At 70.7% G+C, this 48,989-nt stretch carries 53 protein-coding genes and 1 pseudogene; 34 read left to right on the top strand and 20 right to left on the bottom strand.

The window, feature by feature from the left end; translation table 11 throughout:
* Both rmuC and VH969_RS06195 read left to right on the top strand, forming a co-directional pair.
* A partial coding sequence (rmuC, locus tag VH969_RS06200) for a DNA recombination protein RmuC (protein WP_331971733.1) occupies positions 1 to 727 on the top strand: 727 nt, incomplete at its 5' end.
* 370 nt (positions 728 to 1,097) lie between these two features.
* On the top strand, positions 1,098 to 2,135 hold the full coding sequence (locus tag VH969_RS06195; RefSeq protein ID WP_331971730.1) for a DUF6542 domain-containing protein: 1,038 nt from the start codon (positions 1,098 to 1,100) through the stop codon (positions 2,133 to 2,135).
* Positions 2,136 to 2,141: 6 nt separating this feature from the next.
* Here VH969_RS06195 and VH969_RS06190 read toward each other — a convergent pair whose 3' ends face one another.
* On the bottom strand, positions 2,142 to 3,095 hold the full coding sequence (locus VH969_RS06190; protein ID WP_331971727.1) for a 4-hydroxy-3-methylbut-2-enyl diphosphate reductase: 954 nt from the start codon (positions 3,093 to 3,095) through the stop codon (positions 2,142 to 2,144).
* Positions 3,096 to 3,161: 66 nt separating this feature from the next.
* Here VH969_RS06190 and VH969_RS06185 point away from each other — a divergent pair, with 66 nt between their 5' ends.
* From VH969_RS06185 to VH969_RS06170, 4 genes are read left to right on the top strand one after another with little or no spacing between them, the layout of a single operon-like run.
* Positions 3,162 to 3,764 (top strand): lipid droplet-associated protein, encoded by a 603-nt coding sequence (locus VH969_RS06185; RefSeq protein ID WP_331971724.1) that lies wholly within the window; start codon positions 3,162 to 3,164, stop codon positions 3,762 to 3,764.
* Entirely contained in the window at positions 3,761 to 5,020 is a 1,260-nt protein-coding gene (gene xseA, locus VH969_RS06180; protein WP_331971722.1) for an exodeoxyribonuclease VII large subunit, read from the top strand. The genes VH969_RS06185 and xseA overlap by 4 nt, the downstream gene beginning before the upstream one ends.
* Positions 5,021 to 5,036: 16 nt before the next feature.
* Entirely contained in the window at positions 5,037 to 5,438 is a 402-nt protein-coding gene (locus VH969_RS06175; protein ID WP_331971719.1) for a sugar ABC transporter substrate-binding protein, read from the top strand.
* The gene (locus VH969_RS06170; protein ID WP_331971716.1) at positions 5,435 to 5,644 is read left to right on the top strand and encodes an exodeoxyribonuclease VII small subunit; all 210 of its coding nucleotides are present in this window, start codon (positions 5,435 to 5,437) and stop codon (positions 5,642 to 5,644) included. Before VH969_RS06175 ends, VH969_RS06170 begins: the two co-directional genes overlap by 4 nt.
* Positions 5,645 to 6,193: 549 nt before the next feature.
* Here the strand turns inward: VH969_RS06170 and VH969_RS06165 are convergent.
* Together VH969_RS06165 and VH969_RS06160 are read right to left on the bottom strand one after the other, a co-directional pair.
* Complete coding sequence (locus tag VH969_RS06165) at positions 6,194 to 6,979, bottom strand: enoyl-CoA hydratase-related protein (RefSeq protein WP_331971713.1); 786 nt, start codon at positions 6,977 to 6,979, stop codon at positions 6,194 to 6,196.
* Positions 6,980 to 6,999: 20 nt separating this feature from the next.
* Positions 7,000 to 7,800, bottom strand: coding sequence for a PaaX family transcriptional regulator (locus VH969_RS06160; RefSeq protein ID WP_331971710.1), 801 nt, complete (start codon positions 7,798 to 7,800; stop codon positions 7,000 to 7,002).
* Between the two features lie 183 nt (positions 7,801 to 7,983).
* Between VH969_RS06160 and VH969_RS06155 the strand changes: the two genes are divergently transcribed.
* Positions 7,984 to 8,151 (top strand): DUF3117 domain-containing protein, encoded by a 168-nt coding sequence (locus VH969_RS06155; protein ID WP_075127418.1) that lies wholly within the window; start codon positions 7,984 to 7,986, stop codon positions 8,149 to 8,151.
* Positions 8,152 to 8,220: 69 nt separating this feature from the next.
* Positions 8,221 to 9,717, top strand: coding sequence for a leucyl aminopeptidase family protein (locus tag VH969_RS06150; protein ID WP_331971702.1), 1,497 nt, complete (start codon positions 8,221 to 8,223; stop codon positions 9,715 to 9,717).
* On the opposite strand, the gene VH969_RS06145 is transcribed toward VH969_RS06150, so the two are convergent.
* Both VH969_RS06145 and glgA read right to left on the bottom strand, forming a co-directional pair.
* Positions 9,639 to 10,097, bottom strand: coding sequence for a GtrA family protein (locus tag VH969_RS06145; protein WP_331971743.1), 459 nt, complete (start codon positions 10,095 to 10,097; stop codon positions 9,639 to 9,641). The two genes, VH969_RS06150 and VH969_RS06145, sit on opposite strands and share 79 nt — an antisense overlap.
* 136 nt (positions 10,098 to 10,233) lie before the next feature.
* Positions 10,234 to 11,394 (bottom strand): glycogen synthase, encoded by a 1,161-nt coding sequence (gene glgA / locus VH969_RS06140; RefSeq protein WP_331971699.1) that lies wholly within the window; start codon positions 11,392 to 11,394, stop codon positions 10,234 to 10,236.
* A gap of 46 nt (positions 11,395 to 11,440) precedes the next feature.
* On the opposite strand from glgA, the gene glgC reads away from it, so the two are divergent.
* Together glgC and VH969_RS06130 are read left to right on the top strand one after the other, a co-directional pair.
* On the top strand, positions 11,441 to 12,658 hold the full coding sequence (glgC, locus tag VH969_RS06135; protein ID WP_331971696.1) for a glucose-1-phosphate adenylyltransferase: 1,218 nt from the start codon (positions 11,441 to 11,443) through the stop codon (positions 12,656 to 12,658).
* Between the two features lie 46 nt (positions 12,659 to 12,704).
* Positions 12,705 to 13,046, top strand: a complete 342-nt coding sequence (locus VH969_RS06130; protein WP_331971693.1) for a hypothetical protein — start codon at positions 12,705 to 12,707, stop codon at positions 13,044 to 13,046.
* Positions 13,047 to 13,063: 17 nt separating this feature from the next.
* On the opposite strand, the gene VH969_RS06125 is transcribed toward VH969_RS06130, so the two are convergent.
* Positions 13,064 to 13,714, bottom strand: coding sequence for an O-methyltransferase (locus VH969_RS06125; RefSeq protein ID WP_331971690.1), 651 nt, complete (start codon positions 13,712 to 13,714; stop codon positions 13,064 to 13,066).
* Between the two features lie 258 nt (positions 13,715 to 13,972).
* Between VH969_RS06125 and sigE the strand changes: the two genes are divergently transcribed.
* The 5 genes from sigE (at position 13,973) to VH969_RS06100 (ending at position 17,922) form a co-directional block, all read left to right on the top strand.
* Positions 13,973 to 14,566 carry an RNA polymerase sigma factor SigE gene (sigE, locus tag VH969_RS06120; protein WP_331971740.1) on the top strand — a complete coding sequence of 198 codons (594 nt, stop codon included), beginning with the start codon at positions 13,973 to 13,975 and terminating at the stop codon, positions 14,564 to 14,566.
* Positions 14,563 to 15,168 (top strand): zf-HC2 domain-containing protein, encoded by a 606-nt coding sequence (locus VH969_RS06115; RefSeq protein WP_331971687.1) that lies wholly within the window; start codon positions 14,563 to 14,565, stop codon positions 15,166 to 15,168. Before sigE ends, VH969_RS06115 begins: the two co-directional genes overlap by 4 nt.
* Before the next feature lie 42 nt (positions 15,169 to 15,210).
* On the top strand, positions 15,211 to 16,740 hold the full coding sequence (locus tag VH969_RS06110) for a S1C family serine protease (RefSeq protein ID WP_331971684.1): 1,530 nt from the start codon (positions 15,211 to 15,213) through the stop codon (positions 16,738 to 16,740).
* Between the two features lie 49 nt (positions 16,741 to 16,789).
* Positions 16,790 to 17,209, top strand: coding sequence for a Sec-independent protein translocase protein TatB (gene tatB, locus VH969_RS06105; protein WP_331971681.1), 420 nt, complete (start codon positions 16,790 to 16,792; stop codon positions 17,207 to 17,209).
* 128 nt (positions 17,210 to 17,337) lie between these two features.
* Complete coding sequence (locus tag VH969_RS06100) at positions 17,338 to 17,922, top strand: TetR/AcrR family transcriptional regulator (RefSeq protein WP_331971678.1); 585 nt, start codon at positions 17,338 to 17,340, stop codon at positions 17,920 to 17,922.
* A gap of 2 nt (positions 17,923 to 17,924) precedes the next feature.
* On the opposite strand, the gene VH969_RS06095 is transcribed toward VH969_RS06100, so the two are convergent.
* A complete protein-coding gene (locus VH969_RS06095; RefSeq protein ID WP_331971675.1) occupies positions 17,925 to 19,070 on the bottom strand; it encodes an Mrp/NBP35 family ATP-binding protein in 1,146 nt (381 codons plus the stop codon).
* Positions 19,071 to 19,252: 182 nt separating this feature from the next.
* Here VH969_RS06095 and VH969_RS06090 point away from each other — a divergent pair, with 182 nt between their 5' ends.
* Positions 19,253 to 19,615 (top strand): MarR family winged helix-turn-helix transcriptional regulator, encoded by a 363-nt coding sequence (locus VH969_RS06090; RefSeq protein WP_331971672.1) that lies wholly within the window; start codon positions 19,253 to 19,255, stop codon positions 19,613 to 19,615.
* Between the two features lie 3 nt (positions 19,616 to 19,618).
* Here the strand turns inward: VH969_RS06090 and VH969_RS06085 are convergent, their stop codons facing one another.
* Genes VH969_RS06085 through VH969_RS06065 form a run of 5 tightly spaced genes read right to left on the bottom strand, consistent with a single transcriptional unit; the run spans position 19,619 to position 24,802 of the window.
* The gene (locus VH969_RS06085; RefSeq protein ID WP_331971669.1) at positions 19,619 to 20,137 is read right to left on the bottom strand and encodes a DUF1003 domain-containing protein; all 519 of its coding nucleotides are present in this window, start codon (positions 20,135 to 20,137) and stop codon (positions 19,619 to 19,621) included.
* Positions 20,130 to 21,407 (bottom strand): magnesium transporter MgtE N-terminal domain-containing protein, encoded by a 1,278-nt coding sequence (locus VH969_RS06080; RefSeq protein ID WP_414638431.1) that lies wholly within the window; start codon positions 21,405 to 21,407, stop codon positions 20,130 to 20,132. The genes VH969_RS06085 and VH969_RS06080 overlap by 8 nt, the downstream gene beginning before the upstream one ends.
* Positions 21,408 to 21,446: 39 nt before the next feature.
* Complete coding sequence (locus tag VH969_RS06075; protein WP_331971662.1) at positions 21,447 to 23,906, bottom strand: serine/threonine-protein kinase; 2,460 nt, start codon at positions 23,904 to 23,906, stop codon at positions 21,447 to 21,449.
* Positions 23,907 to 23,939: 33 nt separating this feature from the next.
* Positions 23,940 to 24,077, bottom strand: coding sequence for a hypothetical protein (locus VH969_RS06070; protein WP_331971659.1), 138 nt, complete (start codon positions 24,075 to 24,077; stop codon positions 23,940 to 23,942).
* A gap of 20 nt (positions 24,078 to 24,097) precedes the next feature.
* On the bottom strand, positions 24,098 to 24,802 hold the full coding sequence (locus tag VH969_RS06065; RefSeq protein ID WP_331971656.1) for an aminoglycoside phosphotransferase family protein: 705 nt from the start codon (positions 24,800 to 24,802) through the stop codon (positions 24,098 to 24,100).
* 96 nt (positions 24,803 to 24,898) lie between these two features.
* Here VH969_RS06065 and VH969_RS06060 point away from each other — a divergent pair, with 96 nt between their 5' ends.
* From VH969_RS06060 to VH969_RS06015, 10 genes are all read left to right on the top strand, one after another.
* A complete protein-coding gene (locus VH969_RS06060) occupies positions 24,899 to 25,969 on the top strand; it encodes an HpcH/HpaI aldolase/citrate lyase family protein (protein WP_331971653.1) in 1,071 nt (356 codons plus the stop codon).
* A complete protein-coding gene (locus VH969_RS06055) occupies positions 25,966 to 26,808 on the top strand; it encodes an HpcH/HpaI aldolase/citrate lyase family protein (RefSeq protein WP_331971649.1) in 843 nt (280 codons plus the stop codon). The genes VH969_RS06060 and VH969_RS06055 overlap by 4 nt, the downstream gene beginning before the upstream one ends.
* 52 nt (positions 26,809 to 26,860) lie before the next feature.
* Positions 26,861 to 27,757 carry a slipin family protein gene (locus VH969_RS06050; RefSeq protein WP_331971645.1) on the top strand — a complete coding sequence of 299 codons (897 nt, stop codon included), beginning with the start codon at positions 26,861 to 26,863 and terminating at the stop codon, positions 27,755 to 27,757.
* 117 nt (positions 27,758 to 27,874) lie between these two features.
* Positions 27,875 to 28,054: a hypothetical protein gene (locus VH969_RS06045; RefSeq protein WP_331971642.1), complete on the top strand. Its 180-nt coding sequence runs from the start codon at positions 27,875 to 27,877 to the stop codon at positions 28,052 to 28,054.
* A gap of 89 nt (positions 28,055 to 28,143) precedes the next feature.
* Positions 28,144 to 29,340 carry an acyl-CoA dehydrogenase family protein gene (locus VH969_RS06040; RefSeq protein WP_331971639.1) on the top strand — a complete coding sequence of 399 codons (1,197 nt, stop codon included), beginning with the start codon at positions 28,144 to 28,146 and terminating at the stop codon, positions 29,338 to 29,340.
* Positions 29,341 to 29,700: 360 nt separating this feature from the next.
* Positions 29,701 to 30,222: a YflT domain-containing protein gene (locus tag VH969_RS06035; RefSeq protein WP_331971636.1), complete on the top strand. Its 522-nt coding sequence runs from the start codon at positions 29,701 to 29,703 to the stop codon at positions 30,220 to 30,222.
* Positions 30,223 to 30,421: 199 nt separating this feature from the next.
* The gene (locus tag VH969_RS06030) at positions 30,422 to 31,744 is read left to right on the top strand and encodes an ABC transporter substrate-binding protein (RefSeq protein WP_331971633.1); all 1,323 of its coding nucleotides are present in this window, start codon (positions 30,422 to 30,424) and stop codon (positions 31,742 to 31,744) included.
* Between the two features lie 8 nt (positions 31,745 to 31,752).
* A complete protein-coding gene (locus tag VH969_RS06025) occupies positions 31,753 to 32,688 on the top strand; it encodes a carbohydrate ABC transporter permease (RefSeq protein ID WP_331971736.1) in 936 nt (311 codons plus the stop codon).
* A complete protein-coding gene (locus VH969_RS06020) occupies positions 32,688 to 33,590 on the top strand; it encodes a carbohydrate ABC transporter permease (protein WP_331971630.1) in 903 nt (300 codons plus the stop codon). Before VH969_RS06025 ends, VH969_RS06020 begins: the two co-directional genes overlap by 1 nt.
* Before the next feature lie 5 nt (positions 33,591 to 33,595).
* Positions 33,596 to 34,777 (top strand): ABC transporter ATP-binding protein, encoded by a 1,182-nt coding sequence (locus VH969_RS06015; RefSeq protein ID WP_331971627.1) that lies wholly within the window; start codon positions 33,596 to 33,598, stop codon positions 34,775 to 34,777.
* Here VH969_RS06015 and VH969_RS06010 read toward each other — a convergent pair.
* A complete protein-coding gene (locus tag VH969_RS06010; protein ID WP_331971624.1) occupies positions 34,769 to 34,996 on the bottom strand; it encodes a hypothetical protein in 228 nt (75 codons plus the stop codon). The two genes, VH969_RS06015 and VH969_RS06010, sit on opposite strands and share 9 nt — an antisense overlap.
* Before the next feature lie 379 nt (positions 34,997 to 35,375).
* Here VH969_RS06010 and VH969_RS34635 point away from each other — a divergent pair, with 379 nt between their 5' ends.
* Positions 35,376 to 36,077 (top strand): hypothetical protein, encoded by a 702-nt coding sequence (locus VH969_RS34635; RefSeq protein ID WP_331971621.1) that lies wholly within the window; start codon positions 35,376 to 35,378, stop codon positions 36,075 to 36,077.
* Positions 36,078 to 36,289: 212 nt separating this feature from the next.
* On the opposite strand, the gene VH969_RS06000 is transcribed toward VH969_RS34635, so the two are convergent.
* The 3 genes from VH969_RS06000 to VH969_RS05990 all read right to left on the bottom strand — a co-directional run bounded on the left by VH969_RS06000 (position 36,290) and on the right by VH969_RS05990 (position 38,112).
* The gene (locus VH969_RS06000) at positions 36,290 to 37,195 is read right to left on the bottom strand and encodes a DMT family transporter (RefSeq protein ID WP_331971619.1); all 906 of its coding nucleotides are present in this window, start codon (positions 37,193 to 37,195) and stop codon (positions 36,290 to 36,292) included.
* A complete protein-coding gene (locus VH969_RS05995; RefSeq protein WP_331971617.1) occupies positions 37,192 to 37,551 on the bottom strand; it encodes a hypothetical protein in 360 nt (119 codons plus the stop codon). The genes VH969_RS06000 and VH969_RS05995 overlap by 4 nt, the downstream gene beginning before the upstream one ends.
* A 186-nt stretch (positions 37,552 to 37,737) precedes the next feature.
* The gene (locus VH969_RS05990) at positions 37,738 to 38,112 is read right to left on the bottom strand and encodes a peptidase inhibitor family I36 protein (protein ID WP_331971615.1); all 375 of its coding nucleotides are present in this window, start codon (positions 38,110 to 38,112) and stop codon (positions 37,738 to 37,740) included.
* A gap of 523 nt (positions 38,113 to 38,635) precedes the next feature.
* Here VH969_RS05990 and VH969_RS05985 point away from each other — a divergent pair.
* The gene (locus VH969_RS05985) at positions 38,636 to 39,388 is read left to right on the top strand and encodes a carbon-nitrogen hydrolase family protein (protein WP_331971613.1); all 753 of its coding nucleotides are present in this window, start codon (positions 38,636 to 38,638) and stop codon (positions 39,386 to 39,388) included.
* Here VH969_RS05985 and VH969_RS05980 read toward each other — a convergent pair.
* Positions 39,378 to 40,235: a ParB N-terminal domain-containing protein gene (locus VH969_RS05980; RefSeq protein WP_331971611.1), complete on the bottom strand. Its 858-nt coding sequence runs from the start codon at positions 40,233 to 40,235 to the stop codon at positions 39,378 to 39,380. The two genes, VH969_RS05985 and VH969_RS05980, sit on opposite strands and share 11 nt — an antisense overlap.
* A complete protein-coding gene (locus tag VH969_RS05975; protein ID WP_331971609.1) occupies positions 40,225 to 40,902 on the bottom strand; it encodes a metallophosphoesterase family protein in 678 nt (225 codons plus the stop codon). The genes VH969_RS05980 and VH969_RS05975 overlap by 11 nt, the downstream gene beginning before the upstream one ends.
* 108 nt (positions 40,903 to 41,010) lie before the next feature.
* Between VH969_RS05975 and VH969_RS05970 the strand changes: the two genes are divergently transcribed.
* The 6 genes from VH969_RS05970 to VH969_RS05945 all read left to right on the top strand — a co-directional run bounded on the left by VH969_RS05970 (position 41,011) and on the right by VH969_RS05945 (position 47,742).
* Entirely contained in the window at positions 41,011 to 42,171 is a 1,161-nt protein-coding gene (locus VH969_RS05970) for a hypothetical protein (protein WP_331971606.1), read from the top strand.
* A 32-nt stretch (positions 42,172 to 42,203) separates the two neighbouring features.
* Positions 42,204 to 44,108, top strand: coding sequence for a hypothetical protein (locus VH969_RS05965; RefSeq protein WP_331971602.1), 1,905 nt, complete (start codon positions 42,204 to 42,206; stop codon positions 44,106 to 44,108).
* A complete protein-coding gene (locus VH969_RS05960) occupies positions 44,109 to 44,912 on the top strand; it encodes an ESX secretion-associated protein EspG (RefSeq protein WP_331971599.1) in 804 nt (267 codons plus the stop codon).
* 106 nt (positions 44,913 to 45,018) lie between these two features.
* On the top strand, positions 45,019 to 46,554 hold the full coding sequence (locus VH969_RS05955) for a WXG100 family type VII secretion target (RefSeq protein ID WP_331971596.1): 1,536 nt from the start codon (positions 45,019 to 45,021) through the stop codon (positions 46,552 to 46,554).
* Between the two features lie 19 nt (positions 46,555 to 46,573).
* On the top strand, positions 46,574 to 46,924 hold the full coding sequence (locus tag VH969_RS05950; RefSeq protein WP_331971593.1) for a hypothetical protein: 351 nt from the start codon (positions 46,574 to 46,576) through the stop codon (positions 46,922 to 46,924).
* Between the two features lie 2 nt (positions 46,925 to 46,926).
* A complete protein-coding gene (locus VH969_RS05945) occupies positions 46,927 to 47,742 on the top strand; it encodes an ESX secretion-associated protein EspG (RefSeq protein WP_331971590.1) in 816 nt (271 codons plus the stop codon).
* Here VH969_RS05945 and VH969_RS05940 read toward each other — a convergent pair.
* A pseudogene (locus tag VH969_RS05940) lies at positions 47,739 to 48,431 on the bottom strand (class I SAM-dependent methyltransferase); the annotation flags it as partial. The gene VH969_RS05945 and the pseudogene VH969_RS05940 overlap by 4 nt on opposite strands.
* 126 nt (positions 48,432 to 48,557) lie before the next feature.
* The coding region (locus VH969_RS05935; protein ID WP_331971587.1) for a S8 family serine peptidase at positions 48,558 to 48,989 on the bottom strand (432 nt) is incomplete at its 5' end.

The raw sequence follows: 48,989 nt of genomic DNA, 5'->3' as shown, positions 1-48,989 counted from the left end.
GGCGCGCTCGCTCGGGCTGCGGGAGGGTCTGCACTTCACCGTGCAGACCGACGTCGGCGGCGGTGGTTCGGTGCGCCCGGACATGCTGCTGCTCGTCGGCGACGGCCGGCGCGTGCCGGTCGACGCGAAGATGTCGATCGCCTGCTGGATCGAGGCGGTCGAGACCGAGGACGCCGAGGAGCGGCTGGACGCGCTGCGCGTGCACGTCCGCAACATCCGCTCGCGCGCCGCGGAGCTCGCCGGCAAGGGCTACCAGCGCTGGGCCGACGCGATCTACGGGACGGTCATGTTCGTCCCGTCGGACGCCGCGGTCGTGGCCGCCATGGACGCCGACCCGGACCTGCTTCGGTGGCTGCTCGACCGTCGCGTGTTCGTGTGCGGCCCGACCGGCTTCGCGGTGATCGCGTCGGCGGCGATGCTCGCGGCGAGCGAGCGCGTGCTGGTCGAGGACATCGAGGCGGTGCGCGGGCACGCGGCCGCCGCGCACCGGGCGGCCGAGGGCGCGATCGACGCGGTCAACGTATCGAGCACGCACCTGCAGCGGTTCCTGCAGGCGCGCCGTCGCGAGCTGGACGCGCTCACCCAGTTCGCGACCGCCGTCGGCCCGCTGACCGACGCGGCCGCCGTGCCGACGCCGCTCGCCGCGGTACGCCGATCCGAGGAGGTCGTGATCAACGGCGCCGTGCGGGACCCGGTCGAGCCCATGGAGCCGGAGGTGCCGTTCTGAGCCGATTGGTCGGACGACCGGGCCGCCGCACGACGCGCCGCCCCTCCGGTCGGCGTGGGCCGGCCGGCGGGAAGGGGCTGGGCGAACCGGTGGTGGATGCCGGGCCGAAGGGCTGCGCTAAAGCGAAAGATTTTGCCGAATAAAGCGCATACACCGCGTGATGATCACATCCAATGCGGGTGGGCGATATGTCCGAAGAGGAGGTGTCAGCGAACCGCCGACCTCTGACAACTCAATAGATCCCGTGTCGAGTCCTTGGCAGCGGACAGTAGGCGGGTTGTGTTCCGGTTCACATCTCGGGGTGTAGTCGGCGGCGGCGTTTCCAGAACGGTGAACGTCGGTGTCCTCCGACCTACTAACGTGTGCTCTCGTGACCGCGACCCGCGATCGCCGGAGCGATCCTGAAGAAGACGCCGAGCCGGCGTGGGACGAACGCTCCATCTTCGGCAAGTCTCGTGGACTGCCATGGTGGGGTGCCGTTCTGCTCGCCTTCGGCTTGGCGGCTATTGCCGCGGCCTTCGACATGCAGCGCCAGGATTCGCTGGGGCGCGTGTACCAGGGGGCGTACATCGTCGGCTGCCTGGCGGCGATCTGCCTGGTGCGCCGGAGCAGCCTGTTCGGTCCGATGGTCCAGCCGCCACTGGTCTTCGCGGTCACCGCGGTCGCCGCGGTCGTCCTGCTGGCGCCGGACACCGGTGGCGGCGGGTTGAAGTCGCTGATCTTCTCCGTGGCGTTGCCGCTGACCAGCAACTTCCCGACGATGGCCGGCACCACCGGAGCCACCGTGGCTATCGGGCTGTTCCGCATGTGGCGCGAGCGCGACCCCGACCTGGGGCCGCGGCCGGGCCGCGAGGAGCGTCGTGCGGCAGGCGGACGTGCCCGTCGCGAGGACCCGGGTGGCCTCGACTTCGACGCGCCGGAGGACCGGCCCAGGCGCCGGCCCGATGCGCGTGGGGAGTCACGTGGCGAGTCGCGTCGCGGTGCCGATGCGGCCCGGCGTGAGCGCCGTGGTGATCCCGGTGAACGTCGTGGCGATCCCGGCGAGCGTCGTGGCACCCGCGGGGCTGCCGGCCGCCGCGAGCGTGAGGACGAGCCGCGCCGAAGCGGTCGCCGGGGAGAACCCGACGTGGGCCGAGGCAGGTCCGACCGGGGCGGCCGCGGCCGCCCCGACCCCGACTCGGATCGTCCAGACGGCCGCGGATACGGCCGTCGCCCGGACCGGTCGAGCGACTCGCGCGGTGCCGACCGCGCGTCTCGCGCGGCCCGGGGTCGCTCCCGGGACGCGGACCCGCCGGCGCGGCGCCGCGACACGTCGTCGGAGCGCCCGCGCAAGGACGACCGGTCCCGTCGCGATCCCGGTGACCGCGGCACGCGCAAGCCGCGCCGCGACCAGGACCCGTTCCGGTAAACCGCGTCAGCGAACGCTTTCCTTGAGAGCCTTCCGCAGCTCGCGGGGTAGGGCGAACGCCACCTTCTCGTTCGCGGTGGTCACTTCGTGCACGTCGGCCCAGCCGCGCTCGGCGAGCCACGCCAGGAGCTCCATCACGAGCACGTCCGGCACCGAGGCGCCGCTGGTCACGCCGACCGTCGACACGCCGTCGAGCCAGGCGGGGTCGACCTCGCGCGCGTAGTCGACGAGGTATGCCGCCGAGGCGCCCGCCTGCAGCGCCACCTCGACGAGCCGCTTGGAGTTCGACGAGTTGCGCGAGCCGACGACGAGCACCAGGTCACACTCGGACGCCATGGCCTTCACCGCGACCTGCCGGTTCTGCGTCGCGTAGCAGATGTCGTCCGACGGCGGGTCCTGGAGCTCGGGGAACCGCGAGCGCAGCTGGTCGACGCGCTCCATCGTCTCGTCGACCGACAGCGTGGTCTGCGACAGCCAGACCACCTTGGCCGGATCGCGCACGGTGACGCGGTCGACGTCCTCGGGACTGTCCACCAGCTGGATGTGCGTAGGCGCCTCGCCGGAGGTGCCTTCGACCTCCTCGTGTCCTTCGTGGCCGATCAGCAGGATGTCGTAGTCGTCGCGTGCGAACCGCTTGGCCTCCTGATGCACCTTCGTGACCAGCGGGCAGGTCGCGTCGATCGTGCGCAGCTGACGCGCCGCCGCCTGGTCGTGCACCGCGGGCGCCACGCCGTGCGCGGAGAAGACCACGAGCGCACCCTCAGGCACCTCGTCGGCCTCGTCGACGAAGATCGCGCCGCGTTCGGTCAGCGTCTCGACGACGTGCCGGTTGTGGACGATCTCCTTGCGCACGTACACCGGCGGGCCGTAGGTCTCCAGCGCCTTCTCGACGGTCACCACGGCACGGTCCACGCCCGCGCAGTAGCCACGGGGTTTGGCCAGCAGAACTCGCTTGGTCATGGCATCCAGCGTACGTACCGGACTCGTCAGTAGGCAGATCGCCCGGTCTGCGGCAGGCTAGGCACCATGAAGTCACTCCCGCTTCCGGTACGTGTCGCGGCCGGGCTCGCCGTCACCGCCGTGGAGCAAGCGCGCACCCTGCCCGCCAAGCTCGCCGGCCTGCCCGTGACCGTCGCGAGCCAGGCATTACAGGTCTCGATGCGCGTGCAGCAACAGGTCACCGAGCTGGCCATTCGCGGCGACGAGGTGCTCTCCTCGTTGCGCCCGGTCGAGGAGACGCCGGAGTGGGCGACCTTCGACGAGGATCTCGAGCAGGATGGTGACCGGTACGACTTCAGCAAGCCGTCCGCGTTCGACCGGGTCGGCGAGCAGGCCGCCGAAGCGGACCTGACCAGCAACAACGGCTTCCGTTCCGAGGATCCGTGGGGTGCCGAGGAGCGCGCGCTCGCGGAGGAGTCGCAGGTCCACGCCACGGAGTCCGCCACGGAGTCCGTCGCCGAGGCCGAGAGCTACGACGACCTGTCTCTGCCCCAGCTGCGCGCGCGCCTGCGCCGGTTCTCCGTGACCGAACTCACGGAGTTGCTGGAGTACGAGCGCGCGAACGCCAACCGGCCGTCGTTCGTCGGCATGCTGACCCGCCGGATAGCCACGGTGCGCGATCAGCAGTGAGTGAGCCGAGCACCACGCCCGAGCGGCCGTGGCCGGTACGGACGGTGGCGCGCAAGATCGCGGACTGGATCAACCGGCTCGGTGACATCTGGGTCGAGGGCCAGGTCACGCAGATCTCGAACCGGCCCGGCACCGGCACAGCGTTCCTCACGCTGCGCGATCCCGCGGCCGACGTGTCGATGACCGTCACGTGCACGACCGCGCTGCTGCGCGAGCAGCCGCTGACCGACGGCACCCGCGTGATCCTGCACGCGCGGCCGGCGTTCTTCATCGGCCGCGGCACGCTGAGCCTGCGGGCCGACGAGATCCGCGCGGTCGGCATCGGCGAGCTGCTCGCCCGCATCGAGCGGCTGCGCAAGCTCCTCGCCGCGGAAGGCCTGTTCGACCCGCGGCGCAAGCGGCGGCCGCCGTTCCTGCCGAACACCATCGGCCTGATCACCGGCCGCGCGTCGGCGGCGGAGAAGGACGTGCTGACCAACGCCCGCGCGCGGTGGCCGGCGGTCCGGTTCCGGGTGGAGAACGTCGCCGTACAGGGCGCACTCGCCGTCCCGCAGATCGTCGACGCGCTGTCCGCTTTGGATAGAGACGGGAACGTCGAGGTGATCGTGATCGCCCGCGGCGGCGGCAGCGTGGAGGACCTGCTGCCGTTCAACGACGAGACGTTGCTGCGTGCCGTCGCCGACTGTCGTACGCCGGTGCTGTCCGCGATCGGCCACGAGCAGGACACGCCGCTGCTCGATCATGTGGCCGACGTGCGCTGCTCGACGCCGACCGACGCGGGCAAGCGGGTGGTGCCCGACATCGCGGAGGAGTCCACTCGGGTGAACCAGCTGCGCGATCGGGCACGCCGCGCGCTCCACGGCTGGGTGGATCGTGAGCGCCGCCTTCTCGACGCTCTGTGCAGCCGGCCGGTCCTGAGCGACCCGCTGACACCGCTCGAGCAGCGAGGTGCGCAGGTCAGCTCGCTTGTGGACCGAGCCCGCCGGGCGGTGGCAAGCCGCGTGGCAACGGAACGATCCGCCCTCGACCACACCCGCGCCCGCTTGACGACGTTGGGGCCAGCAGCCACGCTTGCCCGCGGGTATGCGGTTGTACAGCGGGTGGACCAGGACGGAACCCCGCGGGTGCTCCGCTCGACCGAAGAGGCGTCGGAGGGGACCCGGCTCCGGGTGCGTGTCTCGGACGGTTCGGTGCACGCGACCGTGTCCGGGGTGACGAGCGCGACTGGAGGTAGCGGTGCCGAGACTGGAACGTGAGCCGACCTTCCTGCCGATGACCATCAACGCGACGTACGCGCTGGCCCGCGCGACGACGGACATGCCGGCACTGCGGGCGTCGGCGGAACAGGTCCGCGCCCGCGCCCACCTGGCGGACGCCGCCGCGGCCGAGTGCTGGGCGGCCCTCTGCGCCGGTTGCGATGCCCCCGGCAGGCGCGACCTCCCGGCCCGCCTACGCGAACTGACCGAGGCGACGCTCGACTATGCCGGCACCCGCTGGTGGTTCGGCCGCGGTTCGCAGCATCGCGAGCGCGTGACCGGCGAGCTCGTCCGCATAGAGGAAGCGGTCGACGAACGCGACGGCGCCGAGTTCGCCGAGGCGTTCGTCGGCTACGACCAGGCCGTGGCCGCCGTACTGGTGAACTCCCACAGCCGATTGGAGACCCCCGCCCAGTGACGGAAGAGCTGGACTACGAGCAGGCACGCGACCAACTGGCGGAGGTGGTGGCGAAGCTGGAAACCGGCGGGCTGTCCCTGGAGGACTCCCTGGCGCTGTGGGAACGGGGCGAGGAACTCGCACGCATCTGCGACCGCCACCTGGCCGGCGCCCGCGAACGCATCGAAAAAGCGTTGGCGTCGGTGGAAAAGCCGGAAACGAAATAGTCCGGCGCTTCACTGAGATTTCTCGGCGCCTGGCCACCCGCCTGAAGGAGTCGACTCGTTCCTCCGCCAGTTCAAGAAGCCGCCGTGTTCGCCCGACTCGCGCGTAGCGCCGACCTGAAGAGGTTCCGGCCTTCCTCGCGGGTCCCAATCTCGATGGCCGCGACGTGCGTTACCCCAGCACCGAAGTCGCCATGTTTCCCACGGGTTCACCTCGGCAGCCATCGCGCATAGCGCATCCTCAGGAAGTCGCGTTGCCTTTCAGCCAACCTCGGTAGCTCGGCGGGCGGACCGCCCGTGGCCCCCGGCCCCCGAAATCCAGCGTACCGAGCTCCGCCGACAATTCCCGCACCCAAACCAGCGCACTGTGCACAACTCAAGCCAGGAACAACAAAAGCTCCCACGCGCACGCGCGCGTGCAGAACTCAAGTACCGAAAACCCCCACCCTCTCCGGGGGCACCCCTCGTGACCGTCAGCCTACCGGGGGGCCCTGACAAAAGGAGGCGTCGGCGGGTTGCTGTGGATAAGTCGGGGCGTTGTGGATAACCGGGTCAGCGGCCCAGGAATATCGGGGTTCGTTTTTCCACGAAGGCGTCCACTGCCTCGCGGTGGTCGGCTGTTGCGCCCAAGATCGTCTGGCCCGCACCTTCCGTCTCCAGGGCCGTTTCCAGGTCCGCGCCCGCCCCTGTCAGCAGGGCTTCCTTGATCTTGGCGTAGCCGGTGGTCGGGCCCGCGGCCATGCGGGCGGCGAGATCCACTGCCGTCGAAAGTACGTCGGCGTCCGGCACGACCTGGGTGACCATGCCCAGCTCCAGCGCGCGCTCGGCCGTGACCGGCTTCGCCAGCAGCATCATCTCCATCGCGCGGCCGTAGCCGATCAAGCGCGGCAGGGTCCACGACGCGCCGGAGTCCGCGGTGAGGCCGATCGTCGCGAAGGCCATCAGGAACTTGGTCGACTCGCCGGCAATGCGCAGGTCGCAGGCGTACGCGAACGACGCTCCCGCGCCCGCCGCCGTGCCGTTGACCGCGGCGATCACCGGCTTCGGCATGCCGGTCAGGGCTCGCACGATCGGGTTGTAGTGCTCGGCCACCGTCCGGAACGGGGCGGGATCGTCGGACCGCAGCGCGGCCACGTGCTCCTTCAGGTCCTGCCCGGCGCAGAACGCCTTTCCCGCCCCGGTCAGCACCACCGCCCGGACCTCCGGCGCCGCGGCCGCCTCGATCAGCGCGGCCAGCAGCAGCTCCTTGAGCTCTACGGTCAGCGAGTTGTACGCCTCCGGCCGGTTCAGAGTCAGCGTGCGGACCCCGTCACGGTCGTCGACCAGCAGTGCTGCCAAGACGTGCTACCTCCAGATGATCAGGCGCTCGACTTCGTGCGCGTACCTCGGTTGAGACAGTCGGAGAGGAAGGCCTCCGCCGCCGGCGCGAGCCGCGCGGTCTCCCGGTCGAAGAACCGCGCTGCCTCGGTGCCCGGCCAGTCCACGGGCAGCAGCGACTCCGGCAGGCCGGGATCGCGGAACAGGAACTTGCGCCACGCGTGCAGCAGCCGCTGCGACGCGGCGAATGCCTCGGCCGGCACCGAGCCGTCCACAGCGGAAACCACCGGTAGCCACTCGGTCACGAAATCGGCATAGTCGGCGCCGAGCGACTCAAGGTCCCACGCCCGCGCAGCGAGTTCGGCGTCGTCGCCGTCGTGCTCGCCGTGGAACGACCGGCCGGCCAGGCCCTCCGCTTCGAGGGTCTCGTCGAGTTCGGCCGACGGCCGCGGCGTGACCCACGTCGTCGGTCCGAGCGGGCCGTAGCCCAGCAGCCGCAGCGACGAGTCGAGCCGCTCGCGCGCGCTGCGGGTCGGCAGTTCCTCGAGTACGAGGACCTGCCAGCGACCATCCCAAGTGGAGGGATTGGTGCGGTAGATCCGCATCGCGGCCTCGTCGAGCCGGCGTTCGGCGCGCCTGGTCAGCGCGTATCCGGGGCCGTCCGCGAGCCGCACCGGGCGCAGCCAGTCCTGACGCACCATTCTGGACACGGCCGTCCGGATGGCGGGTGCCTCGAAGCCCAGCGGTTCGAGCAGGCGCACCAACGCGGCGATCGCGGCCGAGCCACCTCGCGCTCGGAGGTAGCTGCCGTACACGTCGAACAGCGCGGACCTGGCTCGCACGATGTTCGAGTGTCCCAGCCCCGCACCGGCCGGCGCCAGTGGGTTCCGTCGCATAACGGCCGGTCATCGACACGCAGTTGATCGGTTCGATTTCACCGCCGAGATGCCATAGGGGAGAATGTCACCGGCTTCGGCCCGGTCGGCCCGGCCGGAGTCGGCAGGCTATGACGGAGGGAGCACGCTATGGCGGCCATGAAGCCCCGGACCGGTGACGGTCCCCTCGAGGTGACCAAGGAGGGTAGGGGCATCGTGATGCGCGTCCCGCTCGAGGGTGGCGGACGCCTCGTCGTCGAGATGTCGGCGGAAGAGGCAAGCGCCCTCGGTGACGCGTTGAAGGCCGCGGCCGGCTGACGCTGTCCAGAGTGGAGGGCGTCGTGAGAGCCGCCGGGTAGCGCTTCGTCGAGTCTGGAGGACCTAGCCATGTCGGTACCCGCTTTGCCGACGGCACTTCCCGAGGTCGAGGTGAGCACCGCTGCACGCCGGGCCGCCCCGCTCGCGGTGTTGTGCCGCTCCGGGGATCCGGTGCCGACGCCGGTCACGCGAGCCGGGGAGCTGTCCGATGAGTGGATGGCGACGGTCGCGCTCACCGGCAAGGTCGGGGAGGTCCAGCCCGGCCCGGTGGGCTCGGCCGTGCGCTGGGTCGCCGGGATCGGGGACGGCGAGCCCGACCAGTGGCGCGCCGCGGGAGCGGCGCTGATCAGAGCACACAACGGCCGGCTCGAGGACGGGGGCCCGGCCGCGGAGCGGCATCTACAGGTGGAGCTGCCGCCGGACGCCGATGAGGACCAGGTCGCCGAGCTGGTACGGGGTCTACGTCTGGGCGGCTACACCTTCGCTGTGACCGGTGAGCCCGGCAAGCCGCGGGCACGCACGGTCCGGCTCGTCGTCGCTGAGGCCAAGGCCGAGGTCGAGGCGGTGGCGAACCGGGCGGCGGTCATGGCCGCCGCGACCGGGCTTGCGCGGGACCTCGCCAACACGCCGTCGAACGTCAAGGACCCGGCCTGGCTCGCGCGGATGGCGACTCGCACCGCCGGCCGGGCCCCTGGCGTCGACGCGACCGTGCGGGACCACCACTGGCTCGCACAGCACGGGTTCGGCGGCGTGCTCGCCGTCGGTGGCGGTTCAACGCGTCCGCCGCGGTTGGTCCAGCTCACCAGTGGCAGGCGCCGCGCCCCACACGTCGTGCTCGTCGGCAAGGGGATCACGTTCGACACCGGCGGCATCTCGGTGAAGCCCGCCGACGGCATGCACCTCATGCGCACCGACATGGCCGGTGGCGCCGCGGTGATCGCCGCCGTCGAAGCCATCGGCCGGCTCGGGCTGGACGTGCGGCTGACCGCCCTCGTGCCGTGCGCGGAGAACCACATGTCCGGGTCCGCCTACCGTCCCGGCGACGTCGTCCGGCACTACGGCGGCCGCACGACCGAGGTGACCAACACCGACGCCGAGGGCCGGATGGTCATGGCCGACGCGCTGGCCTTCGCCGTCCGCAACCTGTCGCCGGACCTGTTGGTCGACGTGGCCACGCTGACCGGCGCGATGAAGATCTCGCTCGGCCTGCGCACCGGCGGGTTGTTCGCGAGCGACGACGACGTCGCGGCTCGCGTGCTCGACGCGGGCGAACGTGCGGGCGAGAACTGGTGGCGCATGCCGTTGTCGACCGACTCCGGCTCGGTGCGGGACGAGTTCGCCGAGTCCGTGCGCAGCGACATCGCCGACGTGCGGCAGTGCCCGCCCGGACCGGGCGGCATCGCCGCGGCGATGTTCCTGCGCGAGTTCACCGAAGGCCTGCCCTGGGCGCACATGGACATCGCCGGCCCGGCCCGCTCGGACCGGACCTACGACGAGGTCACCACCGGCGCGACCGGGTTCGCGGCGCGGACCTTGGTCGAGCTCGTGGCGTCGTACGCACGCTGAGCCCGGCCCGCGAAGGCGCGGTCGAACAGCGTGAACTTGGCCAGGAACACCGGCCCGCTCGCGGCGAGGTAGGTCAGCGTCAGCATTACCGCCCGCCAGCCCTGGCCGCCGACGAGCGGCAGGAGTAAGACCTCGGCGAGCGTGGTGAGCGCGATCGACGTGATGCCGCCGACCAGCGTGACCGTGAAGTACGTCGTCAGCTGGTGGCGCAGACGGCCGGGATCGGTGTCGCGCCAGGCCCAGTAGCGGACCATCAGGAAGTGCGGCACCGAGCCGACGAGGAAGGCGAGCGTGCTGGCCGCGGCCGCGTCGGAAAGGCCGGCCCAGTAGACGGTCAGCAGCACCAGCTGGCTGATCCCGGTCGCGATCACGGATGCCACGGTGAACCGTGCCAACCGGACGCGTACCGGACCTCTGACCAGCAATGATGTCGCCACGACGCCAAGCTAGCCGCAGATTGCTGAACCCGCTCTCAGGAAGATCCCCGATTTAGGCCGGAGATCATCCGGTGGTATCTCAGGGTAGGACCGAGCGGTACACCTCGACGGTCCGCTCGGCCGCGATCGCCCATGAGAACTCCGTCTCCGCGCGCTCCCGGCCGGCCGCGCCCATCCGGCGCGCCCGCTCGGGATCGGAGAGCACGCTGTTGACGGCCTCCGCGAGCCCGGCGCGGAAGACCGCCTCGTCGTCCGGGTCGTAGTGCACGAGCAACCCCGTCCGTCCGTCGTCGACCACCTCGGGGATGCCCCCGACATCCGACGCGACCACCGCGGTCCCGCACGCCATGGCCTCGAGGTTGACGATGCCCAGCGGCTCGTAGACCGACGGGCAGACGAACACCGTGGCGTGGCTCAGCAGCTGGCGGACCTCGGCCGGCTGCAGCATCTTCTGGAGCCAGATCACCCCCGGTCGGGCGGAGGCCAGCTCGGACACCGCGGCCGTGGTCTCCTCGGCGATCTCGGGAGTGTCCGGCGCGCCCGCGCACAGCACCAGCTGCGCGGCCGGGTCCATCTGGTGCGCCGCGGCGATCAGGTGTCCGACCCCCTTCTGCCGCGTGATCCGCCCGACGAACACCACGATCGGCCGGTCCGGATCGACGCCGTAGTGCAGCAGCGCGTCGTCCTCGGTCACCGGGTGGTACGCCGTCGCGTCGATTCCGTTGCGCACCACCTTCACCCGCTCCGGGTCGAGCGTGGGGTAGCAGTCGAGGACGTCGTCGCGCATGCCGGAGCTGACCGCGATGATCGCGTCGGCCGCCTCGTAGCAGGTCTTCTCCACCCACGAAGAGAGCCGGTAGCCACCGCCGAGCTGCTCGGCCTTCCACGGCCGGCGCGGCTCGAGCGAGTGCGCGGTGATGACGTGCGGGATGCCGTAGAGGATCTTGGCCAGGTGTCCGGCCAGGTTCGCGTACCAGGTGTGCGAGTGGACCAGATCGAGGCCGTCGACGGCGGCCGTGATCGACAGGTCGGCCGACAGCGTGCGCAGTGCCTGGTTCGCGTGGTCGAGGCCGGGTGCGGGGTTGTGCGAGTGCACGCCCTCGGTGCCGCGCGGCGCCCCGAAGCAGTGCACGTCGACGTCGATGAGCTCGCGCAGTCGTGGCACGAGGAACTCGACGTGCACCCCCGCACCGCCGTAGACCTCGGGCGGCCATTCACGGGTCAGCAAGCCAACGTGCATTTGGCCAAGGTAGCCGCGTATGCCGTCCCGCGGTTAGGGTCGGCTCGTGAACGGCCAGCCGCACGTGCTTGCCATCGTCCTCGCCGGTGGTGAGGGGAAACGACTCTGGCCGCTGACGGCGGACCGGGCGAAACCGGCGGTCCCGTTCGGCGGCAACTACCGCCTCATCGACTTCGTGCTGTCGAACCTCGTGAACGGCGGCTACCACCGGCTGTGCGTGCTGACCCAGTACAAGTCCCACTCGCTGGACCGGCACATCTCCACGACCTGGCGGCTGTCCAGCGTGCTCGGCCAGTACATCACCCCGGTGCCGGCGCAGCAGCGACTCGGCCCGCGGTGGTACACCGGCAGCGCGGACGCGATCTTCCAGTCGCTGAACCTCGTGTACGACGAGCGGCCCGACCAGATCGTCGTGTTCGGCGCGGACCACGTGTACCGGATGGACCCGTCGCAGATGGTCGCCCAGCACGTGGACTCCGGTGCGGGCGTGACCGTGGCCGGTATCCGGGTGCCACGCACCGAGGCCAAGGCGTTCGGCTGCATCGACACCGACGCCCAGGGCCGGATCACGCGGTTCCTCGAAAAGCCGGCCGAGCCGCCGCACGTGCCCGACGACCCGGAAGTCACCTTCGCGTCGATGGGCAACTACGTGTTCCGCACCGACGTGCTGCTCGAGGCGCTGCGTGCGGACGCGGCCAACCCCGAGTCGATGCACGACATGGGCGGCGACATCATCCCGATGCTGGTCGGCAACGACAGCGCGATGGTCTACGACTTCGACGACAACGAGGTGCCCGGCGCGACCGAGCGGGACCGCGGCTACTGGCGCGACGTCGGGACGCTCGACGCCTACTACGACTCCCACCAGGACCTCGTCTCCGTGCACCCGGTGTTCAACCTGTACAACCAGCGCTGGCCGATCCGCACGGCGACGCCGCCGCTGCCGCCGGCGAAGTTCGTGAACTCCGGCTCGGCGGTCGAGTCGATGGTCGGCCCGGGCTCGATCATCTCCGGCGCGTCCGTGCGTGAGTCGGTGATCAGCTCGGACGTCCAGATCGAGGACGGCGCGTCCGTCGAGGGCAGCGTGCTCCTGCCGGGTGTCCGGATCGGCAAGGGCGCGGTCGTGCGCCGCGCGATCCTCGACAAGAACGTCACGGTCGCCGACGGTGCCCAGATCGGCGTCGACCTCGGCGCGGACCGCGAGCGGCACACGGTGAGCCCTGGTGGCGTGGTCGTGCTCGGCAAGGGCGAACGGGTGGAGTAACCGGTTTCGCCCACCCTGGCGAGGTTCGGGCGTTTACCGTCGTCACATGGACCCCGGACAGCCGCCGGAGCAGCCGTATCAGCAGCCGTACCAGCAGGTGCCCCAGCAGCCGGTGCCGCCGCCGCAGCAGTCCGACCCGTACCGCTCGATGTGGCAGATGAGCCAGGTCGGCCAGGAGACGGGACACAAGCGCTTCGGCAACCTGCGGCTGGGCGCCGGGATCATCGCCGGCCTAGTGGCGTTCGCGCCGTTCGCCGTGGTCACGGCCGCGCTGTGGGGTTGGTGGACGGGCGAGTCGCACATCACCGGCGGGGGCTGGGCCGTGGTCGTGCTGGGTCTCGCGGCCGGGCTGGCCGTGGGCGGGTTCGTCGCGTCGGCGGACAGCTAACGCCCTGCTGAGCCCGGTCAGTGCGCCTTCGCGGCGACCAGCAGGCCGTCGCCCAGCGGCAGCAGCACCGGAACCAACCGGTCGTCCTCCCGCACTGCTCGCGCGACCTCGCGCAGGGCCACTGTCTCGGCATCCCGCCGGGCCGGGTTGGCGACCCGGCCGGACCACAGGACGCTGTCGAACGCGATCACCCCACCCGGGCGCAGCAACCGCACGCCTTGCTCGTGGTAGGTCGGGTACTCCGGCTTCGCCGCGTCGACGAACAGCAGGTCGTAGGCCTCCTCGGTGAGCCGGGGCAGCACGTCCAGCGCCCGGCCCATGATCAACCGCGTACGGCCGGGACCCATGCCCGCGTCGGTGAACGCCCGCTTGGCCGCGTTCTGGTGTTCGGGCTCCACGTCGATGGAAGTCAGGACGCCCTCGGAGGCCATGCCGCGAAGTAGGTACAGCCCGCTCACGCCGGCGCCGGTGCCGATCTCCACGACCGCCTTCGCCTGCAGCGCGGTGGCCAGGAACCGCAGCGCGGCGCCGCCACCGGCGGAGATCGGCGGGCAGCCCAGCTCGACGCCGCGGGCGCGCGCCGAGGCGAGCGTGTCGTCCTCGGTGAGGTAACCCTCGACGTACGCGTTGAGCGCGTCCGAGTCGATCGTCGGCGTATCGGATGCCACGGAGTGTGAGATTAGCGTTGTCCGAGAGGAATCGGTGAACGCGGCGACCGCGAAGACGCGTTCGTTTCTCAGGAGGCTCTCAGGCAGCTCTCACTACGTTCACACCCGGGTGACCGATTATCCATGTGGAGTGCTGTGGACAGGGGGTAATCGGTGGTGATCCGACACAGGGATGCCGAGGGTGGGAACACGATGACGGACTTCGACGTTGAGCAGAGCGATGGGGCAGACAGCCCCGGGGAGGTGGCTACCCGCTCGATGCACACGCACCCGACCGCAACGGCCGTGGCCGAGGCGCAGCCAGTGCAGCTCGACGAGCAGTCCAACTGGACCCCGCCGTCGTGGGACGAGGTCGTGCGGGAGCACGCCGACCGCGTCTACCGGCTCGCGTACCGGCTGACCGGCAACGCGCACGACGCCGAGGACCTCACCCAGGAGACCTTCATCCGCGTGTTCCGGTCCTTGTCCAACTACAAGCCGGGCACGTTCGAGGGTTGGCTGCACCGCATCACCACGAACCTTTTCCTGGACATGGCGCGCCGCCGCTCGCGGCTGCGCATGGAAGGGCTTCCCGAGGACACCGATCGCCTCGCGGGCGACGACCCGAGCCCCGAGCAGGTCTACGCGGAGACTCATCTCGACCCCGACCTGCAGGAGGCGTTGGACGAGCTGCCGCCCGAGTTCCGGGCCGCCGTGGTGTTGTGTGACGTCGAAGGCCTGTCGTACGAGGAGATCGGCGCAACCCTGGGCGTGAAGTTGGGTACTGTTCGAAGCAGGATCCACCGAGGGCGGCAGGCTCTGCGCGCATCGCTGGAGCGGCGCCGGGAACTGGTATCGGAGGGTAGGTCGTGACCGACGAGCGCGGTTGGGGTCTGTCCGAACAGCATCTTCTGCCGGATGCGGTGGTCGCGTTCGTCGATGGCGAGCTCTCGCCGACGGCGCACGACCGGGCCGCCGCACACATGGCCAGGTGCTCGCAGTGCCTCGCGGACGTCATCGCTCAGCGCCAGGCCGCTTCCGCGGTCCAGGCTGCCGACGCGCCGGTCGTGCCGGCGGCATTGCTTGCCACGCTGCGCGCCATTCCCCAGCAGGTCGACGTCCCCTCGACGCCCGACGGTCTCGCGATGACCGACGACGGCCAGCTGGTCGTCGTGCAGAAGCCCGATCAGATGCCGGCGGCGTCGGCCCCTTTTGGGTCCAGCGCGCCTCTCGGCTCGTCCGCCAAACTCGGTGAGGGGCGCGCGGTCCTCGGCCGCAGGCCCGGACGTCGCGCCGCGCAGGGTGCCGGCGTCGTCGTGTCCGGCCTCGTGCTCGGCGCACTCGCCCTGGCGACCACGGCCGGCGGTGCAAACGAGCCCGAGCAGCAGACCCCGCCGAACGCCAACCGGCCCGCCGCGGGCGTGAACAGCGTGCAGCAGGCGGGGTTCGTCGCCCAGCACATCACCGGCCGCTGACCCCACCGCTACTTCACCGTTGATCCGGCAGGCTGGGGATCGATGAACGACCAGGTGACCCCCGAGCCGAACGGCGACGGCGCCGACCGTCCCCGGCTCGGTCCCCGGCCGCTGCACCGGCCCGAGGTGGACCCGTCGAGCGCGGCCGTGTTCGGCCGCCCGGCGGGCGTGAGCGGCGCCTTCTCGCCGCAGCCCGGCGGTCCGTCGGGTGCCAGGTCCGCCTTCAGCGAGATGAAGGTCGCCCCACCGCCCCCGGAGTCGCTGTCGAGCGCTTTCGGTCGCCCGGCCGGCAACACCGAGGTCCTGCAGCGCCCACCCGACGAGGACGCGCCAGGCGGCGTCGATCCGTGGGACGACGAGGCGGCCAGGGATCCGTGGCGCGACCCCGCCGCGGGCGCGATCATCGGCCCGCCCGCGCTCGGCGCAGAGGACGCCAAGCTCGACGACGGCAAGAAGCCGAAGAGCCGGCCCGCCGGGCAGTTGCTCAGCCTGCCCGAGCTGATCTTCGGGCGGCGGGTGAAGGTCACCGCGTTGCTCACGCTCGGGCTCATCGCGTTGCTCATCGGCGGGGCGGGCGGCGTGGTCGGGTGGTTCATCGCGCGCAGCGGCGACTCGCTGCACAGCGACGTGACGCTCGCGGAGGTCGACCCCGGCAAGGAACGCCCGGCCGGCTCGGTCGCGGACATCTCCAACCGCGTCCGCCCGGCGGTCGTGTCCGTCGAGGTGAAGGTCGGCGACTCCGGTGGCTCCGGGTCCGGCGCGGTGATCGACAGCCGCGGCTACATCGTCACCAACAACCACGTGGTCACGCTCGGCGGCTCGGTCGAGCAAGGACAGGACATCGCGGCGGTCTTCAACGACGGCACCCGCGTGAAGGCGGCGGTCGTCGGCCGCGATCCCAAGACCGACCTCGCCGTCCTCAAGATCGACGTGCCGAACCCGACCGTGCTCCAGCTCGGCAGCTCCACGGATCTCTCCGTCGGCGACACCGTGATCGCGATCGGCTCGCCCCTCGGCTTCGCCGACACCGTCACCCAGGGCATCGTCAGCGCCTTGCACCGGGCGGTCGTCTCGCCGGGTGCCGACGGCGAGCCGGCCATCTACGACGGCATCCAGACCGACGCGGCCATCAACCGGGGCAACTCCGGCGGCCCGCTGGTCGACTCCACCGGCGCCTTGGTCGGCATCAACACCAACCTCCAGGGCGCGGACGGCGGCACCGGCAACATCGGTCTCGGCTACGCCATCTCCATCGACTACGCGCGCCCGATCATTGAGACGCTGATCCGCCATGGCCAGGTGCAGCACGCGGACCTCGGCGTGAACGCGGCATCCGTGTCCGCCGAGACCTCCGACGGCGCCCGCGTCCAGAACGTGAAGGACGGCAGCGCGGCCGCGAAGGCCGGCATCCAGCAGGGCGACGTGATCACCAAGGTCGGCGACAAGACCATCGGCGACGTCGCCGAGCTGTTCGTCGCGGTGCGGACCCACAAGGTCGGTGAGAAGGTTCCGGTGGTGCTCGCACGCAGCGGTCGCGAGCTCACGGTTCGGGTCACCTTGCAGTCGGATTGATTGGCTACTCTGGAAAGCGGAGACGTTGGCGCGGCGGAGGTAGGCCACAGTGTTCGACAGCATCGGCTGGGCCGAGATCCTCGTCCTCGTCGTGGCGGGGTTGTTCATCCTCGGACCCGAACGCCTGCCCTCGGCCGCCGCTTGGCTCGGCCGTAACGTTCGCAAGGTCCGCGAATACGCCACCGGCGCCCGTGAGCAGCTCCGTTCGGAGATGGGCGACGACTTCGAGGAACTCCGCAAGCCGCTGCAGGATCTCCAACAGCTGCGCAACTTCGACCCGCGGCGCGCGGTGACCAAGCACCTGTTCGAGGACGTCGACACGGGCAACGGCCACACCAAGGCCAACGGCCACACGCCGCCTACGCCGGCCGCGCCGCCTACGCCGGCCGCGCCGCCTGCCCCGGCCAAGCATGAGGACCCGACCCCGTCGGCCGGCGACAAGGCTCCCTTCGATCCGGACGCCACCTGATCTCCTCCTGTCTGTAGTCCCCCGGCTGCGCGGCGCGCCGCCCATGTCTTCGACCGTACACTCGAATCGAACAAATGTGCAACACATATGTCTGACACGACTGTGTGAGACAGTGGTACGCTGACGGCATGGGAAATCGGGAAGCACTCCTGGACGGCGCCGAGCGCTGCCTGGTGGACAAGGGCTACGCGCGCACGACCGCGCGCGACATCGCTTCGACGGCCGGAGTGAGCCTCGCCGCGATCGGCTACCACTTCGGGTCGAAGGAGGAGCTGCTCAAGACAGCGCTGCGGCTGTCGCTGGAGCGCTGGGGGGAAGAGATCTCCGGCCTCAAGGACACGCGCACGTTCTCCGCGGACGAGAACGCCGAACGCTTCGTGGTCACCTGGGAGCGCGTGATCGAGTCGTTCCGCGAGTCGTCGAAATTATGGGCTGTCCACTTCGAGCTTCTGGCCGTGCTCGAGCGTGAGCCGGAGCTCCGCAGGTCGTTCGCCGCCGACACCCGGCGGGCCCGTATCGCGCTCGCCGACCTGTTCGGCACAATTCCCGAAGACGACGAGGAGGCGGAGAAGCTCGGCGCGTTCTACCAGGTGATGCTGGCCGGGTTGGCGGCACAGTGGCTGAACGATCCGGAGACCGCGCCGTCGGGGCAGGACCTCCTGCACGCGATGAAGCTGATCGCGTTCGACCTGGTACCGGGCGAGAGGAGCTGAGCTCAGGCGGGGGACACCGAGAGCATCCGGCCGGCGAGCCCGCGGGCGCGGGTCGACAACCTGGCGGCGATATCCGTCAGCACCTTCGACGCCTCGGCGTCAGGTTCTGCCGTGACGAGTGGCTTGCCGTTGTCGCCGGCCTCGCGTAGGCGCGGGTCGAGCGGCACCTTGCCCAGCAGCGGCACGTCGGCGCCCAGTGACTTTGACAGCGACTCGGCCACCACCGTGCCGCCGCCGGAGCCGAACGGCTCCATTCGGGACCCGTCCGGGAGCTCGAGCCACGACATGTTCTCGATGACGCCAGCCAGCCGCTGACGGGTCTGCATGGCGATCGCGCCGGCGCGTTCGGCCACCTCGGCTGCGGCCTGCTGTGGCGTGGTGACCACGAGGATCTCCGCGTTGGGGATCAGCTGCGCCACCGAGATCGCGATGTCACCGGTGCCCGGGGGGAGGTCGAGGAGCAGGACGTCCAGGTCGCCCCAGAAGACGTCGGCGAGGAACTGCTGGAGCGCGCGGTGCAGCATCGGGCCGCGCCAGACGACGGGGGTGTTGCCCTGTGTGAACATGGCGATCGAGATGACCTTCACGCCGTTGGCCTCGGGCGGGAGGATCATCTTCTCAACCCGCGTCGGCCGGCCGTCGGCGCCGAGCATGCGTGGCACGGAGTGGCCGTAGATGTCCGCGTCGACGACGCCGACCGACAGCCCGCGCTGCGCCATCGCCACCGCGAGGTTGACCGTGAGGCTCGACTTGCCGACTCCGCCCTTGCCGGACGCGACGCAGTACACCCGCGTCAGCGAGCCCGGCTCGGCGAACGGGATGCGCGGTTCCTCCACGTCACCGCGAAGTTTGCGGCGTAGTTCGGTGCGCTGCTGGTCGCTCATCACGTCCATCTCGACCGTGACGTGGCGCACACCTTCGACCTCGGACACGGCCGCGGTGACGTCGCGGGTGATCTTGTCGCGGAGGGGACAGCCGGAGACCGTCAGGTAGATCTCCACGTGAACGGCGCCGTTCTCGCCGATGGTCACGTTCTTGACCATGTCGAGATCGGTGATCGGCTTGTGGATCTCCGGATCCTCCACGCGGGCGAGCGCGGCACGCACTGCACCGACGTCGGGAACCTGAGTTGGCTCGCTGGTCGTCACACATTCATGCTACGGGCACCCTTACCGCACCCGTCCGGTGACCGCATACGCCGTCGTGCGGTGATGTGCGCGCATTCCGTAACATCACGCTCGTGGCAGAGCCAGCCGTGACCCGGCGGTTGACCGGTAGCGAGATGAACGCATGGCGCTCATTCCTGAGAGCACACGCGCGACTGACACGCGTGCTGGAGTCCGAGCTGGTGGCCAAGCATCCACTCTCACTGGGCGGCTACGACGTCCTCGTTCAGCTTGCCGAGGCCCCGGGTCGGCGCCTGCGCATGGCGGAGCTCGCCGACGCCGTGCTGCTGTCCCGCTCAGGCGTGACGCGGCTCGTCGACCGGCTGGAGGTGGCCGGCATGGTCACCCGCGAGCGGTTCGAGAGCGACGGCCGCGGCGTGGTCGCCGTGCTGACGACGAAGGGTGTCGACACCCTGCGCGATGCCGCTCGCACGCACCTCGCCGGCGTCATGCGGCATTTCGTCGAGCATCTCGACCCGGACGAGCTGGCCTCGTTCGGCGCGCTGTGCTCGCGGCTCGCAGAGTAGCGGTCAGCCATCCCAGCGGGTGTCGTCGCGGACCGAGTCGGCGGTCGGCCGCCGCCGCGGGTTGATGTCCTTGCGCAGCCGGTCCAGCTCGCCGCGCAGGTAGTCGCGGGTGGCCACCTCGCCGACCGCCAGCCGCAGCGCGGCCAGCTCGCGTGCCAGGTACTCGGTGTCGGCTTTGGTCTGCGCGGCGCGGGCGCGGTCCTCCTCGAGCGCCACGCGATCACGGTCGTCCTGCCGGTTCTGGGCAAGCAGGATCAGTGGCGCGGCGTACGCGGCCTGGGTCGAGAAGGCCAGGTTGAGCAGGATGAACGGGTAGGGATCCCACCGCAGGTTCACCGCGATCAGGTTCAGCGTGATCCAGATCGCGACGGTCAGCGTCTGCCAGAACAGGAACTTGCCGGTGCCGAGAAAGCGGGCGAGCCGCTCGGAGAGCCGGCCGAACGCCTCCGGGTCCCAGGAGAAGCGGAACCGGCGTGGCGAGCGCGGCTGGTCGAGCTTGCGGCGGCCCAGCAGTTCAGGCATCGGCTTTCTCGCCTTCGGCTTCTACCGGCTGCCACGGGCCGTTGTCCCGCCAGCCGGCCGGCAACAGGTGGTCGAGCACGTCGTCCACGGTGACGGCGCCGACGAGGTGGTCGGTGTCGTCGACGACCGGCGCGCACACCAGGTCGTAGGCGGCGAAGTAGCGAGTCACGTCGCTGAGCGTCGCGTTGGGTGGCAGCCTGGCGAGCTCGGTGTCCACGGCGCCGGCGACCAGCTCGGACGGCGGTTCGCGCAGCAGCCGCTGCAGGTGCACGCATCCGATGTAGCGGCCCGTGGGCGTCGCCGAGGGCGGCCGGCACACGAACACCATGCTGGCGAGTGCGGGTGTGATGTCGGGGTTTCGCACCATCGCGAGCGCCTCGGCGATCGTGGCGTCCGGCGTCAGGACGACCGGCTCCGGTGTCATGAGCCCGCCGGCGGTGTCGGCGGAGTAGGCGAGCAGGCGGCGGACCGGGTCGGACTCCTCGGACTCCATCAGCTCGAGCAGCCGGTCCTGATCCATCTCGGGGAGCTCGGCCAGCAGGTCGGCGGCGTCGTCCGGGTCCATCGCCTCGAGGATGTCGGCCGCGCGCTCCTCGTCGAGGTGGGCGAGCAGCTCCTTTTGGTCGACCTCGGGCAGCTCCTCGAAGACGTCCGCGAGCCGCTCGTCGTCGAGGCCGTCGGCCACCTCGTAGCGCCGCTTCTCCGGCAGCTCCTTCAGAGCCGCGGCGACGTCGGCGGCGCGCATCGTGTCGAAGACGGCGAGCAGCTGGTCGGTGCCCTGCGGGATCGAGGAGAGATCGGTGACGCCCGGCCCGCGGATCTCCTCCCACCGCAGCACCTGAATCGGCCCGCGACGCCCGAGCCGGCCGGTGCGCTGCTGGATCGCGACGCGGCCGAGCACCCAGTCGCGGGTACGGGTCGGCTCCATCGCCGCGTCCACCACGACCGCGACGGTCTCGGTCGCCGCGATCAGCACCCGCGCGTCGAGCAGCTGTCCGACGACGAGGACTTCGTTCGGCCGCTGGGTGAAGCGGCGAAGGTTGACCGAGCCGGTGGCGAGCGTGATCGCGTTTGCGTCGATCGAGGTGACGCGCAGCATGGGTACGAAGATGCGGCGCCGGGTCGCCAGCTCGACCACCGTGCCGAGCACCCGTGGCGCCTGGTGGTCGGTCCGCAGGGCCGCGACGACGTCGCGGATCTTGCCGATGGACTCGCCGTCCGGCCCGAACACCGGCAGCCCGACGAGCTGTGCGACGAACACCCTGCTCATGGAGCCCACGGCGATCAGGCTAGCCCCTGAGCACGGGATTCACCCGCCGGTGAGCTCCGCCGCGAGCCGCGGGTCGGTCAGGTTGCGGATGTCGTCGTACGCGACGCCGACCGTCGGGATGCCACATGCGTTCGCGTAGCCGGTCAGTAGCGGGAGGACGAGCGTGAACTCGACGGTGTCGCGCGTGTAGGCGATCTGCACGCGATCGACGAAGTCGGTCGGCGTCAGGCGCAGTGGTCTGTCGATGCCGCAGATGTTGCCGGGCTCCTGCGCCTCGAGCGCGTCGGCCAGCTGGTCGGCGGTCTGCTGGCTGATCGGCTTGTCGCCGAAGATCGCGGTCGGCCCGAGCGCGCGCCCCGTGCGCAGGTCGACGGTGACGGTGTTGAACGACTCCCACGAGCTGTTGGTGATGAGGTCGGACGCGGGCTGGTTGTCGTAGCGGACGGAGAGGAAGTTGTTGTTCTGCAGGCGGATCGACGGCTTCACCTTGAGCGTGAAGGGCGCGTTCTGCCGGGGATGGCCGTTCGTGTTGCGGCGGGCGCTGGCGACCTGGTCGCGCAGCAGGGTCACCTCGTCGTTGACCGGCGCGCGAAGCGAGTCGTTGATGGCGCGCTGCACGGTGCGGTCCCGATGCCCGGACACCTGCACGATGCCGGCGGTGACGTCGAGCTTGACGTCGTCGTAGCTGGCCTGCACCGTCTGCGTGCCGACGCGCAGGTCCTGGCCCGCGGCCGCCGACGGCTTGTTCGCCGAGCCGACACTGACGCCGATGACGACCGCCCCGGCGACGACCACCGCCGCGATCACGGCGGCAGCCACCTTCGCCGCGAGCGCGCCCGTGGCACTACCGGCGGCGACGCCCGATCCACTCGCGACAGTCCCACCCGCGGCGCCGCCGGCACCGATCCCACCCGCTCCGCCGGCTGCGGCTCCGCCGGTGATGCCGCCCGCACCTGCCGCACCACCGGCGGCCGCTCCGCCCGCGGCCGAACCCGCCGCGAGACCGCCTGCCCCGGTCCCCACCGCGCCGCCTGCCGTACCGGCGACGCCGCTGCCGCTGGCTGCTCCGCCGAGCGCCGTTCCCGAGCCGGCTGCTCCTGCCGCGCCGGTGCCGCCCGCGATGGCACCGACCAGCGGGGTCCCGGAACCGGCGGCGGCCGCGCCCGTAACTCCGGCACCGGTAAGCCCCGCGCCGGCGCCCCCGCCGACGGCCGCGCTCCCCGCACCAGTGCCGGCGGCGACTGCGCCGCCGGTGCCCGCGATGCCCGCCGCTCCGGCGCCGGCACCCGATGCGCCGGCGAGTCCCGCGGCCGTGCCTGCCGCGCCGAGGCCCATGGCTTTCGCCGCGGCGCCCGCGATTCCCGCGCCTCCCGCTCCAGCGCCGGCCGCACCAGCGGCCCCGATGCCTGCGCCCGCCGCTCCTGCCCCGGCGCCTGCCGCGCCGGCACCGACGAGCCCTGTGGCCGCCGTGCCCGCGCCGGCGGTCCCGGCGCCGACACCCGCCGCCGCTCCCGCAAGTCCCGCGCCACCACCCGCCATGCCGGCTCCTGCGCCGCCGGCACCCGCCGCGCCGGCTCCTGCGGCGAGGCCTGGTCCCGCAGAGAGCAACGCGGTGGCCGGGCCGAGCACGCCCGTCGCCGAGATCAGCCACGCCATCGGGGACGCCGACAGCAAGCCACCGGCCGCCGCGGCCAACCAGGACCAGCCCGCGTTCTCCCACTCGCGGCCGCAGACGGTGCCGGCCACCACCTCGAGCTCGGCCACCATGAAGGCCGCCGTCGGGCGGTCCGCGGCGGACTTCGCCAGCCCCCGCGACACCAGCGCGCGCAACGGATCCGGCAGCTGTCCCACGGGCGGCGCCGCGTGCCGGTGCAGGTCCCGCAGCTCCTCCTTCGTCGCCGCTTCGAACGGGCGGCTGCCCATGACGCACTGGTAGAAGACGCACGTCGCCGCGTAGACGTCCGACGCCGGCATCGCGGGCGTGGTCGCCCACTGCTCCGGCGCCATGTACGCGGGCGTGCCGATCGCTTGTCCACTGTGGCCGGCCAGTAGCGCGGTGCCGAAGTCCACCAGCTTGCTGCGGCGGTTCGGTTGCACCAGCACGTTTCCCGGCTTGTAGTCGCGGTGCACGAGGCCGACGGAGTGGGCCGCGGCCAGCCCGAGCAGCGAGCCGCGCAGCACGATGAACGCGGCCTCCGGCGGCAGCACCCCGGCCGACGACAGCAAGGCCCGTAGCGAAACCCCGGGCACGGCCTCCATCACGATCGCGGTGCCGGAGGAGGTCTCGACGAAGTCGTACAGGCGCGCCACGTACGGGCTCACGACCCGCCGCAGCAGCAGCGCCTCCCGCCGGAACGCGGCGCGGTCCCCGCCGGCCAGCAGGTACTTGATCGCGAACACCGAGCCGGTCGCGTCCTGGCGTGCCAGCACGACGCGACCGAATCCACCCTCACCGAGCCGTGCCAGCTCGGTGAAGCCCGGCGCCGTCCACTCCGTCACGTGACCTCCCCCACATTGGAGCGGGTGCCGACGCTAGTGGTTCCCCAAAACCTCCGCGACGCGCCCCGCCTCCGGCGACGGGAACTCCGAGCCCTCGAGCCAGGCGTCCACCGCCCGCACGAACGTCCACCGGTACGCGAGCGACCGATCGAGGCCGGCGAGCTCCACCACCGCTCGAGCCGGGGCAGCACTTAGTCGGCGGAGAACCTGTTCCAGAGCAACGGAATCAGCCCGAACTCGGGATCGCCCACGATCGGCTTAGGGTCGATCGCCAGCCACGGTTCGCGGGTACCGCGCAGCACGTTCAGGTAATGCAGGTCCTCGTTCACCAGGTGACCACCCGCCGCCGGACCCAGCTCGTGGCAGTACCGGACAGCCTTTTCGACCAGATTAGACGGAACGGGCGAGCCGGCGGCACGGTTCTCGGCCGGAATGTTCCGGGCCCACCGCGCGGCCACCGAACGCATGGTGCGGACGGCGGCCGGCGCCGGGCGGTCCAGCCGGCGGATGAGGCCGGCGACAACCGACAACGCCACGTCGAGTGGCTCGTCTTCCAGCGAGCGCGACGGGTCGAGCCGCTCCAGCAGCATCGCCCACGACGGCGGGTCGTGCGCCAGGAGCCGCACGGCGCCCTGACCATCCCAGGTGGACAAGGCGAGCGCCTCGTGCGCGGCCTCCTCGTGCGGCCACGGCACCTTCAGCATCGCCGGGCCGGCCGGCGACCGCACCGGCAGCACGAGCGACACGGCGCCGTGCATCGGCTCTCCGTCGACGGTCAGCCGCCAGGACGTGAGCAGCCGCGAGACCAGGTCCGGCAGGTTCGCCAGCCACCGGCGCGCGGATTCGCCACCTTCGGCCACCAGGTCGGCCGCGAACCCCGGCGGGACGGTCAGCACCGCACGATGATGCCGTGGCGTCGGCGACATGTGCACGGCGATAACCGGGCCGGCGCCCTAGGGTTACCGGCAGGTAGCACAGGGTTGGAGGCAACGATGCGCTCACCGAAGGACTTCTTCCGCCCGCTCGCGGTCGGCGCGCCCGAACCAGCGCGGCAGATCCCGTTCCGCCCATCGCGGATGATCCACTTCTTCGACCCGGGCAACGAGAAGATGGCCGCCAAGGTCCCGGACATGGTGTCCAAGACCGACGTCCTGCTCGGCAATCTCGAGGACGCCGTCGCCGCCGACCGCAAGGAGGTCGCGCGCGAGGGGCTCGTCCGCATCGCCAAGGCCACCGACTTCGGCGACACCCAGCTGTGGACCCGCGTCAACAGCCTCGACTCGCCGTGGGTACTCGACGACCTGCTGACCCTCGTCACCGAGATCGGCGACAAGCTCGACGTGATCATGATTCCCAAGGTCGAGGGTCCGGAGGACATCCACTACGTCGACCGGCTCCTCGCCCAGCTCGAGGCCCGCGCGGGGCTCGACCGGCCGCTGCTCGTCCACGCCATCCTCGAGACCGCCAGCGGTGTCGCCCGCGTCGAGGAGATCGCCACGGCGAGCCCGCGCATGCAGGGCATCTCGCTCGGCCCGGCCGACCTCGCCGCGAGCCGGCGGATGAAGACGACCCGCGTCGGCGGCGGCCACCCCGGCTACCTCGTGCGCACCGATCCGGCCGGCGAGGACATCGAGTCCGGCCGGACGACCTACCAGCAGGACCTCTGGCACTACACGGTCGCGCGCATGGTCGACGCGTGCGTGGCCGCCGGGATCCTGCCCTACTACGGGCCCTTCGGCGACATCCGCGACACGGTCGCCTGCGAGGACCAGTTCCGCAACGCCTACCTCCTCGGCTGCGTCGGCGCGTGGAGCCTGCACCCCGCCCAGATCGCGATCGCCAAGAAGGTCTTCTCGCCCGAGCCCGGCGAGGTCGCGTGGGCCCGCCGGGTCATCGCCGCGATGGGCGACGGGACCGGCGCGGTCATGATCGACGGGAAGATGCAGGACGACGCCACGGTCAAGCAGTGCCACGTCGTGGCCGAGCTCGCCGGCGAGCTCGCCAGGCGCGATCCGGACCTCGCCGCGGCCTACGACCAGGCCACGAAGGAGGCGCTCGCATGAGGCCGCGCCGCTCGGTGCTCTACATGCCAGGCGCCAACGAGCGCGCGCTGGAGAAGGCCAAGACCCTGCCGGCCGACGCGCTGATCCTCGACCTCGAGGACGCCGTCGCGCCGGACGCGAAGGTCGCCGCCCGCGACCGGGTCTGCGCGGCCGCGGCGTCCGGGGACTACGGCCGGCGTGAGGTGACGATCCGGGTCAACGGCATCGACACCCCCTGGCACGCCGACGACCTGGCCGCGGCGGGCAAGGCCGGTCCGGCCGCCGTGGTCGTGCCGAAGGTCAACTCGGCGGACGAGGTCCGCGTGATCGCCGCCACGCTGCCCGAGCCGGTCGAGATCTGGGCCATGATCGAGACGCCGGTCGCCGTGCTGCGCTGCGCGGAGATCGCCGCCGCGAGCGAGCGGCTGACCGCGCTCGTGCTCGGCACCAACGATCTCGCGAAGGAGCTGCTCGCCGAGCAGGTGCCCGGCCGCGGCCCGCTGCTCGGGCCGCTGTCGATGTGCGTGCTCGCCGCGCGCGCGACCGGCAAGGCGATCCTCGACGGCGTCTACAACGACGTCCGCGACGCCGACGGGTTCGAGCGGGAATGCCGGCAGGGCCGGGAGTTCGGCTTCGACGGCAAGACCCTCATCCACCCGAGCCAGGTCGAGCCGTGCAACCGGATCTTCTCGCCGTCCGAGGAGGACGTCGAGCGCTCCCGGAAGATCATCGAGGCATTCGAGGCGGCGCAGCGTGAGGGTCGCGGGGTGGTCACGGTCGACGGCCGGATGATCGAGAACCTGCACGTGGACAACGCGCGCCGGATCCTGGACCTGGCCGCGGCCGTTACGCAGACGTGAGGCGGGATGTGCCGGGCGTAGCATCGGGATCAAGGGATCCGGGAGGCTCGTCATGGTCGTCCTCTACATCGTCATCCTGATCCTGATCGTCGTCGGGATCTGGGCGAGCAGCTCCGTTCGCGTGATCAAGCAGTACGAGCGCGGGCTCATCTTTCGTTGGGGCCGCGTGCAAAACGCCATCCGCGGGCCCGGCCTCGCGGTGATCGTGCCGATCGCCGACCGGCTGCAGAAGGTCAACATGCAGGTCGTCACGATGCCGGTGCCGGCCCAGGAGGGCATCACCCGCGACAACGTGACGGTGCGGGTCGACGCGGTCGTGTACTTCAAGGTCATCGACCCGACGCTGGCGATCATCAACGTCGAGGACTACCGGTTCGCGGTCGGTCAGGTCGCGCAGTCGTCGCTGCGGTCGATCATCGGCAAGAGCGACCTCGACGACCTCCTGTCCAACCGCGAGAAGCTCAACCAGGGCCTCGAGCTGATGATCGACACGCCCGCGCTCGACTGGGGCATCAGCATCGACCGGGTCGAGATCAAGGACGTCGCGCTGCCCGAGTCGATGAAGCGCTCGATGTCGCGGCAGGCCGAGGCCGAGCGGGACCGCCGTGCGCGCATCATCTCCGCCGACGGCGAGTACCAGGCCTCGCAGAAGCTGTCCGACGCCGCGCGGGTCATGGCCGACACGCCGGCCGCACTGCAGCTGCGGTTGCTGGAGACCGTCGTCGCCGTCGCGGCGGAGAAGAACTCGACGCTGGTGCTGCCGTTCCCCGTGGAGCTGCTGCGTTTTCTAGAGCACGCCCGCGGCGGTGAGTCGCCGCGGGCCGGCTCGGCCGAGCCGGCGCGGGAGCCGGAGTCGAAACCGGCCGAGGAACCGAAGGCGGTGGACGCGCCGGAGGCGCCGAAGTCGCTCGAATCCTCCGCTCCGCAACCAGAGGATGACGAGAAGTAGCGGACTTGCACTGTGCGATGCCAGGACGTTACGGACCGTCAAAGGTTGCGGTGATATAACGCACAGATCACGGTCAGGGCTTGCTTGGACCCCACCCCAGCGGGTGAAGGTGTGGCCATGGCAAAGCATCGCGTCAGCAAGGAGGGGCGAAGAAGGTTCTTTGGAGGCCGCGCTCGGGACGACCTTTTCGAGCGGAGCTTCCGGACCTGCCGCCGCTGTGGCCAGGACGTCTATGTGCTCGCCGACGACTGCCGCGACTGCGGCGCGAGCCTGGAGTTCGCCGGGCAGCTGTTCTGAGTAATCCTGCGCACCTTCGGAACGCAAACGAGCGTTAACCGCGCGATACTGACGGGTAACCGCAGTGCCGCCCGGAGGGAGCGCCGACCATGGCCCGCCTAGCCCAGACCGCCGGTCTCACCGATGTGCAGCAGGAGATCCTGGCGACGGTCCGGGACTTCGTGGACAAGGAGATCATCCCGCACGCGCAGCAGCTCGAGCACGACGACGCCTACCCGCAGGACATCGTCGACGGGATGAAGGAGATGGGGCTGTTCGGCCTCACCATCCCCGAGGAGTACGGCGGTCTCGGCGAGTCGCTGCTGACCTACGCGCTCGTGGTGGAGCAGATCGCGCGCGGCTGGATGAGCGTGTCGGGCGTGATCAACACGCACTTCATCGTGGCGCACATGGTCCGTCACCACGGGACCGAGGAGCAGAAGAAGAGCCTGCTGCCGCGAATGGCGGCCGGCGAGGTGCGTGGCAGCTTCTCGATGTCCGAACCGGACCTCGGCTCGGACGTGGCCGCGATCAAGACGAGGGCCAAGCGCGACGGTGACGAATACGTCATCGACGGCGCGAAGATGTGGCTCACCAACGGCGGCAGCTCGAACCTCATCGCGTTGCTGGTGAAGACGGACGAGGGCGCGGCTAAGGCGCACCAGAACCTGACCGCGTTCCTGGTGGAGAAGCCGACCGGCTTCGGCGAGGTGGCTCCTGGCCTGACGATCCCCGGCAAGATCGACAAAATGGGTTACAAGGGCGTCGACACGACCGAAGCGGTCTTCGACGGCTACCGCATCCCGGCCTCGGCGGTGCTCGGCGGCGCGCCCGGCAAGGGCTTCGCGCAGATGATGGACGGCGTCGAGGTCGGTCGCGTCAACGTCGCGGCCCGGGCGTGCGGCATCGCGATCCGGGCGTTCGAGCTGGCGGTGGATTACGCCCAGCAGCGCCAGACCTTCGGCAAGCCGATCGCCCAGCACCAGGCGATCGCGTTCAAGCTGGCGGAGATGGCGACGAAGGTCGAGGCGGCGCACCTGATGATGGTGAACGCGGCGCGGCTGAAGGACTCGGGCGAGCGCAACGACGTCGAGGCCGGCATGGCGAAGCTGCTGGCGAGCGAGTACTGCGCCGAGGTGACCCAGGAGAGCTTCCGCATCCACGGCGGTTACGGCTACTCGAAGGAGTACGAGATCGAGCGCCTGATGCGCGAGGCCCCGTTCCTCCTGATCGGCGAAGGCACGAGCGAGATCCAGAAGACGATCATCAGCAGGGGCCTGCTGCGTGAGTACAAGTCCCGCGGCTGAGCACGAAGAAACCCACACCCGCGGCGGAGCCGAAACAACCGCTGACCCAGCGCGGCCAGGTCGGGTGGCGTGGGGTTCGCGGCCGTGAGCTGAACACGATCGGTCCGGCCGCACGCCCTCGACATCGGCCCCGGGCAGCTGACCTGCGAAGACGTAGCCGGATTAAGATCAACAATGGCCTCCGGCCCCCCGAAATTCACGATACCCGGCGGGGCCGACAAGATCGGTCGGCAAAACTGAGGGCTGTGGACAAGTCGCCGGAGGCGAGAGACCTTTGCAGTATCAAAGGACCTGCAGGGTTAGCACCAATTGCCCCTTATTGGCAGGATGGAGACCAACAGCTGAACGAGGTGAGCAACGGTGACCGGTGCGTTCTCCGGGGCGGGACGAGGGAATCAGGGTCTTCCCAGGGTCCCGACGCCCCCGTCGGGCTGGCCGATCGGGTCGTACGACACCTACAAGGAGGCCCATCAGGCGGTCGAGTACCTGGCCGGTAACGAGTTTCCGGTCCAGGAGGTCACGATCGTCGGTGTCGACCTGATGCTGGTCGAGCGGGTCATCGGGCGGCTCAGCTGGCCCAAGGTGCTCGGCACTGGTGCCCTGTCCGGCGCTTGGTTCGGCCTCTTCGTCGGCCTGCTGCTCGGGTTGTTCAGCTCCCAGACGATGTCCTTCGCCCCGATCCTCGTCGGACTGTCCGCCGGCGTGGTGTTCGGCCTCGTGTTCGCCGCCGTCGGGTACGCGACCACGCGCAGCAGCGGCCGCGAGATCGCCTCCGCCAGCCAGCTCGTCGCGGGCCGCTACGACGTGCTCGCCCAGCCGCGGAACGCGGAGAAGGGCCGCGATCTGCTGGCCAAACTCGCGATGCGCCCCCGAACGGACTAGTCCGTAGGGGCCGTTACACGCCTTGTCTGAATCGTTGCCCAAGTAGCTTGCGGCTCGTGATCTTGGGGCCTAGGTTCAGTGCACCAACGCATCAGGTGACGCGTTCCCGAGGCACGTCGAGGTGCTGCTGCCAGCCGCGAGCTGCGTTGCGCCGCCGCTCCTCCCGTCGCCGGCGGGAGGGAAGGCAGGGTTTTTCACAATGGTCAGTACCCGGACGGGCGGTCGGGGTCTGAGCCGATGGCGGCTGGCAACAGCCGGCGCCGTCGCGCTCGTAGCCGTCCCGACCATCGCGGCCTGCGGGTCGGAAAACGGAATCACGATCAACGTCTATCAGGCGCCGGAACAGAATTTCCAGACCGTCGTCGACAGGTGCAACGAACAAGCGGGTGGCCGCTACAAGATCGTCTACAACAAACTCCCGCGCGACGCCGACGGCCAGCGCGAGCAGATGGTGCGAAGGCTGGCGGCCGGCGACACGGGCCTGGACGTGCTCGGCTTGGACGTCACGTGGGTACCGGAGTTCGCCGAGGCCCACTGGCTCCAGGAGTTCACCGGCGAGAACAAGTCCGACGCCGAACAGGGTGTGCTGAAGGGTCCCCTGCAGACGGCCATGTGGAACGGCAAGCTCTACGCCGCCACGAAGAACACGAACGTCCAGCTCCTCTGGTACGACGACCGCGTCACGCCGACGCCGCCGCAGACCTGGAGCGAGATGATCGACATGGCGAAGCGGCTCAAGAGCGAGGGCAAGCCGTACCGGATCGTGTTCACCGGCGCGCAGTACGAGGGCCTCGTCGTCCTCTACAACAGCCTCGTCGCCTCCTCGGGCGGGCAGATCCTGTCCAAGGACGGCAAGAAGGTCGTGATGGACCAGGGTGCGGTCGACGCGCTGAAACTCCTCAAGGACGTGTCGTCGGCCGGTGTCACCGACCCGTCGATGCCGAATGCTCAGGAACAGCAGGCACAGCAGGCGTTCGAGGTGCCGGACAGCCAGGCCGCGTTCGAGCTGAACTGGCCATACGTCTATGCCGCGATGGGCGCGGCAAACCCCGATCGCGCCAAGCATTTCAAGTGGACGCGTTACCCGGGGATCGACGGGCCGAGCAAGACCACGATCGGCGGCCTCAACCTCGCCGTGAGCGCGCTGTCGCCGCACAAGCCGGAGGCCTTCGACGCGGTGCAGTGCCTGCGCGCGCCGCAGAGCCAGAAGTTCCAGGCCATTTGCGACGGTGTGCCGCCGACGATCGAGAGCATCTACACCGACGAGGCGCCGATCGAACCGTGCCCGGGCGCGACGACGACCGACAAGCCGACGATGGCGAGCGCCTACCCGATGAAGGACACCATCCTCGAGGAGCTGAAGGAACCGGCGGTGCGCCCACTGACCGTCGTGTACCAGAACCTGTCCACGATCACCTCCAAGGTGCTGTCCCCGCCGGCGGATATCGATCCCGAGGGCACGGCGCAGGAGCTCCGGGACGGCCTGCAGAAGGCCCTGGACTCGAAGGGAGTGCTGCCGTGAGCCAGACCATCGACACCGGGGCACCGGCAGAGGAAGCCGTTCCCGCCAAGAAGAAGCCCGCGCTGAGCGAGGGCAAGCGGGCCGAGCGCAGGCTCGGCTGGCTGCTCTGCGCGCCGGCCGCGATCGTGATGATCGCGGTGACCGGCTGGCCGATCATCTACTCGGTCTGGTTGTCGCTGCAGCGTTACGACCTGCGGTTCCCCGACGAGCGGCAGTTCGTCGGGCTGAGCAACTACGCGGCGGTGCTGTCCGACAAGTACTGGTGGACGGCGTTCGGCATCACGTCGCTGATCACCGTCGTGTCCGTGGTCATCGAACTCGTGCTCGGCATGATGCTCGCGCTCGTGATGCACCGGACGCTCGTCGGTCGCGGGCTGGTCCGCACGGTTTCGCTGATCCCGTACGGAATCGTGACCGTGGTGGCCGCGTTCTCGTGGTTCTACGCGTGGAACACCGACACGGGATACCTGACGGCGTTGTTCGGCGCGGAGGCGCCGCTCACCGAGCAGATCCCGTCGCTGCTGATCATCATCCTCGCCGAGGTGTGGAAGACCACGCCGTTCATGGCGTTGCTGCTGATGGCCGGTCTCGCACTGGTGCCGGACGACCTGCTGAAGGCCGCGTCGATGGACGGGGCCTCGGCATGGCAGCGGTTCACCAAGGTCATCATCCCGGTGATGAAGCCGGCGATCCTGGTGGCGCTGCTGTTCCGCACGCTGGACGCGTTCCGCATCTTCGACAACATCTTCGTGCTCACCAAGGGCGCGAACAACACGTCGTCGGTGTCCATGCAGACCTACAACAACCTCATCAAGGGGTTGAACCTCGGCATCGGCTCCACCATGTCGGTGCTGATCTTCCTGGCGGTGGCGATCATCGCGTTCATCTTCATCAAGCTGTTCGGCGCTGCTGCGCCCGGTAACGACTCGGCAGGGAGGCGCTGATGACCGACACCGGCACACACGCTGACACACGCACCGGCCCCGACACCGTCGTCGCCACCGGTGGCGGTCGGGTCAGCACGGGCACCGCCCGCAAGGTGCGGTGGGGCATCGTCGACATCGTGATCGTCGTCTACGCGCTGATCCCCGTGCTGTGGACGCTTTCGCTGTCGTTCAAGACACCGGAGGCGCAGACCGACAAGAAGTTCTTCCCTTCCGAGTGGACTTGGCAGAACTACAAGGACATCTTCACCACCAACGAGTTCGTCCGGGCGCTGATCAACTCGATCGGCATTGCCCTCATCTCGACGCTGATCGCGGTGGTGCTGGGCACGATGGCCGCATACGCCATCGCCCGGCTGGACTTCCCGGGCAAGCAGGCGCTCGTCGGCGTCTCGTTGCTGATCGCGATGTTCCCGCAGGTTTCGCTCGTCTCGCCGCTGTTCGAGATGGAGCGCAACCTCGGGCTGTTCGACACCTGGGCGGGGCTGATCCTCCCGTACATCACCTTCGCGCTGCCGCTGGCGATCTACACGCTGTCGGCGTTCTTCCGCGAGATCCCCTGGGAGCTCGAGAAGGCCGCGAAGATGGACGGCGCTACCCCGGCACAGGCGTTCCGCCGGGTGATCGCGCCGCTGGCCGCGCCGGGTGTGTTCACGACCGCGATCCTGGTGTTCATCTTCTGCTGGAACGACTTCCTGTTCGCCATCTCACTGACCTCGACCACGGCGTCGAGGACCGTGCCGGCAGCGCTGTCGTTCTTCACCGGTGCCTCGCAGTTCGAGGCGCCGACCGGGACGATCTCCGCGGCCGCCGTGGTGATCACCATCCCGATCATCTTCTTCGTCTTGTTCTTCCAGCGCCGCATCGTCGCGGGGCTTACGTCTGGTGCCGTGAAGGGCTGAGGTAAATGGCTGAGATCGTCCTTGACAAGCTGACCAAGCGGTACCCGGACGGTGCCCTTGCGGTGTCCGAGGTGGACATCGAGATCGCCGACGGCGAGTTCATCATCCTCGTCGGCCCTTCGGGCTGCGGTAAGTCCACGATGCTCAACATGATCGCCGGCCTGGAGGACATCTCCTCCGGCGAGCTGCGCATCGACGGGCAGCGGGTGAACGAGAAGGCGCCCAAGGACCGGGACATCGCGATGGTGTTCCAGTCCTACGCGCTCTACCCGCACATGAGCGTGCGCGAGAACATGGCGTTCCCGCTGCGCCTCGCGAAGGTCGACGACGCGACCGTCCGGCAGAAGGTGGACGAGGCGGCGAAGATCCTCGACCTCACCCAGCACCTGGAGCGCAAGCCGGCCAACCTCTCGGGTGGCCAGCGCCAGCGCGTCGCCATGGGCCGGGCCATCGTGCGCAGCCCGAAGGCGTTCCTGATGGACGAGCCGCTGTCCAACCTGGACGCCAAGCTGCGCGTGCAGATGCGGACGTCGGTGTCGAAGCTGCAGAAGCAGCTCGCCACCACCACCGTCTACGTCACCCACGACCAGACCGAGGCCATGACGCTCGGAGACCGGGTCGTGGTGCTGCGCAGCGGGCTCGTGCAGCAGATCGGGTCGCCGCAGTTCCTCTACGACAACCCGGCGAACCTGTTCGTGGCCGGGTTCATCGGCTCGCCCGCGATGAACTTCCTGCCCGGCACGCTGGAGGAGGGGCGGCTCACGACGGGGCTCGGCAGCGTCGCGCTGTCCGACCGCGTCCGCCGGCTGGCCGAGGCCGCCAACGCGCCCCGCGAGGTGATCGCCGGCATCCGGCCGGAGCACTTCGAGGACGCGCAGCTGCTCGACGCGTCGGCGAAGGCGGAGGGCAGCACGTTCGCCGCCACGGTCGACGTGCTCGAGTCGATGGGCTCGGACAAGTACGCGTACTTCACCATCGAGGGGGAGGTCGCGACGTCCAAGGAGCTCGACGAGCTGGCGGCCGACGCCGGTTCGGCCGACGTGCCGGCGAGCGGTTCGCAGCTCGTCACCCGGCTGTCCGCGGCGTCGTCGGCGAAGGAGGGCGAGAAGGTCGACGTCTGGTTCGACAACGACAAGGTCCAGCTGTTCGACCCGTCGTCGGGCAAGAACCTGACGTACTCAGAATAGGCCCGCCGGGCCGTGGTAGGCGTAGCTGCCCGGGGTCGGGCTGTACCGCAACTGCGCGTCGACGAGCTCCTCGAGTGCTTGTGCGGCAAGCGGTTTCGGCCAACCGGACAGCTGCGCCGCCACGACCGGCGTGATCTCCCTGCCGTCGCGCGGCAGGCGGGCCAGCAGGCCCACCTGCGCGCGTTCGGTCTCCTTCCCGCAGTCCGCGAGCTGCCGCACGCTGGCCGGCGGGCTCTCCCGTATGACGGCCCGGAAACGGCGTGGGCGTCGTGGACGCCGAATTCCCGGTCGAAATGCGAAGTTGTCCCACTTCACCTCGAGGAAATGCGGGCCGGACGGATCGAGTTCACCGAGCCGTCGACCGGTCAGGACATCGTGTGTGGCGGGTCGGCCGGCGTGGACGCTCCGAACCGGCGTGTCGAGCACCCGCGGCTCCTTCAACGACGCGGCGCCGCTGCCGGGTGCGCTACAGCGATTACAGCGAGCACAAGGTGTGGCTGGACCGCGTCGGTGCCGCTCGGACCCGTTGGCACGCCCGAGGTTTCCTACGCGAACCGCGCCGGTGTGTACCCCCGCGTCGGCCGCTGGGTGGTACTACGTGGCGGTGACGCTGGGTCCGGTATGGACGGCTGACAACGCCGCGCCCTCGACGCAGCCGACGTTCGAGATCGCGCCGAACGTGACCGGCGACGCGACGGCCGGGCGCAGTACGCCGAGGCGAGCGTGCCGTCGTCGGCGTCGCCGACCCGAAGACGTGTTCGACGTGGAAACCACCCGCGGCGACCGCGACGGTCGTGCGGTCCGCGGCCGGGTTGCCGTGGTGGCTCGCGGGTTCGGGCGGTGTGGTGTTGCTGCTCGCGATCGTGGTTCTGGCGGTGCTGCGGCGGAAAATACGGCGTCGGTAGCTAACGGGCAGACACTATTTTCCGTTTCCGCCTTCCGGGAATTTTCTGGGCGTAACGACTTGCCACGGATTCACGATGGGGAGTTCATCGTTCAACGAATTCGGGTCCGTGGATTGCGAGGAAGCATGCCGTCGGGAGCGCTCAGGTTCGTGGGCCGCGCGGTCCTGGCGCTGGTCGCCGCAGCGACAAGCCTGGCCGGTTGCGCGAGCGCGCCGCAGGCCGGCCCTTCCTTCACGGCGTACCCGGCTTCGCTGCCGACGCCTCCACCTCGCCCGATGCCGAAGGTGGCGCCCGCGTACCGGGCCGCCACCGACCTCGAACACACGCCGCGAGCCGCGGCGCTGCGGCCGGCCCTGCGCGGCCATGGCCACGACGGAGCCGGCTGGGAAAGCTGACCTCGTCCTGCCCCGCCGCGGCCGGCCTCGAACGTGGATCGGGCCGGCTGCGGCACATCATCCGGTGCCACCTCGGCGCGGTCCGGTCCCGTTAGGCGAGCTCGCAGGACACATCGACCGCGGACGTCTCGGCGATCGACGGTCGGCGTCGCTCGGTAGCGGTAGGTAGCTCCGTCGGTGTTGGTCGGTCGGTGTCGGTCACTCGGCCGCGGTCAGCGGCGGGAGACGGCGCGGAACAGGCGGCGTTCGGCTGCGTGTGGGGTGGCTCGCGAGGTCGCCTCCGGGTGGTGGCGGGCCAGCAGGATGACTCCGAAGATCGCCACCAGCGCGCCGGCCACCATGCCGAGACCGGTGATGCCGCCGGCGTCGGCCGTCTCGTCCAGCAGCCCGACCGCGATCGCGGTCGCGACCATGGGGCTCAGCACCGTCTGGCAGCCGACCACGATGTCCGGCGGCCCGCTGGCGTAGGCGAGCTGGATGTACCAGGAGCCCACCGCGAACGCCGCCACCAGCGCGGTCGCGGACAGCGGTGAGACGCGGGCGAGGCCGTCGCTCTGGAACGTGTACGTCACGTCCCGTACCAGGATCGACACCAGCCCGTACGCCATCCCCGCACCGGTCGCGAGCATCACGCAGCGCACGATGCCCTCCCGCCACGCGCCGATGACGCCGAACAGCGCCACCGCTCCGCCGATGATCTCGCACGCCAGCAGCACCGCGTGCGGCGGGAACACCACCGGAGTGGCGTGCCCGGACGCGAGCGACACGAACACGACCACGCCCAGTGTGCTCGCGATGACCGCGAACGTGGCGGGCGTGTCGAGCCGCTCACCGGACGTGCGGGCGTTGAGGACCGCCACCGCCGGCAGCGCCAGCACCACGATCGGCGCGACGATGGTGACCGGGGCGAGCGCGAGCGCCAGGATCTGCAACACCGCGCACGCCGTCAGCACTGCCACGCCGAGCAGCCACCGGCGGTTGTGCACGAGCCGGCCGATCGACCGCAGACCGAACCGCGTGTCCTGCGACTCGATGCGGACCCCTTGGTGCTGCAGCTGGGCGCCGATCGCACTGCACAGCGCGCCGAGTACGGCGAACGCGATGGCGAGCGCAATCATCCGGCTGCCTCAACTCTCGCAGGCTCCCGGCGCTCGCGGGCGGAGGTGACTGTGACGTGGAGCAGATGCACCGCGAGTGCCATCAGCATCAGCGTCTCCAGCCCGAACGGCGCAGGCCGCATCAAACCGGAGACACTCCGTCCGTCCAGCACACCAGGAATCGCCAGGCTGGGGAAGACGTCCGGCAGCGTTGCGGCCAGGTATGCCGTCGCGACGCCGATGGCGACAACGGCACACCGCCGCACCACGTGCCCGGTGCGCGCCCACCGTTCGACCGCGGCCAGGCGCTTCGCGAGGCACACTCCCGCAAGCGCCAGCCGGGTGAGCAGCGCTGCGCCGCACGCCGACAACAGCACGAAGCCGGATACCCACGGCCCCCGCCGGGTCAGTCTCTCGGCTCTCTCCGGTGATCTGGACGAACCATCCATCACACTCCCCCACAGCCTCGTCTGACCGAAGGATCAACGCATGGAGCCTCCCAAAGATTCCCGTATGTGAACTGAGAGCGGCCTCAGCTCACCTGGTGGTTGGCGGTCTGGTGCTCAGTTCGCCCAGATCTGCACACCGCGGACTACGTACGGTGCCTCCGGGACGAATGTGCCGCCGCCCGGATACGTTTCGAACTCGCCCTCCGTGCTGCAGTCGCGTCCTTGGTACACCGTGACCGGCCGTTTGGACCGGTTGGCGAACGAACGCCCGTCAGCGCCTTCCGGCAGCGGGACGCACTCGCCGGGATTGGTGTTCTCCAGCGCGAGCCGCACGATCGGGCCCGCGTAGCCTTCGCCGGGCCAGATACAGAACTCGCCGCGGTCACACGCGTTCGGTGCGGTGGCCGCGCCCGCCGCCCCGGCCCCGGTCGCCAACGCCGCACCGACCGCCGCGACGACGGTGACCACACGCCCGATGGTGTTCTTCATTGTTCGATCCCTTCCCCTCCGGCAAGCCGCGGCGAGATGCGCGCGACGAAATCGAGAATGGCGGGAAACGAGCGATTGGCAAAACGGCTATCCACAGGCAACGAGTTATCCACAGGCAACGGCTGACCGCCTATTTCGGCCGGCCGCCCCCGATAGAATGGGAAACTTGGGGGTGTCCCTGGAGAGGGTGGAGCTGTACGCGCGCGAGCGAGCGCAGGTGGGTGGGCGGGGTGACGGGTTGAGCTCGCGGTCGGCGGCACCGTGATGGTGCCTGCTTTCGTTGTGGTGAGGGCGGGTTGTGGGCCGTCTGGTTGGGACACGCGAGATGCCGGCTGGGCGGGCCGTTTGCGTGCCGCGTGTGAGGTGGGGGGTTGAGCGAGATGGGCGTCCGGTCGGATGCTGACGGTGGCGGCTGGACGGCGGCTATGTGCCGTGTGACGACCTGGGTCTGGGTGAGGTGGGCGGTCCGGTTGGGACGCTCGTGGTCGCGGCGCAGGTGGCCTGTGCCGGGTGACGAGGCAGGATGAGCGACGTGGGCGGTCTGGTTGGGGCGCTCGTGGTGGCCGCTGGGCAGGCGGGTTGTGTGCCGTTGGATATAGCTGCCAATGTTGCGACCGCGGCGCGGTTGGTGCGGCGAGCGGCCGCCCGTGGGGTGGACATCGTCGTGCTTCCCGAATTGTTCCTGACGGGTTACGAATTGCCGGATATCGTCGGTGATCCGCGACGGAACGCGCTCGATTTCGATGACTCGCGATTAGAGCCGCTCGCCCAGGCCTGCGCAGAGACCCGCACGGCCGTCGTCGCCGGACGGCCGACTCGGGACGGCAGCGCGGTCCACATCTCCGTGCTCGTCCTCGGTCGTGACGGGCGACCCGCCGCCCGGTACGACAAGGAGCACGTCACCGCCAAGGAGCAGGCGGCCGGCATCACGCCGGGCACCGAACGGCGCACGTTCGAGCTCGACGGATGGCGGCTCGGCCTCGCGATCTGCGCCGACGCATCCCACCCCGCGCATGCCGCGGCCGCCAAGGCGGACGGCTGCGACGCCTACCTGGTCAGCGGGCTTTTCGACCAGGGCGACGGGCTCGACCGGCCGCACACCATTGCCGCACGCCGGGCCGAGGACAACGCGCTCCATGTCGTCCTCGCAGACCACTCCGGACCAACCGGGCCTTACCGCGGCTGTGGCCATAGCTCGGTCTGGCACCCGGACGGCACCCTGCTCGCGGCCACCCGCGACGACCCCGGAATCGCCGTCGCGAAGGTCACGTCCTAGCAACGCCGCGGCGGTTGTCCCGGATCGTCTCGATCACGTCGTCGTCCCAGCGATGCGTGCGCATCAGCTTGTACCGCTCGCACGCGACCCACATGTACGCGTGCGCCTCCGGCCCCGTCTCGATCATGCCGGCCTGCCGCAGCATGCGGACGACCGGCACGAACTCCTCCTCGTGCCAGCGCCGCGCCACCTCGGCGCGGTCGAGGAACCGGCCCTCGTCCTGCATGAGGCGAAATCCCCACGCCTCGATCGCCTCCGCCAGCTCCGCGTACTCCCACGGGTCGAGCAGCGTGATCGCCCGGCGGGCGTCGCCCCGCAACGGCACGCGTTCGAGGAAGATCCGGCGGAGGTCCTTCATCAGCAGGTCGCCGCGATACCGGACGCCGTCGGCGGAGAGCCGCGTGGTCACCTCGGTGACGTACGCGTCGATCGTCTTCAGCCCGAGCGCGTGCGCGACCGAGACCCGGTGATGGCCGTCCACCACGAAGTGCATGTCACCCACGCGGTACACCTCGATCGGTGGAACCGCCTCGCCGCGGCGCTGTGCCAGCGCCAGCCGCTGCCAGCGTTCCCGCACCTGCCCGGACGTCGGGCGGAACCGGCGGTCGAACTCGCGGGTCCGGTCCACCGTGCCGACGATCGAGTCCAGCTGGATCACCTGCAGGCCCAGCCGCCGCTCCCCGGTGCGTCCCAGCGCGGTGACCACCTCGTCGAACGGCAGCATGATGTTGATGTCGTCCGGCGAGCGGCGCAGCCACTGCGCCAGCCGCGACATCACCTGCCGGCGCCGCATCCGGAGGAAGTCGTTCTCGGCGTCGGCCACCGGGAATCCGGTGTCATGGTTCATCGCTTACCCCCGCATCTCCCACGTCAAGGATGCGGTAGCCGACCGTGTTCACGACACGTGTTTTTCCCATCTCCCGGTCCGGCACCCGCTGCCCGTGCGGATGGATGTGCCCGTGCACCAGCAACCGGGGTCGCATTCGCTCGACGGTGGTGTGCAGGCAGGAGAACCCGCGGTGCGCCGGATCCTCTCGGTCACCACAGTTCAGGGGCGGTGAGTGTGTCAGCAGCACGTCCACCCCGCGCCCGTCGCGGCGCTGGCGGCGAGCCGCCATCCGTGTCACCTTCGCCGCCCGGCGCGCCTGCTGCCACTCGGTCCACTGGTTGGGACCGTCGTTGTACCGGATCGACCCGCCGAGCCCGGCGATCCGCAGGCCGGCGACGTCGACCACCTGGCAGTCGGCGTTCACGCCGCCCGTCGGGCCGGGCCATTCCACCGGCAGTCCGTCCCGAATCCACAGCCCTCGGCGTTCGTGCCCGGACAGGTCCGCGTCGTGGTTTCCCGGCACGTACACACAGGGCTTGTTCAGCTCGTTCGAGAGGTACTCGAGGTAGTCGAACGGCAGGTCACCGGCACCGAGCACGACATCCACGTCGCCGCACCGCCGATGGACCCAATCGGTCCACAACGGCTCCACGATTTCGTCGGCGACGGACAGTACTTTCGGCACGCCACCGAGCGTACGGAAGTAGGCGTCCGGTCAGGCTAGTGCCGTCACTGCGTGCAACCCATTACCCTCAGAGACGAATGTCGGGGAAACTGCAGGGAGCTGACACGAATGGTGGACCAGCCGACCGCGGGGACCGGTTCGACCGCCGCGAGTGATTACTACGTCAGCGGCGGCGTGAACTGGCCCGGGTTCACTCTCCCGGAACTAGTGGCCATGGTCGTGGACAAGGCCAGCGTGCCGCAGCTCGAGCGCCTCGCGCTCGACTGGCGCTCGGCCGGCGACGGCATCGTGGACACGGCCGACTACCTGGCCGATGCCCTGGACGACCTCATGAACTACTGGACCGGCCCGTCCGCGGACCAGGCCCGGCACACGGTCGCGCTGAACGCCCAGTGGGTGTCTGACCTCGGCACGACGGCCCGGGACATGGGCGCGCCGATCGACGAGGCCGCGGGTGCGCTCAAGGCCGCCCAGGACACGATGCCGAACATGCCGACCGTCGCGCCCGTGGACCAGCCGGGCTCCGCGCCGATGAGCGCCGAGCAGGCCGCCGCGCTCACCGGGAGCCCGCTGGGCGGCGCGGTCGGCGCGGCCGCCGCGGGTTCGCGCAGCGCGTTCGCCGCGCAGGCCGAACAAGCCGGCGCCAAGCGCGTCGCGGTCGAGACCATGCAGCGGTTCGAGACCGCCGCGGTCGGCATCGACCGGGCCACGCCGCGGTTCCTCGGCCAGAACGACGTGCTCGTCCCGCACGATGACGACCTGGTGCTCGACCCCGCCACCGGCGAGTGGGTCCACAAGGTCACCACGGTCACCGGCATCGACATGCGCTGGGACCTGCTCACGAACATGCCGATCGACGCCACGGCCGCCCAGCTCGCGTCGGGCGGCGTCGGCGACAGCAACTTCGGTCTGGTCAGCGGTGGTTTCACCGGTGTCGGCGGGATCGGCGGGGGTGCCGGTTCGATGAACCTCGGACCGATCGTCGGCGGCACGTCGTCCGTCGGCGGCATCGGCGCCGAGGGCCCGGACAAGTTCGGCGGCGGCGCGGTCCCGACGCGGGGTGGCGTGCTGCCGACGTCGGCCGCGGGCGCGGTGATCGGTGGTGCGAACAACCCGCATGGCGTGGGCGGTCCCATGGGAGCCACGCCGATGGGCGCCGCCGGGGTGGTGGGCGCCGCGGGGCAGGCGCATCGCCGGAGGGTTCCCTACGACGCCGACGACCCGTTCGACACGGGGCAGAAGGCTTCGCCGCCCGTCATCGGTCTCTGATCCGTCCGCACGCGCACAAGGGGTCCAGCGCAATGGGAGCAGACAACTTCTTCGCGGCGGATGCTCCCGCCGCCAGTCCGGCACCGGCAGTCTCCGCCGACCAGAGCGGGGTACTCGCCGGTGATCTCGCGGCGGCCACACCGGCACCCGCGATGCCGACCGCCACGCCGGTAGACCCGGCCGCGCTGCAGGCGGGTGCCGTGCCGGTGGACGCGACCGCGGCCCCCGTCCTGCCGGGCGCGGTCGCCACGCCCGTCCCGCCACCGGCGATGCCCACGCAGGCGCCGGCCACCGTCTCCGCGCCCGAGGCGCCGCCGTCCCAGGGCTGGGCGATCGACCCGGAGCGGCTGCGCGCGTTCAGCGACGCGGTCACGCGCGCGCGGTCCTATCTGGACGCCGTGCAGATGAAGGTCGACCGGATGCAGGGCGCGGACCTCACGCCGCAGATCGGCACCAGCCCGGTGGGCGAGCAGCTGGCGAAGAAGTTCGACGACCGGCTCAACTCGACCGACGGTCTGCGCGGGATGCTCGAAGAGGCCATGGCGCGGATGCAGAAGTTCGTGGCCAGCGCGGAAGCGGCCGCGCGGACGTACGAGGACATGGACGAGACGGAGAAGGAGTCGTTCGACGGCATCCTGCCGGACTCGGACGGCATCCTGACCGGCGTCATCCAGGGCATCGTGTCCGGCACCGACACCGGGTCGCAGTACGACCACGGCGGCCACTACGGCGACGACCACGATGGTTACGACGACCACTACGGCGAGGACCACGCGGACGGCGACGGCAAGGACGACGACCCCGCTTACGACCACGGTTCGGACCACGGTGCGGACCACGGGCCGGGGCACGATGGCGAGCCTGGGCCGGACGGTCCCGGTTCGGACCACGGCCACGACGGCTCGGACTCGGGTGGGTACGGCCACGAGTCGGATGCGCAGCCTGGTGACCACGGCGGTTCGGATCATGGCGGTTCGGATCATGGCGGCTGGGGTTCGGGGGGCGACTCCGGATCGGATCACGGCGGGGGTTCCGACCACGGTGGATCTGATCACGGTGGATCTGATCACGGTGGTTCGGATCATGGCGGCTGGGGCTCGGGCGGCGACTCCGATCATGGTGGTTGGGGTTCCGGTGACGGCACGGGTTCGGATCATGGCGGTGGGGCCGACCATGGCGGCTCGGATCACGGCGGCTGGGGCGCGGGTGATGGTTCCGGCGGCGCTGACCACGGTGGCGGGTCCGATCACGGCGGCGGCTCGAACCAGGGCGGTTCGGACCACGGCGGTGGGGCCGAGCACGGTGGCTCGGGTGACGACTCGGGTTCCGGATACGGGCATGGTGGTGCCGACCACGGCGGCGGCTCGGATCATGGTGGTTCGGGTTCGGACGCGGGTTACGGCCACGGTGGTGGTTCGGATCACGGCGGCGGCCAGGGCGGCTCGGATCACGGTGGGTCCGGGGCGGATCAGGGCGGTGGCTCGGGTTCCGATCATGGTGGGTCGGGCCAGGGTGGTCATGGCGGTTCGGATCATGGTGGGTCCGGTTCGGACGGTGGCCAGGGTCATGGCAGGTCCGGCGCCGAGCACGGCGGTTCGGGTGCGGGTCACGGCGGGTCCGGTTCGGACGGCGGGGGCTTCGGCTCGGATCACGGCGGGTCCGGGGCGGATCAGGGTGGTGGCTCGGGTTCCGATCATGGTGGGTCGGGCCAGGGTGGTCATGGCGGTTCGGATCATGGTGGGTCCGGTTCGGACGGTGGCCAGAGTCACGGCGGTTCGGGTGCCGAGCACGGCGGCGGCTCGGATCACGGTGGGTCCGGTGGAGCGAGCGCGGACCATGGCGGGTCCGGCGCGAGCCAGAACGGGAACGGCGCCCAGGGGAGTTGGCCAGGGGCCGATCCCGACGGGGCCGGCGCCACGGCCGGGCACCGGGGCTAGATGATCATCAGCGCGAGGTCCGCGGTCCCGGTGGGTGTCGCGGAGGTCGACCTGCTGTGTGCGGCCGCGAACTCCGCGCCGCCCTTTCCCTTGCGTGTGCCCAACTTCGGCTCGACCATCCGCGAGCGCCGCATCAACCTGCGCCTCGCCCGGGAGCGCCTCGCCGCCCGCGGGCTCGCCGACGAGCGCGGCCCGCTGGGCGTCGCCGAGGCGTTCGCCTACCTGCTGCAGGACTGCACGCTCGCCCTGGACATGGTTCTCTCGGCCGGCAAGGACGTCATGGGCGCGGTCCTGCTCGCCCGCCAGGACGTCGCCGTCCTCACCACGCAGCCGCTGACCGATGCCACCGTCGTGCACATGGCCGAGCTCCGCCTCGACGACGCCGTCGACGAGCTCCTCGGCTTCATCCCGCCGCACGAGGCCGCCATGACCTCGCCGTTCACCCTCCCGACCGGCGCCCTCGCCCGCGTCAACGACGCCCTGCTCGCCCGCCGCGACCGCGGCCGGGTCGCGCCGGAGGAGTGGGACGACCTCCTCGCGAAGCACGGGATCGACGACCGCGTCGCGCGCCGGCTCGTGAACTACCTGCAGCCCGTCCTCGGCAACGGCCAGGTCGGCCTCGCGACCCGCGCCGGTTACGCGATGGACTGGCGCCGCGTCGGCAACGAGCTGCGCTGGCTCGACACGGAGAAGGGCCGCTTCCAGCTCGTCGCCACCGACGACGAGTGGATGAGCGTGAACCCGATGCATGCCGCCGACCTGTCCGCGGCGATCCGCCGAATGGCCGGTGAGCTGCGGGACTGAGACAGAAAGTTGCTCACAATTCAGACGGTTGGCTCTCCCTTGGACGCTGCGGATCCGCTAGCGTGAACCGTCGGAATCGATGATCGTTGGGGAGCAGGGGCTGGTCGTGGGCGCTTTCGATGAGATCATCCGGCAGGCGATGGACGCCAGAAACCGGGCCGTCCAGGCCGCGCAGCAGGCCGAGCAGGACCGCCGCAGGCGCCGCCAGGAGAACGACCACTACGTCACCGGCGGGGTCAACTGGGACGGCTACGGGCTGGAGCCGCTCATCAAGATGGTGGCCGACCGGGCCAACCCGGCACAGCTCGACGCGCTCGCCGGCGAGTGGAGCCGGCACGGCCAGTCGGTCGTCCGCGCGTCGGAGGATCTGAGCCGCTCGCTCAACACGCTGATGCAGTACTGGTCCGGCACGGCTGCCGACACCGCACTGCAGAAGGTCACGACCAACGCCGCGTGGATCACCGAGCTCGGTGGCACCGCGCAGGAGATGTCCGCGCCGATCCAGGACGCGAGCGGCGCGCTGCGCTCGGCGCAGAGCACGATGCCCGGCATGCCGAAGAACAACTGGCTCGCCTCCGCCGGTGGCGGCGCGGCGGTCGGGTTCGCCGTCGGCGGTCCGGTCGGCGCCGCGTTCGGCGCCGCGATCGGCGGCCTCGCGAGCGCGTTCGGCTTCGGCAGCAGCAAGAAGAAGCTCAAGCGCAAGGCCGTGCAGACCATGCAGCGCTACGAGACCGCGCTGCTCGGCGTCGACTCCACCACGCCGCAGTTCGGCCAGCCCGCCGACGGTGTGAACCCGGGCGGCGGACCCGCCGGCAACCCCGACCCCGGCATCGGCACGCCCGGCGGCGCGGCACCCGCGCCCGGCGCGAACGACCCGGGCCCGCGGCCGGTGCCGCCGGCATCCGGTCCGGTACACGGCATCCCGCAGACGACCGACCCGGCGTTTGCCGGCGGCCCGGAGGGGCGCTGGCAGTCGATCACGGGTCTCGGCCCCAGCGCGAGCGGTGGTGGCGGCCTGCCGCCGAGTACCGGACCCACCGCCGGAGGACCGGTCAACACCGCCCCCGGCCTGGTCGGCGGTGGCCGCTTGCCGGGCACCGGCCTCGGTCCGATCGGCGCCGGCCGGGGCGGGCTCCCTGGCTCCGCGCGCGGCGGTGTCGGGCGCAGCGGCGTCATCGGCGGCGGCACCGGGCGCGGCACACCGGGCTCGGGGCGCGGTGGCATCGGCCGCGGCGGCGTGATCGGCGGTGGTAACGGGCGCGGCGGCGTGGGCGCCGGGCGCGGGGCGGGCGGCGCGTTCGGCCCCGGCAGCGGGCGCGGTACCAACGGACGCGGCGCGTCCATCGGCCGCAGCGGCAACGCGTACGGGCGGGCCGCCGAGGAGGCGGCCGGCCGCGGTCGCGGTAGCGCGGGCAACGGCTACGGCGCGGGCGCCGGGCGGAACGGGGACAAGGAGTACCGCGGGCGCGGCCGGTTCAGCCGCAGCGGTGAGATCAACGGCCGGGGCGGCGGGTACGGCTCCGGCGCGCCGGGCAGCCGGGCCGACGAGGAGGACGACGGCGAGCACCGCAGGCGGGTGCCCATCGAGGACGACCCGTTCTCGACCGACCTGAAGGCGGCACCGCCCGTCATCGGGCTGTAGTCCGGGGAGGAGAAGGCCGATGTACGAGGACCAGTCCGCGGGCATGCCGAACGGCGACTGGCAGGTGGAGCCGGAGCAGGTGCGCGCGTTCGCCGCGGCGGTGGAGCAGGTCCGCGGCGACCTGGAGCGGATCCGCAGTGAGGTCAACGAACTGTCCACTCCGAACGCCGCGCCGCTGCTGGGCACCAGCCCCGTCGGCCAGGAGCTCGCGGAGAAGTTCACCGACCGGATGGGCAGCGAGCAGGGCCTGCGCGGGCAGCTGAACGCCGCGATCACGCGGATGGAGGAGTTCCTCGCCAGCGCCGAGCAGAGCGCCGCCCAGTACGTCCAGGTCGACGGGGACAACTCGACGAAGTTCAAGTTCGTCTAGGAATGGAGCTCGAGACCACCCTCGGCGAGCGGCTGCTGCCGGTCGAGGTTGATCTGCTGTGCACGTTCGCCGAGGTCGAGGCGCCGTTCCCGCTCGAGGTGCCGGCCACCGGGGTGACGGGCATCGAGCAGCGGATGCGTTTCCGCGACGCGCGCGAGCAGATGACCGACCGTGGGCTCGCCGACGAGAACGGACCGCTCGGCGTCGCCGAGGACTTCGTGTTCCTGCTGCGGTCGTGCACCGGCGTGCTGGACATGGTGCTGGCGACGGAGAAGCTCGACCTCGCGGTGGTGCTGATGACGCACCGGGACGAGTCGCTGCTGGTGACCCAGCAGCTGTCCGATCCGGACGGTGTGCTCCGGATGAAGGCGGTGACGCTCGACGAGGCCGTCGGCGAGCTGATGAAGCTCGTCCCGCGGGTGGAGCCGCCGCGGTCGGCGCCGTTCAGCCTGCCGCGCCGGGCGATCGAGGCCGCGTTCAACGCGATGACGTCGCGCGCCGAGGACGAGCCGGGAAGCCTTACGGGACAGGAGATCGACGAGCTGCTCGCCAGGTACGGCCTCGACGACCGGGTGACCCGGCGGATGGTGTCGCACCTGCAGCCGGTTGTCGGCAACGGCCAGGCCGGTGTCGCACGCCGGGACGACAGCGAGGACCAGTGGCGGCGGTCCGGCGACGAGCTGCGCTGGCTCGACACCGAGCGCGGCCGCTACCGGTTGGCCGGCGACGACGAGTGGATGAGCGTGAACCCGTTGCCGCGCGAGGAGATGCGCGCGGAGCTGCGCACGCTCGCGGGCCGGACGCGCAGCCGCCGCTAGGCCCGGCGCGCCTCGATCAGCCACGCCGCGGAGTCGTAGCGGACGCCGTCCTGGTCCTCGTGCGCGGCGAGCGTCGTGCGCAGGTCGGCGAGAGCGCGGGTGCGCTCGCGGTCGTCGAGCCTGCCGATTCGGGCGGCGAACTGGCCGGTGAGGAACCGCAGCGCGTCGCCGACGTCGCGCCCGAAGTACATCGGCGCGCGCTCGTCCCGCACGGTGACGTCGGCGAAACCGCTGGTGGACAACAGATCCCGGGTCTGGTCCGGATCCTGCAGGTCACCGGGGACGCACGGCGCCGCCCGCGGGGCCGAGCCGGTCAGCGCCGTCGCGAACGCCGTGCTCCACGGCTGCTCCGGCTGCCACGACAGCAGGACGAGCCGGCCACCGCGCCGGGTCGCCCGCGCGAGGTTCGCGAACGCCGTGTGCGGCTCGCCGAAGAACATCGCGCCGTGGCGGCTCAGCACCACGTCGAAGTACCCGTCCGGGAACGGCCGCACCTGGGCGTCGGCCTGCTCGAACGTCGCGTTCGCGACGCCCTCCCGGGCCGCCCGCGACCGGGCGAGCGCGATCATCCGCGACGACAGGTCCACGCCGAGCGCGGACCGGGCGCGTCGCGCGGCGTCCCGGGTGGTCTGCCCGCTCCCGCAGCCGACGTCGAGCACCTCCATGTCCGGCTCGACGGCCGCCACGGCGAGGAGACGGTCCCGCTACGCGGCCACACCCTCGTCGAAGCGGTCCGCGCGCTCGGCCCAGAACTCCCCGCGCGCGCCGTCCCAGGCGTCCAGTTGCTCCACATTGGACGGATCGACACGCATCGACTACACCTGCGGGGGACGTTGGCGCAGCGGGTCGGGCTCGCGGCGGTTGCGGCGAACCGTATGGACGACGAAGAGCGTCAGCAGGAGCAGGCCGACGCCGCCGCCCGCGCTGATCATCGCCACCTTCGCCGGCGACCAGTCCTTGTGCTGCGCGGGCGGCAGCCGGAAGGGCAGCTCGACCGCCTCGTCGCTCGCGATGCCGTGCTCGGCGGGGATCATCGTGGTCAGCGCGCCGATCGGGTTGATCATGCCGTAGCCGACGCGGCTGTTGTGCCCGCCGGCCGCGGCCGGGTGCGACGCGGTCTGCTTGATCCGGTTCATCACCTGCGTCGCATTCAGCTCCGGGAACCGGTCGCGGACCAGCGCGGCGAGCCCGGACACGTACGGCGCGGCGAAGCTCGTGCCCTGGATCGCCGACCGCTGGCCCTGGCT

Source organism: Actinophytocola sp. (genome assembly GCF_036555685.1).
Classification (GTDB): Bacteria; Actinomycetota; Actinomycetes; order Mycobacteriales; family Pseudonocardiaceae; genus Actinophytocola.
The sequence above is the reverse complement of the archived record's forward strand: the minus strand, read 5'-3'. Positions and strand labels throughout refer to the sequence as shown.

Bases quoted from the DNA above. Each gene is read 5' to 3' on its own strand.
- VH969_RS06050 (WP_331971645.1), top strand. From the start codon at position 26,861: ATGGTCGTCCTCTACATCGTCATCCTGATCCTGATCGTCGTCGGGATC.
- VH969_RS06040 (WP_331971639.1), top strand. From the start codon at position 28,144: ATGGCCCGCCTAGCCCAGACCGCCGGTCTCACCGATGTGCAGCAGGAG.
- VH969_RS06150 (WP_331971702.1), top strand. From the start codon at position 8,221: ATGTCGGTACCCGCTTTGCCGACGGCACTTCCCGAGGTCGAGGTGAGC.
- VH969_RS05990 (WP_331971615.1), bottom strand. From the start codon at position 38,112: ATGAAGAACACCATCGGGCGTGTGGTCACCGTCGTCGCGGCGGTCGGT.
- VH969_RS06155 (WP_075127418.1), top strand. From the start codon at position 7,984: ATGGCGGCCATGAAGCCCCGGACCGGTGACGGTCCCCTCGAGGTGACC.
- VH969_RS06020 (WP_331971630.1), top strand. From the start codon at position 32,688: ATGACCGACACCGGCACACACGCTGACACACGCACCGGCCCCGACACC.
- VH969_RS05950 (WP_331971593.1), top strand. From the start codon at position 46,574: ATGTACGAGGACCAGTCCGCGGGCATGCCGAACGGCGACTGGCAGGTG.
- VH969_RS05945 (WP_331971590.1), top strand. From the start codon at position 46,927: ATGGAGCTCGAGACCACCCTCGGCGAGCGGCTGCTGCCGGTCGAGGTT.
- VH969_RS06030 (WP_331971633.1), top strand. From the start codon at position 30,422: ATGGTCAGTACCCGGACGGGCGGTCGGGGTCTGAGCCGATGGCGGCTG.
- VH969_RS06085 (WP_331971669.1), bottom strand. From the start codon at position 20,137: ATGCCTGAACTGCTGGGCCGCCGCAAGCTCGACCAGCCGCGCTCGCCA.
- VH969_RS06110 (WP_331971684.1), top strand. From the start codon at position 15,211: ATGAACGACCAGGTGACCCCCGAGCCGAACGGCGACGGCGCCGACCGT.
- VH969_RS05960 (WP_331971599.1), top strand. From the start codon at position 44,109: ATGATCATCAGCGCGAGGTCCGCGGTCCCGGTGGGTGTCGCGGAGGTC.
- VH969_RS06000 (WP_331971619.1), bottom strand. From the start codon at position 37,195: ATGATTGCGCTCGCCATCGCGTTCGCCGTACTCGGCGCGCTGTGCAGT.
- VH969_RS06100 (WP_331971678.1), top strand. From the start codon at position 17,338: ATGGGAAATCGGGAAGCACTCCTGGACGGCGCCGAGCGCTGCCTGGTG.
- VH969_RS06045 (WP_331971642.1), top strand. From the start codon at position 27,875: ATGGCAAAGCATCGCGTCAGCAAGGAGGGGCGAAGAAGGTTCTTTGGA.
- VH969_RS06185 (WP_331971724.1), top strand. From the start codon at position 3,162: ATGAAGTCACTCCCGCTTCCGGTACGTGTCGCGGCCGGGCTCGCCGTC.
- VH969_RS05985 (WP_331971613.1), top strand. From the start codon at position 38,636: ATGAGCGACGTGGGCGGTCTGGTTGGGGCGCTCGTGGTGGCCGCTGGG.
- glgA (WP_331971699.1), bottom strand. From the start codon at position 11,394: ATGCACGTTGGCTTGCTGACCCGTGAATGGCCGCCCGAGGTCTACGGC.
- VH969_RS06055 (WP_331971649.1), top strand. From the start codon at position 25,966: ATGAGGCCGCGCCGCTCGGTGCTCTACATGCCAGGCGCCAACGAGCGC.
- VH969_RS05965 (WP_331971602.1), top strand. From the start codon at position 42,204: ATGGGAGCAGACAACTTCTTCGCGGCGGATGCTCCCGCCGCCAGTCCG.
- sigE (WP_331971740.1), top strand. From the start codon at position 13,973: ATGCACACGCACCCGACCGCAACGGCCGTGGCCGAGGCGCAGCCAGTG.
- VH969_RS06130 (WP_331971693.1), top strand. From the start codon at position 12,705: ATGGACCCCGGACAGCCGCCGGAGCAGCCGTATCAGCAGCCGTACCAG.
- VH969_RS06080 (WP_414638431.1), bottom strand. From the start codon at position 21,407: ATGAGCAGGGTGTTCGTCGCACAGCTCGTCGGGCTGCCGGTGTTCGGG.
- VH969_RS05970 (WP_331971606.1), top strand. From the start codon at position 41,011: ATGGTGGACCAGCCGACCGCGGGGACCGGTTCGACCGCCGCGAGTGAT.
- VH969_RS06060 (WP_331971653.1), top strand. From the start codon at position 24,899: ATGCGCTCACCGAAGGACTTCTTCCGCCCGCTCGCGGTCGGCGCGCCC.
- VH969_RS06190 (WP_331971727.1), bottom strand. From the start codon at position 3,095: ATGACCAAGCGAGTTCTGCTGGCCAAACCCCGTGGCTACTGCGCGGGC.
- VH969_RS06015 (WP_331971627.1), top strand. From the start codon at position 33,596: ATGGCTGAGATCGTCCTTGACAAGCTGACCAAGCGGTACCCGGACGGT.
- VH969_RS06175 (WP_331971719.1), top strand. From the start codon at position 5,037: ATGACCATCAACGCGACGTACGCGCTGGCCCGCGCGACGACGGACATG.
- VH969_RS05980 (WP_331971611.1), bottom strand. From the start codon at position 40,235: ATGAACCATGACACCGGATTCCCGGTGGCCGACGCCGAGAACGACTTC.